The sequence below is a fragment of the Streptomyces sp. NPDC057743 genome (assembly GCF_042798755.1).
Lineage (GTDB): Bacteria > Actinomycetota > Actinomycetes > Streptomycetales > Streptomycetaceae > Streptomyces.
This window is the reverse complement of the sequence record NZ_JBHVJX010000019.1, coordinates 57,672-113,268: the sequence shown is the minus strand read 5'-3', so window position 1 is coordinate 113,268 and position 55,597 is coordinate 57,672. Positions and strand designations below refer to the sequence as shown.

Here is a 55,597-nt window from a genome sequence, read left to right as displayed (position 1 = left end):
CTGGTCACGATCGTCATCTGGGCGCTGACCTTCGTGCTGCCCTCCGGCACCTACGCCCGCAGCGCCGCCGGCCGCCCCCTCCAGGGCACCTACCACTCCGCCCCCTCCGGCCGCTCCTTCCCCGAGCGGCTCGGCGACCTCTTCCTGTCCCCGGTCAACGGCCTCTACGGCGTCCGGGACACCAAGACCGGCCTGGTGGGCCCGGACCTGGTCGGCGAACTGTACGGCAGCGCCGGGGTGTTCCTCTTCGTCCTGGCCATCGGCGCCTTCATCACCGTCGTCTTCGCCACCGGCGCCCTGGACCGCGGGATCGGCCGCCTCGCCCACCGCCTCCGCGACCGCGGCGCCCTCCTCATCGCCGGCGTGATGGCGGTCTTCTCCCTGCTCGGCACCGTCGAGGGTTTCGCCGAGGAGACCCTGGGCTTCTACGGCCTGATCGTCCCGCTGATGCTGGCCCTCGGCTTCGACCGACTGGTGGCCACCGGCGCGATCATCCTGGGCGCCGGCATCGGCGTGCTGTGCTCCACCGTCAACCCGTTCGCCACCGGCGTCGCTTCTTCCGCCGCCGAGATCTCCCTAGGCGAAGGCATCACCCTCCGCGTCGCCATGTGGCTGGTGCTGACCACCGTCACCATCGCCTACGTCATCCGCTACGCCCGCCGGGTGCGCGCCGACCCCGACCGCTCGCTCTGCGGCTTCCTCCCCGGCGACCGCGCCCACGCCCAGACCGCCCCGGACACCGCCGAACCCCCGCCGCTGACCGGCCTGCACAAGACGGTCCTGCTCGCCGTGACCCTGCTCTTCGCCTTCATGATCTTCTCGGTCATCCCGTGGTCCGGCGCCCTCACCGGCCGCGCCGACGCCACCCCCTACGCCTGGGAACTGGACTGGTCCTTCCCGGAGTTGGCGGCGATGTTCCTGGTCGGCTCGGTGCTGGTGGGGCTGCTGGCCCGGATGGGCGAGCAGCGCCTGACCGCCACCTTCATCCAGGGCGCCGCCGACTTCATCTCGCCCGCCCTGGTCATCGTCCTGGCCCGCGGCGTCACCGTCATCATGAACAACGCCAAGGTCACCGACACCGTGCTGCACTCCATCGAGGGCGTGGTCGCCGGCACCCCCTCGGCCCTCTTCGGCGTCATCGTCTTCGTGGTCAACCTCCCCCTGGCCTTCCTGATCCCCTCCACCTCGGGACACGCCACCCTCGCCATGCCCATCCTCGCCCCGCTCGCCGACTTCGCCGGCGTCACCCGCCCCGTCGTCGTCACCGCCTGGCAGGCCGCCAGCGGCTGGATGAACCTCTGGGTCCCCACCACCGCCGTCATCATGGGCGGCGTCTCCCTCGCCAAAATCGGCTACGACACCTACCTCCGCTTCGTCGCCCCCTACCTCGCCCTCCTCTTCCTCCTCATCTGCGCCTTCGTGGCGCTGGGGGCGGCTCTCACCTGAACCGCCCGCCCCACAACCGAGCATGTCCCCACCGTACGAGCCCCCACTGACAACCGCCCCTGCCGCAGGCCGACCATCCCGCGGACCTCCGCGTTCCGGTGCCGGGCAGGTGTCACCGCACCTAGAGTTGCCCCGTGGTCGAAGAGACGAGGAACAGCGTGGGCGGCGGTGCCGAGGTGCAGCACCTGGTGCAGGCCGGGCGCATCGGCACGGTGCACCTGCACTCCGCGGGAGCGCCCGCGCCCCGCCGGACCCCCTGTCAATTACCGCCGGAGATCGGGCACTTCGAGGACCGTGAGGAGGAGCAGTCCGCGGCCCTGGAGGCCGCTGAGGCGTGGCTCGACACCCAGTCCGCCGACCGGCCGCTGATCCTCGCGCTGACCGGCCTGTCCGGCGTGGGCAAGACCGAACTCGCCTTCCGGCTCGCCCGGCGCCTGCAGGCCCGCTGCCCCGACGGCGTGCTCTACGCCGACCTCGACGCCGACCGGCGCGCCGGCGCCGTCGACCTACACGAATCCCTGGGCCAACTGCTGCGCACCCTGGGCGTCGAACACGACTGGGTGGAGCGGTCGTTCGCCGCCCGCCGCGGCCAATACTGGGACGAGACCCGGCACCGCCGCCTGGTGGTCGTCCTGGACAACGTCCGCGGCTTCGAGGCGGAGGCTGCCCTGCTGTTGCCGTCCTCGCCCGGAAGCGTGGTGATCCTGGCGGGCCAACACCGCCTCGACGACCTCGAACCGGGCACGGCCGTCGAACTCCCGCTCCGCCCGCTCGCCGACGAGCACGCCGTACGGCTCCTGCTGCACACCGTCAACGATCCCGCCCTGACCGCCCGTCCGCAGACCGCCGCCGCGCTCGCCGAAGGGTGTGGCGGACTACCGGCCGCGCTACGGGTCGCCGGCCGTTGGGTGCGGCGCAACCGGCGGCGCGGCTGGACCCGCCTCACCACCGAACTCGCCGCGGAACTACGGGAGAAGGGGGTGCCGGACATCGAGCACGTCTGGGACACCGCATACGGGGACCTCACCCCGCAGGCCGGCGCCGCGTACCGACTCTTCGCCGCCCTCCCCGGTGTGGCCCTCTCCCCGGAAGCCGCCACCGCCCTCCTCGGCACGGGCCCGGACGCCGCCGCGGACGCGCTGGCCGAGCTGGAGCGGGCCGGCCTGCTCGACGCCGGCCCGGACCCGGACGCCGTGGACGCCCACCCGGACGGCGACGCCCCCGCCGAACGACTGCGGATGCACGACCTGGTCCGCGGCCACGCCCGCCGCCGGGCCGCCGACGGGACACCAAACGAGGCGGACGACGGGCGGCGTCGGCTGCTGCGCTGGCTGCTCCGCCAGGCCCAGCGCGCCGACCACGCGGCCGGCCCCCGGATGACCCTGGCCCCGCCCGCCGCCGCCCTCCCGGAAGCGCCTGACCTGGACTTCCCCGACGAGTCGACCGCCCGGCAGTGGTTGCACGCCGAGCGGCGGGTCCTGCACGCAGGGGTCCACCTGGCGTCCGCCGCCGGGCTGCACGCCGAGTCCTGGGCGCTGTGCGAGCCGCTGTGGACGCACCTCCTGGACCACCCCGGCAGCGCCGACCACATCGACTCCTTCCGCGTCGGCCGGGACGCCGCCCAACGCGCCGAGGACCTAAGGGCCACCATCCGGATGCGCTGCCAACTGGCGCGCCCGTTGTGGGAGTCCGAGCGGTACGAGGAGGCCGGGCGGGAGCTGGACGCCGCGGTGAGCGGCGCGGCCCTGCTCGGCACCGACGCGGCGGACCGCAAGCTGTACGCCTCGGCGCTCGAATTCCGCGGGCGGCTCCAGGCCGAGCAGGGCCACTGGGCCGCCGCCGTCCCCGACTACCAGCGCTCCGCCCGCATCCACGCGGAGCTCCCCAACCCCTACGGCGTGCTGCTGCTCGACTACCAGCTCGGGCAGGCGTGGGAGGGGCTCGGCGAACTCGACCGCGCCGAGGCGGAGTTGACCCGGGCCCACGAGGCGGCGCGGGAGCTGGGACGGGAGCGGATGACCGCGCGCACCGGCCTCGCCCTCGGGCGGGTGCTTGCGCGCCGCGGCCGCCCGGAGCCGGCCCGCGCGCTCTACGAGGCCGCCCTCGCCGGGGCCCGCCAACGCGGCTCCACCACGGAAGAGGTGCGGGTGCTGGACGCGCTCGCCGACCTCGCCGCGGAAACCGGGGACGATGCGGCGGCCGCCGCCCACCGGGAGGCCGCCCGCGCGGTCCGGGAACGGGCCGGCGGTCGCCGCCGCGACTGACCGCAACCGCCCGCCGGCCGCCCGCTCAGACCTCCAGGGCGGCCTCGTCCTCGGTGGCGGGCGCCAGCCGGGCGCGGTAACTCCGGCCACCGATCCGGCAGATGAGGGTAACGGGCCAGGTCGCCGCTGCCTCGGAGGTGGCGAGCCAGGCGTGGACGGCCGACACCACGGCGGCCGGATCGGGCCTGTGGACCCGACCGGCCTCCTCTTGGGCCGCGACCCGGACGGACAGCAGCGCCCCGCCCGGCCGGCGCAGCACGCAACGGTCGGCGGCGAGCAGCACGGCGGCGGTGCGGCGTCCCGGGTAGCGGGCGAGCGCATCGGCGGTCCAACCGCCCGCCGTCCAGGCGGCATCGCCGGATGCCGGGCGGGCGCGGCGGAAGAGCACCCCCGCCGACCGGGCGTGCCGGACGCCGGCGGCGTCCTCCTCGACGGCCAGGTGCCCCAACGGGCCGTCCCCGCCCGGCGGATGGCGCTCGACGGAGACCGTGGTGCCGTCGACCGTGGTACGGACCGCCCAGGCGACCGGCGCGGGGGCGGTGCAGCGCGGCGGCGGGAGCAGCCGGGGCTCGGCGGGCGTGGCAGGCGGGTCCAGCCCCAACTGCCCGTATACCGCGGCCCGCAGCCGCTCCAGTGCCCGTCCCCGCTCCGCGAAGGCGTCGTCGGCCAGCGCGCGGACGGACCCCGGGCGGTGCCCCGCGATGGCGGCGGCGAGGTCGTCGGGCGAGCGGAACGCGGGGACAGCGGCGAGCAGGCGCGCCATCGGGCTGCCGGGGAGCAGTTCCGCGCCGTCGTCGCAGACGGCGAGCAGCGGGCGGTCCAGGGCCGCGGCATACAGGGCCGTCGAGCCGTGATCGGTGAGCGCCGCGTCCGCGGCTACCAGGACGGCGGCCCACTCCTCGTAGGGACGGGGCACCAACAGCCCGCCGGCGACGGCCGGGGCGAGCCACTCGGTGAGGTCCAGGGTCCCGGTCTCGCTGCGGTCGTTGGGGTGCAGGACCAGCGCCACCTGGTAGGCGTCCTGCGGGAGTTCGGCGACGAGCCGGGCGGGGAGCCCGGGGTGCCGGGCGAGGAGGGACTCTGGCCCCCAGGTGGAGGTGAGGACGATCAGCCGGCGGTCGCCGGTGCCGAGCGCGGCCCGGTACCGCTCGCGCCGCCCCCGGGAGGCGAGCAGCCGGTCCAGGGTGGGGTCCCCGACGACGGCCGCGCGCGGCGCCGCGGCGGGACAGCGCGCCGCCAGCGCGGCGACCTGGTCGCCGTGGGCCAGTGCGTGCAGAGCGGCGAGCGGGGCGCCGTCCCGTATCAGGAACGTCGCGTCCAACCCGGAGGCGGAGTCCGCCGAGCCCTCCCCGGGGAGCGACTTGCCAAAGCCCGCGCCGTGCGGCAGCAGGACGAGCGGGCCGCGGAGCCGGTCCAGGTCGCCCTTGGGGCTGGCGGCGAGGACGAGGTCGTAGGAGGTCCGGACGGCGTCGTCCCACGGCACGAGCCGGGCCCCGGCCCCGTCCAGCGCGCCGAGCGCCTCGGTCGCGAAGGTGGAGCCGGGGACGAGGGTGAAGTGGCGCCGGATGCGCCGGTCACCGGCGAAGACCGGCAGCACGTCCAGGAGCCGGTGCAGCGCGACCGCCGAACGCACCGCGAACAACACCGACTTGCTGCCCGCTGCCCGCTGCCCGCTGCCCGCTGCCCGCTGCCCGCTGCCCGCTGCCCGCTGGACCAGCGTGCATCGTAGTGGCCTGGGGCGCCGCGGAGGGGGTTTTCGTGGAATGGGGGAGGGGGGCTTCGGGGGAGGCGGGCGGCGGCATGCGGCGATGGTACTCGTGGGGTTCCTGGGACGGCGAAGGGCCCGCGCCCACCCCGAAGCGGCGGTGTGCGCGGGCCCGGGAGCCGTCGTCGATCAGCCCAGCAGCTCGTAAGCCGGCAGGGTCAGGAAGTCGGCGTAGTCGGCGTCCAGGGAGACCTTCAGGAGCAGGTCGTGGGCCTGCTGCCACTTGCCGGAGGCGAAGGCTTCGTCGCCCAACTCGGCGCGGATGGCGGCGAGTTCGCGGGCGGCGATCTCCCGCACCAGGTCGGCGGTGACCTTGGTGCCGGCGTGCCCCTCCTCCGCGAAGACGACACCGGCGTCGACCCACTGCCAGATCTGCGAGCGGGAGATCTCGGCGGTGGCGGCGTCCTCCATGAGGCCGAAGATGGCGACCGCACCGAGGCCGCGCAGCCACGCCTCGATGTAACGGGTGCCGACCTGGACCGCGTCGACCAGACCCTGGTAGGTGGGCTTGGCGTCCAGCGAGTCGACGGCGATGAGGTCCGCGGCCGCGACCGAGACGTCCTCGCGGAGCCGGTCCTTCTGGTGGGGCTTGTCGCCGAGGACCGCGTCGAAGGAGGCGCGGGCGATCGGGACCAGGTCCGGGTGGGCGACCCAGGAGCCGTCGAAGCCGTCGCCGGCCTCCCGGTCCTTGTCGGCTCGGACCTTGGCCAGCGCCTTCTCGTTGGCCTCCGGGTCCCGGCGGTTGGGGATGAAGGCCGCCATGCCGCCGATGGCGTGCGCACCGCGCTTGTGGCAGGTGCGGACCAGGAGTTCGGTGTAGGCGCGCATGAACGGGGCGGTCATCGTCACCGCGTTGCGGTCCGGGAGGACGAACTTGGCGCCGCCGTCCCGGAAGTTCTTGACGATGGAGAAGAGGTAGTCCCAGCGGCCGGCGTTCAGGCCCGAGGCGTGGTCGCGCAGCTCGTAGAGGATCTCCTCCATCTCGTACGCGGCGGTGATGGTCTCGATGAGGACCGTGGCGCGGATGGTGCCCTGCGGGATGCCGACGTAGTCCTGGGCGAAGACGAAGATCTCGTTCCAGAGGCGGGCCTCCAGGTACGACTCGGTCTTCGGCAGGTAGAAGTACGGGCCCTTGCCGAGGTCCAGCAGGCGCTGCGCGTTGTGGAAGAAGTACAGGCCGAAGTCGACCAGCGCGCCGGGGACCGGGCGGCCCTCGAACTGGAGGTGGCGCTCCTCCAGGTGCCAGCCGCGCGGCCGCATCACGACGGTGGCGAGCTCCTCGGCCGGCTTGAGGGCGTAGGACTTGCCGGTGCGGGCGTCGGTGAAGTCGATCTTCCGCTCGTAGGCGTCGATCAGATTGAGCTGGCCGCCCACGACGTTTTCCCAGGTGGGAGCGGAGGCGTCCTCGAAGTCGGCGAGCCACACCTTGGCGCCGGAGTTCAGCGCGTTGATGGTCATCTTGCGGTCGGTGGGGCCGGTGATCTCCACCCGGCGGTCGTTGAGCGCGGCGGGCGCCTCGGCGACCCGCCAACTGTCGTCCGCACGGATCTCCGCGGTCTCGGGCAGGAAGTCCAGCGTGCTGGTCCGGGCGATTTCGGCGCGGCGCTCACCGCGGCGGGCGAGCAGCTCGTCCCGGCGGGGGGTGAACCGCCGGTGCAGCTCGGCGACGAAGGCGAGTGCGGCGTCGGTCAGGACCTCGTCCTGCCGCTCCGGGGTGTGGGCGGCGTCGACGTCGACGATGGCCAGCGGGGACGGCGCTGGTGCGGACATGTGCTGTCACTCCATTCAGCGGCGCTGCCTGGCGGCCGCCGGGGCACCTGGACGGCACCGGGTGCCGCCAGTTCCGAAATACGGTCGCGGGCGCCGTTCGGGTACAGGGCGCTTCTGACCAGTGGAGACTAGTTTCCTTATCGCGGAACTTCAATGGTTTGTTGACATCGAGATTCTCCGAGTCGACAGAAGTGGTGATCGAATGGCTCTCGGTGCCACCGTGGTCACTCTCCATTACCCCGCTCCCGGCGGACCTCCGCGACCTCCGTTTCCCGTCAACTTCCGCCCGCGGCGGGCGTTCTGCGCGTCCCGCCCGCCCGGCCGTCACTCCAACCGCGTCAGATCGTCCGGGGTGTCGATGTCGTACGGTTCGGCCACGTCGCCGCACTCGACGAGGGTCAGCGCGTCGGCGTGCTGCCGGAGGTAGGTCCGCGCCCCGCGGTCGCCCTCCGCGCTTGCCGCGACGTCGGCCCACCGGTCGGCGCCGAACAGCACCGGGTGCCCCCGCTCGCCCCCGTACGCCGCGGCGGCCAGCGCCCCCCGCCCCGTGGCGGCGGCCACCAGCCGGGCCACCGCGGCGGCCCCGATGCCGGGCTGGTCCACCAGGGACACCAGTACGGCGTCCGCCCTCGAACCGGCCAGCGCGGCCAGCCCCACCCGGAGTGAACTGCCCATGCCTGCCGCCCAGTTGGGGTTCACCGAGACGTGGTAGCCGGTCAGCTGTGCCCGCTCCCGTACGGTCTCGGCGGCCGCGCCCAACACGATGTGTACCGGGCCGCAGCCGCCGTCCCGTAGGACGCGGGCGGCATGCTCGACCAACGGGCGTCCCCGGTGGTCGAGCAGCGCCTTCGGTCGGCCCCCCAGCCGCCGCCCGCCGCCCGCGGCGAGCAGCAGCCCGGCCACCTTCCCCTCGGGCCGTGCGTTCCCCGCTTGCCCCCTGGCGTCTGCGCTCTCCCCTGGATGTGCCATGGCAACTGCTTACCTCATGGCGGTGCGCGGCGCCCCCGCGGCCCTGGTTCAGGCCGCGTCCCCCGATGTCCGCTGGCGCGGGATCCGCGGCCGCAGCCGGTCCCGGAGCTGGTCCGTCCGCTCGTCCGCGCGCCGGCGCTCGCTGACGTAACGGTGTATGTGCTCCTCGGTGATCTCGGACGCGTCGGTCAGGCCGTATGCCCGGCAGATGAGCTGGATGACGCTGATGTGCCGGGAGTCGGGGTCGGGGTTCGGGCCGGGGGTGGGGCCGGGGTTGGGCTCCATGGCGTTCTCCGATCCAGTGGTGCGGTGTTCCGGTGCGGTGCGATCCGGCGCTATGTCGATTCGGTGATATGCCGGATATTTCCACGGAAGGGAGAATGCTCCATCGCGTCGCGCCATACGCCTTGTACGGGATACGCCCACGCCAACGGGCGTCCTGGGGAACGCACGTGCTGACGCATGGTCAGGAAGTGGCCGGGTATTCGCGCGCGGGACGTGCGCGGCGCGCGCAGTGGCCGCGAGGGGCGGGAGGGGCGCGTGGGGGCGAGGTGAAGCCGGCCGTGGGGTAGGGGAATCGGAGATCGAGAGGCGAAAATCGGCCAGGGGAGACGGGTGGGGGAGAGGGGGCGAGGGGGGCCTCCCGATACCCCGGCGTGACGCGTAAGGGGGCTACGAGAACGGGCTGGTGTCCCGGCTTCGCGCCATGCGACGGGGTGGGCGCCCCGCCGGACCGGCCCACGGGCCGGTTTTTTGGCTCTGTGTATGGCGCGGGTGGCGCAGAGTGGCGTTAACTGTCCCCGCATCGCGGAACGGGCAACGGCCTTGGAGGGCGCCGTAGTTGTGGAACAGCTGAAGAGGGAAAGTCGTTCGGCCGGGGACGCCGGCGACCCGCGGGTGCGCGAACTGCGGACCGCGGTGGCCCGGCTCCGTCGCCAACTGGCCGCGCTCCCCGGCGAGTTACCGGACCGGCCGGCCGCCGACGAGGAACTGGCCGCGCTGGACGCGATGGTGAGCCACGGGCGGCCCGAGGTGGCCCGGCTGCGCCGCTCGCTGCTGCTGATAGCCGGGGCGGTGGGCTCGGTCAGCGCGCTGTCGCCGGCGCTGTCCGAGGTGCGGGAACGGATCGATCGCTTCGGGCGGTTACCGACGAGGTGAGGCGGCGCCGACGGGCCGCCCCACCCGGGCGTCACCCGGGCGTCTGGTTGGCCAGCGCCACCGACAGTTGGGCCGCCACGTCCTGCAGCACCGGGACGATCTTGTCGGTCGCGGCCTCCGTCACCCGGCCGGTCGGCCCGGAGATGGAAATCGCCGCGGAGGTGGGCGAGTTGGGGACCGGGACCGCCAGGCAGCGGACGCCAATCTCCTGCTCGTTGTCGTCCACGGCGTAGCCGAGGCGGCGGACGTCGGCGAGGGCGTCGAGGAAGCGCTCCGGGTCGGTGATGGTCTTCTCGGTCGCGGCGGGCATGCCGGTGCGGCCGAGCAGGGCGCGGACCTCCTCCGGCGGGTGGTTGGCCAGCAGCGCCTTGCCGACGCCGGTGGAGTGCGGCAGGACGCGGCGGCCGACCTCGGTGAACATCCGCACCGCGTGCCGGGAGGGCACCTGCGCGACATAGACGATCTCGTCGCCGTCCAAGAGCGCCATGTTGGCGGTCTCGCCGGTCTCCTCCACCAGGCGGGCCAGGAACGGCCGCGCCCAGGTGCCCAGCAGGCGGGAGGCGCTCTCGCCGAGGCGGATCAGCCGCGGCCCGAGGGCGTACCGGCGGTTGGGCTGCTGGCGGACGTAGCCGCAGGCGACCAGCGTGCGCATCAGCCGGTGGATGGTCGGCAGCGGCAGCCCGCTGCTGGCGGAGAGCTCGCTCAGGCCGACCTCGCCGCCGGCGTCGGCCATCCGCTCCAGCAGGTCGAAGGCGCGCTCAAGGGACTGGACCCCACCGCTGGCGCCTGCTGGTTTGGCATCGGCTGCGGAGGTGCTGGCGCTGGACGGCGGCACGTCGCGTTCCTTTCGGGGCGGGGTCGGATCGGTCTGAAGCTCTACGCCTTACGGGCGCCGGGCCCGACCGGAGCAGCCTACCGGTCGTGCCGCGCGGGCACACCGCGTACCGCACAGTCGTTCCCGCCGGTCAGCGCCCGTAAGGCCGGTGGGGCAGGCTCCTTGCGCAGATCTCTTGACGGTGCCAGTGGCCATAGCTACGTTCTGCTGCGCGAAACCTACTATCCATTCTGTGGAATCCTCCAAATTGCTGGAGCGTCATGCGCATTCTCGTCATGAACCCGAACACCACGGCTTCCATGACCGCTTCGATTCGCGCCACCGCCACCGCGGTCGCCGCCCCCGGCACCGAGATTCTCGCCACCGAACCCCTGTGGGGGCCCGAGTCCATCGAGGGGCACTTCGAGGGGTACCTCAGCGCCGCCGCCGTCCTGGATCGGCTCGCCACCCTGGACACCCCGTTCGACGCACTGGTCATGGCCGGCTTCGGCGAACCGGGCCGCGAGGGGGCGCAGGAACTGCTGGACGTCCCCGTCCTGGACATCACCGAGTCCGCGGCGCAGATGGCGCTGATGCTCGGCCACGCGTACGGCGTCGTCACCACCCTCGACCGCGCGGTACCGCAGATCCGGGACCGGCTGCTGACCGCCGGGCTGCTCCAGCGGTGCGCCGGCGTGCGCGGAAGTGGCCTGGGCGTCCTGGAGTTGGAGGAGGACCCCGAGCGGACCGTCGCGGTGATCATCGAGACCGCGCGCCAAGTGGTCCGGGACGGCGCGGAGGTGATCTGTCTGGGGTGCGGCGGGATGGCCGGGCTCCAGGAGGAGGTCGCGGCGGAGCTCGGGGTGCCGGTCGTGGACGGCGTCGCCGCCGCGGTGAAGTTCGCCGAGACGCTGGTCGACCTCGGGCTGACCACCAGCACGCAACGGAGCTTCGCGCCGCCGCGCCCGAAGGCCATCGGCTCCTGGCCGCTCAGTACCCACCTCGGGCTGTCGGACGCGGGAGACCGGGGGCGGCAACGGGACTCCGCCCGTAACAAGGATTTTTCGCGCAAGACATCAGGCATCTGATGACTCGTTCCTAAGCTCCACCCAACCTGCCTGGGAGGACACATGAGCACATCCCCGCAAGGCCGTCCGGGGCCACCGGACCCGCGGTTGTTCAACGAGGACCTCGCGCCGACCGCGAAGCGCAGCTGGGGCACGTACAGCGTCTTCGCGCTGTGGATGTCGGACACCCACGCGATCAGCAACTACGCCTTCGCCGCCAGCCTCTTCGTGCTGGGGCTGCCGGCCTGGGAGGTGTTCGCCGCGCTGCTCGCCGGCATCACGATCGTCTACTGGTTCATGAACCGGATGGGGCACGCCGGGCACCGCACCGGCGTCCCGTATCCGGTGCTGGCGAGGGCGAGTTGGGGCGTCTACGGCGCCAACGTCCCGGCGCTGCTGCGCGCGGTCATGGCGGTGGCCTGGTACGGCATCCAGACCTGGCTGGCCTCGACGGCCGTGGTGCTGCTGACGCTCCAGATCGCGCCGGGGCTGGATGCGTACAACCACAACTCGGTGCTGGGGCTGTCCACTTTGGGGTGGGTCGCGTTCATGGTGATGTGGGGGTTGCAGGCCCTGTTGCTGACGCGCGGGATGGAGTTCATCCGCAAGGTCCAGGACTTCGCGACCGGGCCGGTGGTCTGGCTGGTGGTGCTGGCGCTGGCGCTCTACCTCGTCATCAAGGCGCACGGCGACATCTCGCTGACCCGCAGCCTGACCGGGCTCGGCGCCGCCGCGCAGCTCCAGCAGAGCCTGATCGCGGTCAGCCTCACGGTGGCCACCTTCCTGACGCTGGTCCTCAACTACGCCGATTTCGCCCGCTTCACTCCCAGCCACCGCTCCTACCGACGGGGCAACCTGATCGGGCTGCCGGTGAACTTCACCGCCTTCGCGGTGGTCGCCGTCCTGGTCACCGCCGGCACCATCGCGGTCTTCGGCGAGGCGATCTACGACCCGGTGAAGGTGATCCAGAAGATCGACAACCCGGTCGTGACCGTCGTCGGCGCGCTCGCCTTCATCGTGGCCACCATCGGTATCAACGTCGTCGCCAACTTCGTCTCACCCGCCTACGACTTCGCCAACCTGCTGCCGAAGTACCTGGACTTCAAGCGCGGCGGCATGATCACCGCGGTGCTGGCGGTGCTGGTCCTGCCCTGGAAGCTGTACTCCTCGGCGTTGGTGATCCAGTACTTCCTGGGGGCGTTGGGGGCCTTCCTCGGCCCGTTGGTGGCGATCCTGCTCGTCGACTACTACGCGGTGCGGCGGGGGCGGATCGATGTCGATGCGCTGTTTTCGGCCGACGCCGCCGGCGCCTACTACTACCGCAGGGGCTACAACCCCAAGGCCGTGCTCGCGTTCCTGCCGGCCGCCGCGGTCTCCGCCGCGCTGGCGCTGATCCCCTTCTTCCACGCCGTGGCGCCGTTCTCCTGGGTCTTCGGGATGTCGGTCGCCGGGCTGCTCTACGCCGTGGTCTCGGGTCGCGAACGGGCCGCCGCCGGCACCGGGCCGATCCCGCAGGACATCATCCCGTCGCAGGTCAGGGCCGAGGCGCGGGAGACGACGACGGAACCGGCGCGGGCGGACGCGATCGCCGGCCCGGCCGCCGCACAGGGGTCTTGACGGGCCGGGTTTCGAAGTGAAAACTCGCTCAACAGATTGTTGAATTTCTGTATACCGGCGGTCCGCACCGGAATTCCCGGCTTCCGGGGATGTGGCTCGGGGCGGCACGGTCCGCGGCAGCCGTGCCCCGCGCGGGCCGACCGGCGACCATGAAGCAACGATATGGGAGGTACCGGGTGTCCGAAATAGAGCTGGTGCTGCGTTCCACTCGCGTCGTCACCCCGGAGGGGACGCGCGCCGCCTCCGTCACCGTCCAGGACGGCAGGATCGTGGCCGTCCTGCCGCACGACGCGGCGGCCCCGGCCGGGGCCCGGGTCACGGACCTCGGCGACGACGTCCTGCTGCCCGGCCTGGTGGACACCCACGTACACGTCAACGACCCCGGCCGCACCCACTGGGAGGGCTTCTGGACCGCCACCCGGGCCGCCGCGGCCGGCGGGATCACCACCCTCGTGGACATGCCGCTCAACAGCCTCCCGCCCACCACCACCGTCGCCCACCTCGACACCAAGCGCGCGGTCGCCCGCGCCAAGGCCCATATCGACGTCGGCTTCTGGGGCGGCGCCATCCCCGGCAACGTCAAGGACCTTCGCCCGCTGCACGAGTCCGGGGTCTTCGGCTTCAAGTGCTTCCTGTCGCCCTCCGGCGTCGACGAGTTCCCGCAGGTCGACCGGGAGCAACTGGCCGCCGCGCTCGGCGAGATCGCCGGCTTCGGCGGGCTGCTGATCGTGCACGCCGAGGACCCCGGCCACCTGGACGCCGCCCCCGAGGTGCACGGCCCCAAGTACGCCGACTTCCTCGCCTCCCGCCCCCGCGCCTCCGAGAACGACGCCATCGCCGGCCTGATCGACCTGGCCCGGAAGCTGGACGCACGGGTGCACGTGCTGCACCTCTCCTCCGGCGACGCGCTGCCGCTGATCGCCGCCGCCCGCGCCGAGGGCGTCCAGATCACCGTCGAGACCTGCCCGCACTTCCTCACCCTCACCGCCGAGGAAGTCCCGGACGGCGCCACCGAGTTCAAGTGCTGCCCGCCGATCCGCGAGGCCGGCAACCAGGACGTGCTCTGGCAGGGCCTGGCCGACGGCACCATCGACTGCATCGTCTCCGACCACTCGCCCTCCACCCCCGACCTCAAGACCCCCGACTTCGGCACGGCCTGGGGCGGCATCTCCTCCCTCCAGCTCGGTCTGCCCGCCATCTGGACCGCCGCCCGCGAGCGCGGCCACACCCTCGACGACGTGGCCCGCTGGATGTCCGCCGCCCCGGCGCGGCTCGTCGGCCTCGACGCCAAGGGCGCCATCGCCCCCGGCAAGGACGCCGACTTCGCCGTACTGGCGCCGGAGGAGACCTTCACCGTCGACCCGGTCGAGCTCCAACACCGCAATAAGATCACCGCCTACGCCGGGAAGACCTTCCACGGCGTGGTCCGCTCCACCTGGCTGCGCGGCCGGCAGATCAACGACGGCACCACCCTCGCCGAGCCCAGCGGCGAACTGCTCGAAAGGCCGCGCGCATGACCACCAGCGAGCTGCCCCGCTACACCGGCGACGCCAGCCCCTACGGGGGCGGCGACCCGTATGCCGACTACCGCACGCCGGGCGCGGCCGGCTTCCCCTTCTCCCACCTGCCCGACCTCGCCGACCGGCGGCTTGGCGCTGGCGTGCTCGCCGCCAACGACGAGTTCTTCGCCGAGCGGGAGAACCTGCTGCAGCCGGACCCGGCGGTCTTCGACCCCGAGCGCTTCGGCCACAAGGGCAAGATCATGGACGGCTGGGAGACCCGGCGCCGGCGCGGTGCCGACGGCGAACACCCCTTCCCCACCGACGACGACCACGACTGGGCGCTGATCCGGCTCGGCGCCCCCGGCGTGATCCGCGGCATCGTCGTCGACACCGCCCACTTCCGCGGCAACTACCCGCAGTCGGTGAGCATCGAGGGCGCCTGCGTCGAGGGCTCCCCCTCGCCGGCCGAGCTGCTCGCCACCGACGTCGCCTGGACCACCCTCGTCCCGCGCACCGTCATCGGCGGGCACGCCGCCAACGGCTTCGCCGTCCACGCCGAGCGCCGCTTCACCCACCTCCGGCTCAACCAGCACCCCGACGGCGGCATCGCCCGCCTCCGGGTCCACGGCGAGGTCGTCCCCGCGCCCCGCTGGCTCGCCGCGCTGGGCACCTTCGACCTCGTCGCGCTGGAGAACGGCGGCCGGGTCGAGGACGCCTCGGACCGCTTCTACTCCTCGCCGACCAACACCATCCGGCCGGGCCGCTCCCGCAAGATGGACGACGGCTGGGAGACCCGGCGCCGCCGCGGCAGCGGCAACGACTGGGTGCGCTACCGCCTCACCGAACGGTCCGTGATCCGCGCGGTGGAGATCGACACCGGCTACCTCAAGGGCAACGCCGCCGGCTGGGCCGCGCTCCTCGGGCGCGACGGCGAGGACGGCGAGTGGGCCGAACTGCTGCCCCGCACCCGGCTCCAGCCCGACACCGTCCACCGCTTCCTGCTGGACGACGCCCCGCCCACCACCCACGTCCGGCTCGGCATCTTCCCCGACGGCGGGATCGCGCGGCTCCGGCTGCACGGCTCGCTCACCGCGGAGGGAGCGGACCGGCTGGCCGCCCGGCACCGGCAACTGGCCCCAGACCAGGGCGACTTGGACGGCTGACCTGCCGGCGCGGGCGCACCGCGGCACGGCCCTGATGAGGCACCACCTCAGAACCCCAGCTGTCCATCAGGGCCGCCAGCCCGTCGCCGCCGCCCACGGCTCGGCGACCTCGGCCACCAGGTCCACCACCGGGTCCTTGGCGTCGGCGTACGCGCCGAGCTCGGGGCCCGGTGCGCCGACTCCCGCTTGAACCGCGCGTACGCCGGCACCGCCTCGTCCGTGATGCGGCCGCCGGCCCCCGCCACGACCACCGCCAGCGCCACCCGCCAGTGCACCGCCGTCAGCAGCGGCTCCGGCCGGCCCGCCGCCCCGCCCGCGCCGTCAACTTCGCCGCCCGCGCCGGCATTTCCCCGTCCGCCATCCGTGCCCCCACCGCCGGTCCTCCCCGCCGTGCTCCGTTCCGTCACGCCGGAAACGGATCACTCGTCCAGCGAGTTCCAGAACATCACCTCGTACGCCTGGAGGAGTTGCCCGTAGCGGTGCGCCCGCTCCGGACGCGCCTGACCGGTGTCCAGGCCCTGCTGCACCGCCGCCCGGGCCGCGGCCGCCACCTCCGGCGCCGGCTCGGCGAACAGCGCGAAGAAGTCGTCGGCCGCCGCGGGGAAGCCGTAGTGCTCCCGCAGCGCGGTGCGGACGGTGGCGCAGTAGCCGCCCCAGGCCGCGAAGTTGGCGGTGAGCGCGATCGCCGCGTCGGCCGGTTCGGCGGTCAGCGCCAGCCGGGCCGCGTACGACGGGAACGCCTGGCAGCCGGGGCGCGGCCGGTAGCCGGCGACGTCCCGGTCCGTGAGCGCGCAGGCGTCCGTCAGCCCGGCCAGCCGCACAAGGGCCCGGGACTCCCCCTCGGCGAGCAGGTCGAAGAAGTCCGCCACCGGCGGATCGCCGTCCGCGCGGCGCGCCAGGTGCTGGAAGCTGTGCCGGTCGGCGGCGATGACCTGGTGCTGCTCCAGGGCGAAGGCGGCGAACACCGTGCGCGGCGCCTGTCCCGCGGCGATCCGTTGGACGAGCCGGTTGGCGCCGTCCTCCGGGGCGAGCGCGCGGACCGCCTCCTCCAGGACGGTGGTGGCGGACATCGGGCGGGCCGGTCGGGCCATGGCGATCTCCTCTCATCAGGGGCGGTGCGGTGGCCAGTTCCTGGGCGGGCGCCGGCCACCAGGGGCGCGGACCGGGCCGGATCACCTCATTGCGCGCGCCGCCCCGCCAACGCCTCCCGGACGAAGGCGTCCAGCACCCCGTCGCCGACCACCACCGGGACCCGCTTCCCGTTCATGTCCACGTAGACGTGCGACTTCGCCCGGGCCACCAACCCCGGGATGCGCGCCCGTAGTTGCCGGGCCGACGCCCGCTTGCCCGTCCGGTTCACCTCGATCAGTCGCAGGGCCTCACGGGCCGCCACGCCCCAGTCCCGGGTGGCGTCCAACCAGGGCGCGCACTCGCGGACGAAGCGGTGGTCGGCGAGCCGGCCGCGCAGCACACCGGGCGCGTCCCGCAGTTCGCGCAGCACCGCGTCCAGTCGCCGCGCCCCGCCGCCCCTACGGAACTGGGCCAGGGCGGCGGCCAGTTCGGGCGCCTGGTGCGGGTTGATCCCCGAGGCGTAGTTGACGTCCGCGAAGGCGCGCAGGGCGCGGGCGGTGCGGGCGTCGCCGCCGGCCAGCTCCGCGATGGCGCGGTCCCAGGAGGCCCGCGCGTCGTACGCCCGGTCGTTCCAGGCGTAGTCGGCGGCGGTGGCCAGGGCCAGTTCGGACGCGGCGGGTTGGATCATCGGGTTCGCGGTGAACCCGGCGAGCCGGGCCGGCAGTCCGCGGCCTCGCCCGTTGAGCGGCCCGAGCATCAGCCGCTTGGTGACGTAGTCGTTGACCGGGTAGTTGTCCCAGAGCAGGATCGGGTGCCCGAAGAGCCTGCGGGCCTGCTGGGCCTGCGCGGCGCCGATGGTGGGCGCGAGCACGCCCACGCCCGTCCACTCCACCAGGACGTTGTGGTCCAGTTGGGCGGCGAGCGCGGCCTTGTACGGGGTCGCCTTGAGGTCGTGGTACTCGGTCGGCACCATCTGGAGCGGCCGGGCGCCCGGATGGCGGGCGATGAACTCCCGGTTGACGCGGTTGAGCAACTGGGCCTGGGCCCTCCCGGCCGCACCGCCGCCGGTCCCGAACTTCCGCCGGTCCGCGGCGCAGTGCCAGGTGGTGTAGCTGATGTCGTCCAACGGCACCGCGAAGGTCCGCACCCCGATGTTCCACAGGGTCGCGAACTTCCCCGTCAGCGCCCGGACGTCGGCGTCCGAGCCGTAGCAGACGGACAGCCCGGGGGAGAGCGCGTAGGTGAACTCCACGTGCCGGGCCCGGGCCCGGTCCACCAGCTCCTTGATCTGGGCCAGTTGGCGCGCCGGATAGGGGTCGCGCCACTTCTGCCGCAAGTAGGCGTCGTTCTTGGGGGAGTAGACGTAGAGGTTCATCTTGTGCCGGGCGGCGAAGTCGAGTTGGTCGAGGCGGGCGGCGTGCGACCAGGGGGTGCCGTAGAAGCCCTCGACGACGCCGCGCAGCCGGGTCGCCGGCCAGTCCCGTACGACGGTGCCGCGCACCCGGACGCCCGGCCGGGCGCGGTGTGGCAGCAACTGGGCCAGCGTCTGGGCGGCGTAGTAGGTGCCGGCGGCGTCCCTGCCGGCCAGCGCGATCCGGTCACGGCCGGCGGCCAGCGCATAGCCTTCCGCGGGGAGCCCAGCGGCGCCGTGCGCCCCCAGTTCCTTCAGGGCGCGGTCCGCGCCCGGCCCGCCCACGTAGACGGTCAGCCGCCCGCTCCCGGGGACGGCCCGCGGCTCCCGTACGACGCGTCGGGCGCCGGCCGCCCTCAGGGACCGCGCCACCAGGGCCAGCGCCTGGGCGTCGGTGCCCCGTTGGGCGACGAGGGCCACGGTCGGGGTGACGGTGAGGAGGTCGCCGCGGTCGTGGACGGAGCGCGGGACGGGGGAGAGGGCGGCCGTCGCGGAGCCGTCCCTGGCGTCGTCGACCGTCCGGGACGGCGCGGCGCGGGACGGCCCCGTACCCGTCAACGGGAGCGTGGCGAGGGCCACCGCGAGGGCGGCGACGGCGGCGGTGCGCGTCCGGTGCATCCTTCGGTCCTCCTCGGTGCGGCGGGGCTCTCCGAGGAGTGTGCTGCGTGCCGCGCGCCCGGGGAACGCCGCCGGGCAGGGCGCGGCACCAGGGTTCACCCGATCGCGGGTCGGGCCGAACTGGCCCGCGACCGCGGCCAGGCCCTGTCGTCAAACTCCCGCCTGCCGTTCGGCGCCCGGAACGCGCCCCCACCCTCGAACCAGCCCCGCGCGGCTCGGGCGGGGGGACCCCCGTCGCCGCACCGGGCGACGACCCCAGTACGTCCAGTACAGGGGCCGCCGCCCGGCACGCCGAGAGCACGCACCGACCACCGCCCGGCCCGCCCTCCGGGCGAACGACGGGAGTTTGACGACAGGACCTAGGCCCGGTCCGATGGGTCAGGGGCGGACCGGCCCTAGCGGTTCTTGGCGATCAGTACCAGCAGGCTCATGAAGGCCAGCAGCGCGTGGGTGGCGACGACGTAGATGAAGACCCGGACGTACACGCCGCGCGGTGGCTTGTTCTCGACGTAGCGGCGGGAGGTCGGGGCGTCGGGCGTCGACGGGGCGGGGGTGGTGTCGTCGGGCATGGCGGATCGACCTTCCCTTCCGGAACGGTGAAGTGGACGGTGGCGGGCGAGCGGGCGGCCGGGGCGGGCTCAGCCCCCGCGGCGGTGCGGGGCGCCGCCGCCGAGGCACAGCTCGGCGGCGCCGCTCTGGAGCAGGGTGTGCACGAACAGCAGCTCCGCCCCGCCGGGCGCGGCGGCCGCCAGTCGGTGCGGGGTGAGCGAGTCGAAGTGCGCGGCGTCCCCCGGGTCCAGCACGTGTACCGCCTCGCCGAGGGTCAGCCGCAGACGGCCGTTGAGGACGTAGAGCCACTCCTCGCCGGGGTGCACCCGGACCAGGTCGCCCTGTGCCCGCTGCGGCACGTGCACCCGCAGCGCCTGCATGGCGCGTCCGGCGCCGCCCACGGTCCAGTACGTCCAGCCGCCGGCCTCCGAGGGCTCGGCGCGGCCGGCCCGCAGGATCGGGTCCCGCTCCGGGGCGGCCTCACCGAGCAGGTCGGATACCGTGGTGCCGTACGTCCTGGCCAGCGCCAGCAGCATCGGCAGCGACGGCTGTCGCAGGCCGGTCTCCAGCCGCGACAGGTGCGCGGGCGACAGTCCCACCCGTTGGGCCGCGGTCTCCAGCGTGAGCCCGTTGCGCCGCCGCAGGTCGCGCAGGCGCGGGGCGACGGTGGACAGCTCCTCCGGGGCGGGGCCGGAGGGCTCGTCGGGGAGCTCGGTCATGCTTCCGGTATAGGCCAGTCTTCGCCTCAGAGGCAAAAGTTTTGCCTCTGAGGCAAAAAGCCGGCGAGCGTTTCAGCCGCCCGTCAGGCGACGTCCTGGGGGTACCAGCGCAGCTCGACGGTGTCGCCGTCCGGGTCGGCGACGTAGAGGGGCCGCGGCCAGGCGTCCACCCGGACCGGCTCCAGGTCGAGCGGCCCGCAGGAGAAGTCCCACGAGCGCTCGATGTCTTGCACCTTGAGCGCCAGAGGGGCGAAGTCCCTGACGCGCACGGGGAGTTCCTCCTGAGAAGTGGTGGGGTGGCGTGGGGGTGGCGGGTGGTGGGCAAAAGGGGGCGCGTTGCGGTGGCGGTGCGGTATCCGTGTGAACTCCCGGGAAACTTCGGCTCCTTGGGATTGACAGGATCATGTCTACGCGCGTCATTCTGGTGCGCATGAGAATCCCCCCACGGATCACCCGTATCGGCGCCGTTGGCGCCCTCGCATCGGCCCTCCTCCTCGGCGGTACGGCGGTCGCCGCGACGCCCGCCGCCCCGGCCCACCACGCCGCGGTCCACGCCGCGGCCGTCCATGTCAACTCGGTCGGCAAGGTCTGCAATTCCCAGTTGCCGTCCCAGGCGCACGACACCCTCGACCTGATCGCCAAGGGTGGCCCGTTCCCGTACCCGAAGGACGGCACGGTCTTCGACAACCGCGAGGGCGTCCTGCCGTCCCAGAGCAAGGGCTACTACCACGAGTACACCGTGGTGACGCCCGGTTCGCCGGACCGCGGTGCCCGGCGCATCGTCACCGGCGAGCAGAAGCAGGAGGACTACTACACCTCTGACCACTACAAGACGTTCAACCTCGTCGACTTCAGCTGCTGAGGCTGAGGCGGCGACGCCCGCGCGGGCGGAACCCACGGCGGCCGGGGTGCTCAGGCACCCCGGCCGCCGTCGTGCTCCCCAACGCCCCCGGTCCCGCCGGCCACTTCCCGCACTCCACCGCCCATTCTCGGCAGAAGGGGCGCACGGGGGCGCACCCCGAGAGAGGATTGTCAGTGGTTGCCGGTAGCGTTTCGGCAGAAACGAGGAATGGGCGGGTATCGGCGGCATACGGGCCATGAGCGGTCAGCCGACGCGGCACGCCCCGAAAGTGCTGGGTCTGTCGTGAGCCGCGTCACAGCGGCGAGGGCGTCCAAGAAGAAGGAAGGACGGCGAACTGCCGTGTATCGCTGGGAGATCACCCGGGCCGCACTGGCGCAGCGCGTCTTCGCCATCGTCCGCAGCAAGACGTACGACGAGGCGAGCGCCACCGCCGACACCTTGCTCTCGGCCGGTATCACGAGCCTGGAGATATCCCTGACCACGCCGTTCGCCCTGGAGGCGGTCACCACCCTCTCCCGCGAGTTGGGTGATGACGCGGTCATCGGCGCCGGCACGGTCCTTGACGCCGCGTCGGCCCGGATGGCGGTGGACGCCGGCGCCCGCTTCCTGGTCGCCCCCAGCCTGGACGCCTCGGTCATCCACACCGGCCACCGCTACGGCGTCCCGGTCTTCGCCGGCGTCTCGACGCCCACCGAGATCGTGCGCGGCCTGGAGTTGGGCGCGGACGCCCTCAAGCTGTTCCCGGCCGCCGGTCATCACCCGTCCTGGGTCCGCGACGTCCGAGCGGCCCTGCCGCAGGCGCCGTTGGTGCCCACCGGCGGGGTCACGCTGGAGACCGCCCCGGAGTGGATAGCGGCCGGCGCGGTCGCCGTCGGCATGGGCTCCGCCCTCTCGGAGGGCGACCGGGAGACGGTCGGCAAGCGCGCCGCCGACCTCCTGGCCCGGCTCGCCGACGCGGTGCCGGAACAGCCCGGCGACGACGGCGCGTTGGACCCGTACGGGGCCTGACGGGGGGCGAGGGGGCTGGCGCGGCCTGACGGGGGGGAGAGAGACGGGCGGCTTCGCGGGCGCCGGGCGGTCGTCCCACGGGCCGGGCGGGGGCTTCACCCGGCCGTCGCGCTCTGCCACCCTGAGCGCTCCGGCCACCTGATCAGGAGTCAGCCCACGATGAAGCGCGCCGCGATCCTCCCCGCCCTCGCCTGCCTGCTCGCCCTCACCGCCGCGGCCCCGGCGGCGTCCAACGCCCCCGCCCCGGCCGCGGGCACCGCCACCGCGGCCGGTGCCCAGCGCGACCGGCAGCGGCCGGCCACGCTCCTGGACGCCGTCCCGCGCCGCGGGGTGCTGCGGGTCTGCACCACCGGCGACTACCGCCCCTTCAGCTACCGCGACCCGGCCACCGGCCAGTACCGCGGCGTGGACATCGACATGGCCCGAGACCTCGCCAAGAGCCTGGACGCCACGGCCCGTTACACCCCGACGACCTGGGGTGGACTGGTCGGCGACCTGACATCCGGCCGCTGCGACATCGCCATGGGCGGCGTCTCGATCACCCTGGCCCGGGCCCGGTCCGTCTACTTCAGCGAGCCGACCCGCACCGACGGCAAGACCCCCATCGTCCGCTGCGCCGATCAGGACTCGTACCGGACACTGGACCAGATCGACCGGCCCGGCACCCGCGTCGTGGTCAATCCCGGCGGCACCAACGAGCAGTTCGCCCGCGCCCACCTCAAGCGCGCCACCCTCATCGTCCACCCGGACAACACCACGATCTTCGACGAGATCATCGCCGGTCGCGCCGACGTGATGATGACCGACGCCAGCGAGACCCGATACCAGGCCAAGATCCACCCCCAACTGTGCGCGGTCCACCCGGACAAGCCGTTCACCTTCTCCGAGAAGGGCTATGCGCTGCCCCGCGGCGACGACCAGTTCAAGGCGTATGTGGACCAGTGGGTGCACCTCGCCACGCACGACGGGACGTACCGGAAGTACGAGGACGCCTGGATGAAGTAGGCGGGCGAAGGAGGGGGCGCGGGCCGGTAGTTGGCGGCCGGCAGGGGGGGGAGTTGGCCGGAGGGTTTGATTCCGGTCGGCCGGAATCAAACCCTCCGACCCGTCAGTCAGTTGGCGGGCGGCGGTGCCCCAGGACGTTGACCACCCGCCCGTCCGGGTCCTCGACGAAGAAGCGGCGCACGCCCCACTCCTCGTCCCGCAGCGGGTGCACGATCCGCGCGCCGGACGCCCGCACCGCCTCGTACACCGCGTCCACGTCCCCGACCTCGATGCTCAGGTCGGGGACGACCGGCGCGGTCGCGTCGTGCGTCAGGAAGGAGAGTTGCGCGGCGGGCTCGGTGGGGGAGGCCAGCGTCATCACCCAGCCGTGGTTCATCGCCTCCTCCAGGCCGAGCAGACCATAGAAGGCCCGGTGGCCGGCGATTGCCTCGGGGGCATTGCCCTCGGCGAGGCGGAGGTTGGGGACGATGCGGCGTACGGACACGGGGCGGCTCCTTCGTGGCCGGGGCGACGGGCCTACGGGGCCGGCCGGTTGACGGGATGCTACGCCGACGGCCCGACCCGCCGGACCGCCTCGACGGCGTCGCGCAGCGCGGTCCGGTGGTCGTCCGCGCGCCAGGCCAGCGCCAGTTGACTGGGCGACAGGCCGGTCACGGGGCGGGCGACCACGCCGGGGCGCCGGTAGATCGCGGCGTTCCCGGCGGCCAGGAGGACCACGCCCAACCCCTCCTCCACCGCCTCGAACGTCTCGTCCGCACCGGCGACCACGGCCCCGATCCGCACCGGCCGGCCGCCTCGCTCGTCCGTCGCGAGCCAGTGGTCGCGCAGCGCGCCCGCGCTCTCCGGGAGCGCGAGGAACGGCTCGTCGAGCAGCTCGGCGAACGGGACCTCGGCGGCGTCCGCGAGCCGGTGCCCGGCCGGCAGCGCCACCCATCGCGGCTCGGTGGCCACCACCTCGACGGCGCACGCCTCCTGGCCCGGGAACGGCAGCCACAGCAGCGCCAGGTCGGTACTGCCGTCGGCGAGCCCGGCGGTGCCGTCGTCCCAGGGGACCTGCCGCACCCGTATGCGCCAGTTGGGGCGGCGCTCGGCGAACTGCGCCCGGATGGCGGGGAGGAGGCCGCGGCCCACACTGGTGGAGACGCCCAGGGTCAGCACCGCCGACGCGGCGGCCGCCGCGTCGCTCACCGCGCGTTGGGCCTCGTCCCAGAGGCCGAGCAGCTCCCGCGCCCGGGGGAGCAGCGCGGCGCCGGCCTCGGTGAGCGTCACGGTGCGCCGGTCGCGGTGGAAGAGGCGGACCCGCAGGCCCGTCTCCAGTTGGCGGATCTGCTTGCTGAGCGCCGGCTGCGAGATGAACAGCCGCTCGGCGGCCCGGGTGAAGTTCAACTCCTCGGCGGTGGCAAGGAAGTAGCGCAGATCGCGAAGGTGGGCGTCCATAACCCTTGGCTATCAGAAAAGACCTTGGACGGGGAGCGGAATTCGGCCGCAAGATCACTGCATGGACTCCCCCTCGAAGCCACAACTCGCCGCAAACCAGCCCTCGTTGGGCATGGATCCGCTCACCGCTGCGGCCCCGGGTGCCGCCGGTACGGCACCCCGCAGCCGGTGGGGGCGCCTGGTCGCCACCGTCGTGGTGACCATCGCGGCCGTCACCCCCGGCCTGATGGCGCCCGCCCTCGCGGCGCCCGTCCAGCGCTCGCTGCACCTGACCGGCACCGCCTTCGGCGCGGCCGTCACCTGCTTCTTCGCCTTCACCGCGGTGGGCGCCCCGGTGGCCCGCCGGATCGTGCCGCGGATGCCCGTCCGGGCCGTGCTCGGCGGCGTCGCCCTGCTGGCGGCGGCGGTGCTCGCCGGCCTGGCGCTGGTCGGGCAACTGTGGCAGCTGTGCCTGCTGTTGGCGCTCGCCGGGCTCGGCAACGCCTTCACCCAGCCGGTCGCAGCCCGGGTGATCGCCACCGACATCGCGCCCAGTCGACACTCCTTCGCCGGCGGCCTGTTCGGCGCCTCGCTCGGCGCCGGGCCGTTCCTGCCCGGGCTGTTGGTGACGTTGGTCGCGGCGCCGCACGGCTGGCGGCCCGCGCTGTGGACGGCGGCCGGGCTGGCCCTGCTGACGCTGATCGCGGCAGCGCTGGCCCGCCCGGCGAGAGTTGGGGCGGGCGAGGCGGAGCGGACGGCCGTCGCGCCGACCGGTCGGGCCACCGCCGGGCCTTCGTCGCGCACCGTCGGCCGGGTGGTGGTCGCCTGGAGCCTCGCCGCGGCGCTGGCGACCATCGGCAGCAACGTCGGCTCGGCCTACTTCATCCAGATCGGCACCGCGTCGGGGTTCTCCCCGGCCACCGCCGGCACGCTCCAGATGCTGGCCAGCCTGCTCGGCGTCGCGGTGCGCCTTTGCTCGGGCGGCCTGGCGGACCGGGCGCCGCACCGCATCCCGTGGACCGTCACCGTGATGATGCTCACCGGCACCGCCGGGCTTGCCACCATCGTCGCGGGCACCCCGGTGGCGTTCCTGATCGGCGCGCTGCTCGCGGTGGCCGGCGGCTGGGGCTGGACCGGGCTGCTGCTCGCCGCCACCATGCGACTGCTGCCGGGGGAGAGCGCCCGGGCCGGGGCGGCGATGCAGGGCGGGCTGTTCGCCGGCGGCGCCGTCGGGCCGCTGTCGTTCGGGGCGCTCTCCGGCCACTTCGGCATCCCGACGACGGTCGGCATCGCCGCGGTCGGCCCGCTGTTGGGCGCGCTGCTGCTGTTCGTCGGCATCCGGGCGCTCGTCAAGGACACGGCGGGCCGGCCGGCCACGGACGCACCGGACCCCGCGGCGGCCATACGGGCGGACGACCTCCGCGAGCGGTGACCGCCCGCCCGCGACCGGCCAGGTATTCCGCACCCTCCCCCGCCCCCACCCCGGAGCGCCCGATGCCGCCCACTGCTTCCGCCTCTGCCCCCGTCTCCCTCGTCACCGGCGCCACCCGCGGCATCGGCCGCGAGGTGAGCCGCCAACTCGCCGAGCGCGGCCACACCGTGCTGCTCACCGGCCGCGACCCGGACGCCACCCGGCGGACGGCCGAGGAGCTGCGCGCCGCGGCCCGCCCCGGCACCGTCGACCTGCGCCCGGTGCCCCTGGACGTCACCGACGACCGCAGCGTGGCGGGCGCCGCCGCCGAGGTCGCCGACGCCTTCGGCCGGCTGGACGTGCTGGTCAACAACGCCGGGATCAGCTACGACACCTGGCAGCGGGCCGTCACCGCCGATCTGGCGGTGGTGCGCGAGGCGGCCGAGACCAACCTCTACGGGCCGTGGCGGATGGCCCTCGCGTTCGCGCCGCTGCTGCGCGCCTCGGCCCACCCCCGGCTGGTCAACGTCTCCAGCGAGGCCGCCTCGCTGACGAACATGGGCGGAGGCACCCCCGCGTACTCCGCCTCCAAGGCCGCGCTCAACGCGCTGACCAGGATGCTCGCCGCGGAACTCCGGGCGGACGGGGTGCTGGTCAACGCGGTCTGCCCGGGCTGGGTGGCCACCGACATGGGCGGCGCCGGCGGCCGCCCGGTCGCGGAGGGCGCGGCCAGCGTCCTGTACGCGGCGACGCTGCCCGACGACGGGCCGACCGGCGGCTTCTTCCGCGACGGCCGCCCGCTGCCCTGGTAGGCCGGGCCGCACGACACGGGCTTACGGGCAGCGCCTTCCGGCCCTCCGACCCTCGACCGACCGCCCATGTCCGGACAATGTGACCTCCGGGCTTCCCGTCATCTGTGCGGCCGGATACGCTCGCGAGCGTGGGGAAACGCGATACAGAAGCCGCGGGCGCCGAGGGCCCCGTCCAGTTCAGCGTGGACCGGAACAGTCCGGTCCCGTTGTATTTCCAGCTCTCGCAGCAGCTGGAGGCGGCGATCGAGAACGGCCGGCTGGCCCCCGGCAGTCTGCTCGGCAACGAGATCGAGCTGGCGGGCCGGCTCGGCCTGTCCCGGCCCACCGTGCGCCAGGCGATCCAGTCGCTGGTCGACAAGGGCCTGCTGGTCCGCCGTCGCGGCATCGGCACTCAGGTCGTGCACAGCCAGGTCAAGCGCCCGCTGGAGCTCAGCAGCCTCTACGACGACCTGGAGGCGGCCGGGCAGAAGCCGGCCACCCGCGTCCTGCTGAACACCACCACCGAGGCGGACGCCAAGGTCGCCGCCGCCCTGGGGGTCGCCGAGGGCACGGAGGTCGCCCTGGTCGAGCGGCTGCGGCTGACCCACGGCGAGCCCGTGGCCCATCTGCGCAACCACCTCCCCCTCGGTCTGCTGGGGCTGGCGACCGCCGACCTGGAGGAGACCGGCCTGTACCGCCTGATGCGGGCCGCCGGCATCACCCTGCACAGCGCCCGGCAGGCCGTCGGCGCCCGCGCGGCGACCGCCGAGGAGGCCGCCCGGCTCGACGAGCCCGAGGGGGCGCCGCTGCTCACGATGGAGCGCACCACCTTCGACGACACCGGACGCCCGGTGGAGTTCGGCTCACACGTCTACCGCGCGTCCCGTTACGCCTTCGAGTTCCAGCTGCTGGTCCGGCCGTGAGGCGCGAGGCCGTACGGTAAAGGGCGGCCCGGGACCCCCGTGGCCCGTCGCCCCAGTGCGTACCATCCGGCACCGGCCCCCTACGGCCGGGCCCCATGAATCGGTACAGAACGCCGGTAACGGATACTTGGTCGGTTGCCCGGCCCGGTCGCCCGGCGCCGCGGCGACACCAGAGAAGACCCGGGACAGCGACAAGAGCGGGAGAGGCGTTTCCTCGTGGCAAGGGTTGGAAGAAGAGGACGCGTCGTGGGCGCCGTGCTGGCAGCGGTGCTCGGCGTCTCTTTGGCGGGGTGCAGCAGCACCGGCGGCAAGCGCGCCGAGGAACGCGCGGCGCAGGCCGCCGGCGGCAAGGCCGCCGTGCACACCCCCCGGTGGACGTTCGCGATGGTCACCCACTCGGGAGACGGCGACACCTTCTGGGACATCGTGCAGAACGGCGCCCAGCAGGCCGCGGTCAAGGACAACATCAACTTCGTCTACGCGCACGACAAGGAGGCCCAGCGGCAGAGCCAGCTCGTGCAGTCCTACATCGACCAGAAGGTCGACGGACTGATCGTCTCGCTGGCCAAGCCGGACGCCATGAAGGACGTGGTGCGCAAGGCCGAGAAGGCCGGCATCCCGGTGATCACGGTGAACTCCGGCGCTGCCGAGTCCAAGGCGTTCGGCGCGCTGACCCACATCGGCCAGGACGAGACGGTGGCCGGCGAGGCGGTCGGCGACGAGCTGACCAAGCGCGGGAAGAAGAAGGCCCTGTGCGTCCTGCACGAGCAGGGCAACGTCGGTCACGAGCAGCGCTGCGACGGCGCGGCGAAGACCTTCAAGGGCGCTCTGCAGAAGCTGTACGTGGACGGCACCAACATGCCCGACGTGCAGGCGTCCATCGAGTCCAAGCTCCAGGCCGACCCGTCGATCGACGCCGTGGTCACGCTCGGCGCGCCGTTCGCCCCCACCGCCGTCCAGGCCAAGGAACAGGCCGGCAGCAAGGCCGAGATCGACACCTTCGACCTCAACGCCCAGGTGGCGAACGGCCTGAAGGACGGCTCCCTGGGCTTCGCCGTCGACCAGCAGCCCTACCTCCAGGGCTACCAGGCGGTCGACCTGCTGTGGCTCTACAAGTACAACTCCGATGTCCTCGGCGGCGGCAAGCCGGTGCTCACCGGACCCCAGGTGATCACCAAGAAGGACGCCGCCGCGCTCCAGGAGTACACGAAGCGGGGGACCCGATGAGCGCCGCCGACGCACCCACCCGGCAGCCCGCCCCGACCGGGGGCCCCGGCGACGAGCGGCTGGTGCACCGCTCCCTGGCCCGCCGGCTGATGAGCCGCCCCGAGCTCGGCTCGGTGGTCGGCGCGATCGCCGTGTTCCTCTTCTTCTCGCTGATCGCCGAGCCGTTCCTGCGGCCCGCCAGCCTCTCCACCGTCCTGTACGCGTCGTCCACGATCGGCATCATGGCCGTCCCGGTGGCGCTGCTGATGATCGGCGGGGAGTTCGACCTGTCGGCCGGCGTGATGGTGGTCAGCTCGGCGCTGGTCTCGTCGATGTTCAGCTACCAGATGACCGCCAACACCTGGGTCGGCGTCGGGGTTTCGCTGTTGGTCACCCTCGCTATCGGGGTCTTCAACGGGGTGTTGCTGACCCGGACGAAACTGCCCAGCTTCGTCATCACACTGGGCACCTTCTTCATGCTCACCGGCCTCAACCTCGGCTTCACCAAGCTGATCAGCGGCACCGTCTCGACCAAGTCGATCGCCGACATGGAGGGCTTCGACTCCGCCCGCGCGCTCTTCGCCTCGCATCTGACCCTCGGTGGCGTGGACATCCAGATCACCATCCTGTGGTGGCTGGCGCTGGTCGCGGTCGCCACCTGGGTCCTGCTGCGGACCCGGGCCGGCAACTGGATCTTCGCGGTGGGCGGCAACGCGGACGCGGCCCGCGCGGTCGGCGTCCCGGTCACCCGCACCAAGATCGGCCTCTACATGGGCGTCGCGTTCTGCGCCTGGATCTCGGGACAGCACCTGCTGTTCTCGTTCGACGCGATCCAGTCCGGCGACGGCGTCGGCAACGAGTTCCTCTACATCATCGCGGCGGCGGTCGGCGGCTGTCTGATGACCGGTGGCTTCGGCTCGGCGATCGGTGCCGCGGTCGGCGCGCTGATCTTCGGCATGGCCAGCAAGGGCATCGTCTACGCGCAGTGGAACCCGGACTGGTACAAGTTCTTCCTCGGCGTGATGCTGCTGCTCGCCACGCTCCTGAACGCCTGGGTCCGCAAGCGCGCGGAGGACAAATCATGACGGCCCTCGTCGAACTCGATGACGTCAGCAAGTTCTACGGCAACGTCAAGGCGTTGACCGGGGTGTCACTGGAGGTGCACGCGGGCGAGATCACCTGCGTGCTCGGCGACAACGGCGCCGGCAAGTCCACCCTCATCAAGATCATCGCGGGGCTGCACCAGCACGACGCCGGCGCCTTCCGCATAGAGGGCGAAGAGGCCCGGCTCGGTTCCCCGCGCGAGGCCCTGGACCGTGGCATCGCCACCGTCTACCAGGACCTGGCCGTGGTGCCGCTGATGCCGGTGTGGCGGAACTTCTTCCTGGGCTCCGAACCGACCATCGGCGTCGGCCCGTTCCGCCGGCTCGACGTCCGCACCATGCGCGAGACCACCCGCGCCGAGCTGCTGCGGATGGGCATCGACCTGCGCGACGTCGACCAGCCGATCGGCACCCTCTCCGGCGGCGAGCGACAGTGCGTCGCGATCGCCCGCGCCGTCTACTTCGGCGCCAAGGTCCTCGTCCTGGACGAGCCGACCGCGGCGCTCGGCGTCAAGCAGTCCGGCGTGGTGCTCAAGTACGTCGCGGCCGCCCGGGACGCCGGTCTCGGCGTGGTGTTGATCACCCACAACCCGCACCACGCCTACCTGGTCGGCGACCGCTTCGTGCTGCTCAAGCGCGGCACCATGGCCGGCAGCCACCTCAAGTCGGAGATCGCGCTGGAGGAGCTGACCCGGCAGATGGCCGGCGGCAGCGAGCTGGAACAGCTCAGCCACGAGCTGTCCCGCTCCGCCCCCGCGGAGTTCCCCGGGGGTCACCGGCCCGAGTGAACCCGTGCGCGCCCCGCGCCGACTCCTGGCCGGTGTGGGGCGCGCAGCCCGGCACCGCGGTGCGCCGGACGGCGCGGGTGATGCACAATCGCACCGGACCATCCAAGGAGGCCCCCGCCTCCCCGAGACCCGCAGGGACGAGACGACTCTTGCCCGCACGCAGCCGTCGAGACCGAAACGGCAGCCACCACGGCTGTCCCGGCCGCCGCTTCGGCAGCCGTACCCGCGACGAGGTCCGAGGGGTGAGCCGATGAGCATGTACCGGGACCGGACACACCGCGGCACCGCCCGCGCCACCGTCCTGCGCACCGTCGGCGCCCGGGAGCGTCGCTCGCACCTGACCGCCCCCCGGGTGCCCACCGTCGGCATCGACATCGGCGGCACCAAGGTCATGGCGGGGGTGGTGGACGCCGACGGCAACATCCTGGAGAAGGTCCGCGCCGAGACCCCGGACAAGTCCAAGAGCCCCAAGGTCGTCGAGGACACCATCACCGAGCTGGTGCTGGACCTCTCCGACCGGCACGACGTGCACGCCGTGGGCATCGGCGCCGCCGGCTGGGTGGACGCCGACCGCTCCCGGGTGCTCTTCGCCCCGCACCTGAACTGGCGCAACGAGCCGCTGCGGGACCGCCTCGCCGAGCGCCTCGCGGTCCCGGTCATGGTCGACAACGACGCCAACACCGCCGCCTGGGCGGAGTGGCGGTTCGGCGCCGGCCGCGGCGAGGACCACCTCGTCATGATCACGCTCGGCACCGGCATCGGCGGCGCCATCCTGGAGGACGGCGCGATAAAGCGCGGCAAGTACGGGGTGGCCGGCGAGTTCGGCCACATGCAGGTGGTCCCCGGCGGCCACCGCTGCCCGTGCGGCAACCGCGGCTGCTGGGAGCAGTACAGCTCCGGCAACGCCCTGGTCCGCGAGGCGCGGGAGATGGCCGCCGCCGACTCCCCGGTCGCGTACAACATCATCGAGCGGGTCGGCGGCCGGATCGGCGACATCACCGGCCCGCTGATCACCGAGCTGGCCCGTGAGGGCGACGCGATGTGCGTCGAGCTCCTCCAGGACATCGGCCAGTGGCTCGGCGTCGGCATCGCCAACCTCGCCGCCGCCCTCGACCCCTCCTGCTTCGTCATCGGCGGTGGCGTCAGCGCCGCCGACGACCTGCTGATCGGCCCCGCCCGGGACGCCTTCAAGCGCCACCTCACCGGGCGCGGCTACCGCCCCGAGGCCACCATCGCCAAGGCCCAACTGGGCCCCGAGGCAGGGATGGTGGGCGCCGCCGACCTCGCCCGCCTGGTGGCCCGCCGCTTCCGGCGCGCCAACCGCCGCCGCGCGGAGCGCAACGAACGCTACGAACGGTCGGGCCGCCGATGACCGACCCGGACAAGCAGCCCCGGCACGACGAGCACGCCGCGGGCCCCGCGCCCCGCGCCCGGACCCGCCGCCCCTTCCTGATGGCACTGGTGATCTTCCTGCTGATCACCATCCCGGCCGGCTACTTCGTCATCTCGGCCCAGCAGAGCCGGGACGGTGGCGAGGACAAGGAGTCCGAGGCCGCCGCCACCGGGCTGACCAACGCCTTCCCCTCCCGGTTGCAGCAGCGGATCTACGACGTCCCGGTGCCGCTCGGCTCCACGCCCGTCTACTACTACGAGACCAACTCCTGGAAGACCAGCGCCCTGTTCGTGCAGTTCCGCACCAACGACAACGGGCTGGCGGTGTACCTCAAGGCGGTCGGCTCCAACACCGCCGCCCTGAAGAAGGGCGCGATCACCATCGAGCCCGCACAGGCCGCCAAGGTCGGCTGGGACTTCCACGTCGACTGGCCCTGGCAGGGCACCACGGTCAACCGGCCGGCGCCGCAGCCCTCACAGCGGATCATGGTGAGCTTCGACGAACCCGGGCACCCGGTCGTTTACACCGTTTCGACCGTGCATTTCTGATCTGCGCCTCGATTTTGACTCTGGCTTCCTGACCCGGGTGTCAGGACCGTGTCATCGAATGGGTAGCTTGGGTCGCGTGAGCGAGAAGACCCTTCAGCACCGGATCGACGGCCCCGAAGGCGCCCCCGTCCTCGTCCTGGGGGCCGCCCTGGGTACAACCTGGCATATGTGGGACCGTCAGATCCCCGAGCTGACCCGCCAATGGCGCGTCATCCGCTTCGATCTGCCCGGCCACGGCGGATCGCCCGCCCACGCGGCCAACTCCGTCGCCGAGCTCGCCGACCGGTTGGTCGCGACCCTGGACGGCCTGGGCGTGGAGCGGTTCGGCTACGCGGGCTGCGACATCGGCGGCGCCATCGGCACACAGCTCGCCCTCACCCGCCCCTACCGCGTCACCTCCCTCGCGCTGGTGTCCTCCTCGCCGCGCTACGGGACCGCCGACGCCTGGCGGCAGCGCGGGGTGGTGATCCGCACCAACGGGCTCGACCCGATCGCCCGCACCGCGCCCGAGCACTGGTTCACCCCGGGCTTCGCCGCCGCCCAGGGCGCCATCGTCGAGTGGGCCGTCCAGATGGTGCGGACCACCGACCCCGGTTGCTACATCGCGGCCTGCGAGGCGCTGGCCGCCTACGACGTGCGGTCCTCCCTGGGCCGGGTGGGCGTGCCCACCCTCGTCGTCGCCGGCTCCGAGGACACGGTCACGCCCACCACCGACGCCCGCACCCTGGTCGCCGGGATACCGGACGCCAGCCTGGCGATGGTCCCGGGCACCTCGCACCTGGCCCCCGTCGAGCAGCCCGCGGCCGTCAGCGAACTGCTCATCCGGCACTTCAGCACCGCCTGGCACGACAAGCCCGGCCCCGGGACCCCCGCCATCGGCGCGGCCGCCCCCAAGCCGCAGATAGCGCCGCCGATGCCGACCCACGCGCCGGCCGCCATCGAGTCCGGACTGGCGCAGCCCGCCCTGGTCCGCGGCGCCACGTACGAGCAGGGCATCAAGGTGCGCCGCGAGGTGCTCGGCGACGCCCACGTGGACCGGGTGGAGGCGGGCACCGACGACTTCAACGTCGACTTCCAGGACTTCATCACCCGCTACGCCTGGGGCGAGACCTGGACCCGGCCCGGCCTGGACCGCCGCACCCGGAGCATCATCACCCTCACCGCGCTGGTCGCCCGCGGCCACAACGAGGAGCTCGCCCTGCACACCCGCGCCGCGCTGCGCAACGGCCTCACCCCCATGGAGATCAAGGAGATCCTGCTGCACACCGCGATCTACTGCGGTGTCCCGGCCGCCAACTCCGCCTTCGCGGTGGCCAAGAGGGTCATCGAGGAGGAGACGACCCCCGAGGGCTGAGAGGCCGCGGTCGTCGTCCACAGCCCGCCCGCGCCGCCGCCGCGCGCGGCAAGATAGCCCCATGGAACTCACCAAGAAGACCCACGCCTGCGTCCGGATCGAGAAGGACGGGCAAACGCTGGTCATCGACCCGGGGCTGTTCAGCGAGGAGGACGCGGCCGTCGGCGCGGACGCGATCCTGGTGACGCACGAGCACATGGACCACTTCAACGAGGACCGCCTGCGCCGGGCCATGGAGGCCAATCCGGCGGCCGAGATCTGGACCCTGGCGAGCGTCGCCGGGCAGCTCTCGGCGGCCTTCCCCGGCCGGGTGCACACCGTCGGCGAGGGCGACGCCTTCACCGCCGCCGGCTTCGAGGTGGAGGTGCACGGGCAGTTGCACGCGGTGATCCACCCGGACATCCCGCGGATCACCAACGTCGGCTTCCTCCTGGACGGCGGCGCCGTCTTCCACCCCGGCGACGCGCTCACCGTCCCCGAGGGCCGCACCGTGGACACCCTGCTGCTCCCGGTCCACGCCCCCTGGAACAAGATCGCCGAGGTCATCGACTACGTCCGCGCCGTCGCCCCACGCCGGTCCGTCGACATCCACGACAGCCTGCTCCAGGACCACGCCCGCCCGGTCTACGACGGCATGATCGAAAAGCTCGGCGGGGCCGGCCACGACCGCCTCGTGCCGGGCGCCCACACCGAGGTGGGCTGACTGTCGGTGCCGGGCGGTAGGTTTACCGATATGCGCATCGCGACCTGGAACGTCAACTCGATCACCGCCCGCCTCCCGAGGCTGCTGGCCTGGCTGGAGCAGTCCGGCACGGACGTGCTGTGCGTCCAGGAGACCAAGTGCTCCGACGCCCAGTTCCCCTACGAACCGCTCCGCGAGCTGGGCTACGAGGCCGCGGTCAACGCCGACGGCCGGTGGAACGGCGTCGCCCTGCTCTCCCGGGTCGGCCTGGAGGACGTGGTCAAGGGGCTGCCCGGCGGCCCGGACTACGACGGTGCCCAGGAGCCCCGCGCCGTGTCGGCCACCTGCGGCCCGGCCCGCGTCTGGTCGGTCTACGTCCCCAACGGCCGCGAGGTCGACCACGCGCACTACGCCTACAAGCTGGGCTGGTTCGAGGCCCTGAAGACGGCCGTCGCCGAGGACGCGGCCGGCGACCGCCCGTTCGCCGTCCTCGGCGACTTCAACGTCGCGCCGACGGACGAGGACGTCTACGACCCCGCGGTCTTCGAGGGCCTCACCCACGTCACCCCGGCCGAGCGCGCCGCCCTGGCCGCCCTGCGCGAGGCCGGCCTGTCGGACGTGGTGCCCCGCCCGCTGAAGTACGACCGGCCCTACACCTTCTGGGACTACCGCGCGCTCGCCTTCCCCAAGAACCGCGGCATGCGCATCGACCTCGTCTACGCCAACGCACCGTTCGCCAAGGCCGTTTCGGACGCCTACGTCGACCGCGAGGAGCGCAAGGGCAAGGGCGCCTCCGACCACGCACCCGTGGTGGTCGACCTGGACGTCTGAGCCGGTCGCGCGCCGGCCCGCTCCCCGGCGCGCGGGGGAGGCGCACGGGGGCGCGGGGTGGGCCCCGGCGCCGTGCCGCGCGCCTGTGGCCCTGGTGCGGGGGTGGGTGGGACCCTCGCACCATGAACCTGTCTTTCCTGGACATGTGGCGTAGGCGCACCGCCCCGGGTGGCTCGGTGCCGCTCGCCGAGTCGGTGCGCGCGGATCCCGGGAGCGTCGTCGAGCTGCTCTCCGAGTGCGAGCTGCTGCGCGACCAGGCGGCCACCGCCGGGGTCGAACTCGACGACTCCGTACGGTCGTTGGAGGAGCTCGACCAGCTCCAGCCGGTGTGGCGGGACGACCCCGAGGTGCTGCCCTGGCTCGGCAACGACGCCGGGCTCTACCTCGGCACGGTCCTGGTGCGCACGGTCCCCGGCACGGTCTGGCACGTCCGGCCGGACGGGCAGCCGGTGGTGCGGCTGGCGTCCGGGCGGGAGATCGACGTGGTGACGACCGGCCACGAGTGGGCCGACGACGGCGCCCCCGAGCTCTCCCAGGTCTACGCCGAGGTCGCGGAGGGCTGACACCCCCAAGGCCCCAATGGCACCGAAGGACCCAAGGCCCCGACTGCCTCGGGCGCCGCGGGCCTCCCGGGCGCCGCGGTCCGAACGGGCCCCGCCCGTCCGCCGGTTCAGCGCACCCGGCGCGCCATCCACGGGGTGAGCGCCACCCGCCCGATCAGCTCCTTGTAGGTCTCGTCGCCGGGCAGCGGCACCACCAGCCACTGTCCCGGCGGGAAGAACCGGCTCCTGACGTAGGCCAGGTCGCCGTACACGGCGCGGAGAAACGCCGGCACCGCATCGCGCGGCACATCGGCGAACTCCACTGTCTCCACGGTGATCTTGGCGTCGTCCTCGGGGTAGAGCTGGACCGTGACGGCCGGCGAGCCGCCGAGTTCGACGAACGCCTCGTGCGGCAGCGACCCGTCCGGGTCCAGCACGGTGAACGCCCCGGCGGAGGTCCGGCGGGTGGTCTGGTCCGCGCCGATGTCGTCGGTGACCGTCACCTCCAGCCCGTGCTCCTCGGCGATCTCCCGGATCGCGGTGACCGCGGACTCGGTCGTCGGCAGGTGGGGGTGCCGGGGGCCGGGCGGGGGCGTAGCGCGGTGTCGCATGACAACGATCATGCCGTAAGGGGGCGTTCCGGGCGTCGACCGGGGTGCGGGGCGGCGTCAGACCCGCCAGACGCCGTCCCGCATCAGCTCCCGGCCCGGCAACTCGTTCTCCTCCCGCCACACCAGCATCCGTTGCGGGGCGAACCGGAGGAAGACCCACGGATCGCGGCCGAGCGGATTCCAACCCAGCTTGGTGGCCAGGGCGTCCGCGGCGTCCTGCGGCAGTGCGTCGTTGGCCAGCACCTCGACGGTGCAGTGCAGCAGCACCACGTCCCGGGTGTGGCCGATCGCCACCCAGCTCTCCCCGCGCGCGGCCAGGTTGCGGGCGGTGGGGTTGCTGCCCTTGGTGGACATCACCAGCCGCTCGCGGTGCCAGACGAACGACAGCGGGACCAGGGTCGGCGCCCCGTCGGCGGTGGCGGTCGAGACCCAGGCGTCCTCGTCCGCCTCCAGGCGGTGCAGGGCGTCCCGTTTGCGTTGCGCCGCGTCGCGGGGCGGGGGGAGTTCTCGCATGATCGGGAGCCTAACGACCGGGCCCCGCCCGCCGCTTCGGGCATTGGCCGTACGGCCGCGGACGTAGGACCGGGCCATACGGGCGCGGCACCGTCAGTCGCGCACCGGCACCGACACATACGACGGATCGCCCGCCGGGGAGGAGAAGGTCAGTCGGGCGCCGCCGGGGTTCTGGGCGATGTAGAGCGGGTCGACGGTGTCCACGACCACCGCGAGCCGGTGCCCGGCGGGGACGTCGTAGGCGGTGGCGAAGAGGTCCAGGTCGATGCCGAACGGGCGGCCCGGGGTCCGGTCGTGGAAGGTGACCGGCGCGTGGGTGACCAGCTTGCCCAGGCCCAGCGGGCCGACGTCGTAGAGGTAGGCGATGGCGGTGCCGCTCGGGGCGGTGCTGGTGACCGTGGTGTGCAACCGGGTGGTCCCGCGCACCCGTTGGCCGCTGCGGTACGGCGCGGACTGCCAGACGGCGGCCGCCGAGCGGGGCAGCAGCGGGATCGAAGCCATCGGCGGCAGCCGGAGGAACTGGTCCAGCATGCTGGAGAGGAAGATCAGCCCGCCGTCGGCGCCGGAGTCGACGCCGGTGCGGATGCGGTGGGTGCCGTCGAGGGCGATCCTGCGGTGCGCGGAGGGCACCTCCCGCCAGCTCCGGTAGCCCTCGTAGGCGCCGGTGGAGCGGGACTTGATCAGGACCGGTGGCTCCCGGTCGATGCCGTTGTCGACGCCCTTGAGGTAGTGGTCGAACCAGCGCTCGGTGTCGTTCCAGGTGTCGTTGGGCAGGCCGAGCAGTCCGAGCCCCTCGGCGGTGGCGTGGTCGCCGGGGCGGAACTCCAGCCGCTTGGGTCCCTTGAGTTTCTCGAAGAACGCGGCGTACTGGTTGGGCGGGAAGAGCGAGTCGCCCCAGGCGTTGCCGAGCAGGATGGCCGCCCCGTTGGCGTTGATCCGGTCCAGGTAGGTGGCGGGGGAGCGCTTGCGGGCCCAGGCGATCAGCTCCTTCTCCTTGGCCATGTTGGCGCTGAGGAAGTCCTTGAGGATCTGCCGGAGTTCAGGGCTGGGGCGCCCGGTCAGCTCGCCCGCGCCGCCGAGCATCGCGGCGGCCTGGCGGTGCGGGGTGTGCCCGCTGTAGATCGAGTCGATCAGGTCGCCCCAGCCGCTGAGCGCCGCGACCGCCTTGATCCGCTTGTCGGACGCGGCGGCCAGCAGGCTGATGCCGGCGCCGTAGGAGACCCCGCCCATGCCCACCTCGCGCGGGTCGGCGGGGGTGTGCGCCAGCGCCCAGTCGATGACCTTGGAGGCGTCGGCGACGTCCTTCGGTCCGGCGGTCTCGATCTGCCCGCCCGACTGCCAGAAGCCGCGCGAGTTGTAGCCGACCACGACATAGCCGGTGGCGGCCAACTTCCGGGCCTGCACCAGGTATTCGACCTGCGGCATCGCCCAACTGGTGGGGAGCACGATCAGGGGGTAGCGCCGGGTGGCGTCGGCGCCGGCCGGGGTGAAGACGTTCGCCTTGAGGGTGGTCCCGCCCGCGCCCGTGATGTCGACGAACCGCAGGGTGGGGGAGCCGGTGGCCGTCGGGCGGGCGGCGGTGGCGGCGGTGCGGTCGGGCGCCGGCGCGGCGTGCGCCGGGGCGCCGGTCAGTGCCGTGGTGGCGAGCACCGCCGCGGAGAGGGTGCCGATCGCGGCGCGCAGCGTGGTGCGGGAGGGCGTCATCGTCTGCTCCAGGTCTCGACGCGAGCCGCCCGGGCGCTGTCCGGAGACAGGAGGGGCGCCCGGCGGCTCGATGTGACTGGAGAGTAAGGTCCGTTGCTTACCCGTGGTAACCCACTAGTAGGTTACGGGTGGGTAACGCCCTTGGGGCGAGGGAGAGTTCGAGGGAGCCGCGGGCGTTGACGTAACGGGGGGCGGCCGGAGGGAGCGAGGGGCGGGCGAGGTGGGCGTGCGGGGGAGCGAGGGGGTGCAGGTGGGGCCGGCGATGGAGACGCCCTTTGATGCCAGCGAACGCCGGGTCTGGGCGGGCCGCGCCGCGGCGTACGCGACGGGGTTCGGCCGGCTCTGCGCGTATACGGTGCCGCGGCTGCTGGACGCCGCGGGCGTCACCGCGGGCACCCGGCTGCTGGACGCCGGCACCGGACCGGGCACCGCCGCGGCGGCCGCCCTGGACCGCGGCGCCGAGGTGACCGCCGTGGACGCCGAACCGGACATGGTGCGTGCCGCCGCGGCCGCCGCGCCCGAGGCCACCGTCCGGCTCGCCGCCCTGCCGCAACTCCCCTTCCCCGACGGCGCCTTCGACGCGACCGTCGGCAACTTCGTGCTCAACCACGTCGGACGCCCCCGCGCCGCCCTGGCCGAACTCAGCCGGGTGACCCGCCCGGGCGGCCGGATCGCGCTGACCATCTGGGCCGCGCCGCCCGCGCCGGGCCAGGCGCTGCTCGGCCGCGCGGTGCGGGCCGCCGGCGTGCCCCGGCCGCCGGACCTCCCCGCGCTCGCGCCCGAGGACGACTTCCCGCGCACGGCCGAGGGGTTCGCGGAACTGCTGCGCGCCGCCGGCGGGTTGGACGGGGTGCGGTGCGCCGAGCTCTCCTGGGGGCACCGCACCACGGTGGAGGAGTGGTGGCGCGGCCCGGCGGCCGGCGTCGCCACCATCGGGCGGGTGGTGACCTCCCAGGGGTCGGCCGTCACCGAGCGGATCAAGCGCCACTTCGTCGCGCTGGCCGGGGAGTTCGCCGAGCCGGTCGGCGGTCGGCAGCAGTCCGGTCAACTGGTACTGCCGCATGCGGCGTTGCTGGCGGTGGGGAGGGTGGCGGAGCGCTAACGGGAGTGGCGCTCGGCCCCGGCCTCGACACCGGATCCGACCTCGACACCGGCCCCGGCCCCGCCCTCGGCCTCGTCCGGCAGGGACTCCAGGAAGTCCGTCAGCGCCGCGTTGAACTCCTCCGGGCGCTCCAAGTTCGGCATGTGGCCGGCGCCTTGGACGAGCGTCAGGCGTGACCCGGGCACCGCCTCGTGGATCAGCCGGGCGTCGGCGACCGGGGTGAACTCGTCCTCGGTGCCCACGACCACGAGGGTGGGCACGGTGATCTGTGGGAGCAGCCCGGTGTAGTCCGGGCGCTCGGCCCGGCCGCGCAGGGCGGCCGCGGCGCCCTCGGGCGAGGCGTTCTTCATCATCTCCAGGACGTGCGCGGCGACTTCGGGAAGCGCCGTCACATGGGCCGGTGCGATCATCTTGGGCAGCGCCTCGTGCGCGTACCCGGCCATCCCCTCGGCGAGCAGTCGCTCGGCGGTCCGCAGCCGCACCGCGCGGCCCTCGTCGCTGTCGGTCGCCGCGAAGGTGTCGGCGAGCAGCAACGCCCGGATCCGTTCCGGGAATTGCCGGTAGCACTCCATGACGATCTGCCCGCCCATGGACAGCCCGCCCAGGACGAACCGTTCGATGCCGAGCCGGTCGAGCAGTGCCGCGAGGTCGCGGGCGAAGGTGGCGAGCGGGGTCTTGCCGGGGACGACCGAACTGCCGCCGTAGCCGCGGAGGTCCGGGGCGATCACCCGCATCCCGGCGCGGCTGAAGTGTGCGGTCTGCGGGCGCCACATCGAGCGGTCGAAGGGGTGGCCGTGGAGGAGGACCAGCGGTTGGCCGCTTCCCTCGTCGTCGTACGCGATCGTGATCCCGTTGGATTGCACCGATTGCACCGAGGTCATGGGGCACCCCTTCTTGCCGCATGACGTGCGGCGTTGCTGTGGTGGTGAGTTGATCGAGTTGGTCGAGTTCGCCGGGGAGTCGATTGCATCGATGCTATGAGGGGCAATTGCTCGGCACAATAGGGATAATGTGCTCGGTGCAATGTTGTGGGAGGGGAGTGCAATGACGGGGGACGACTACCGCGCCATCGCCGACGAACTGGCCGCCGCCATCGCGGCCGGCCGGCTCCGCCCGGGGGACCGGCTGCCGCCGCTGCGCCGGTTCGCCCGACGTAGGCGGATCGCCGACTCGACCGCGGCCCGGGTCTACCGCGAACTGGGCCGGCGCGGCCTGACGGTGGGCGAGGTCGGTCGCGGCACTTTCGTCCGCACCGCGTCGCCGGCGACCGAGCCCGCGCTCGCCGAGCCCGGCGGCCATCCGATCGATCTGGAGCTCAACTTCCCTGTATTGCCGGGGCAGTCGGCGCTCCTCGCACAGAGCCTCGGTCCGCTGCTGCACCAGGACGCGGCGATGTCCGCGGCGCTGTGCCCGGGCACCGCCGCCGGCACCCCCGTGGCCCGGCACACCGCCGCCGCCCATCTCACCCGGGCCGGCTGGACCCCCGACGCCCGGCGGCTGCTCTTCGCCGGCAGCGGTCGCCAGGCCCTCGCCGCGGCCTTCGCCGCCCTGGTCCCGCCCGGCGAGCGCCTCGGCGTCGAGGCGTTGACCTTCCCCGTCATCAAGGGCATCGCGGCCCGCCTCGGCATCACCCTGGTGCCGCTGGCGATGGACGAGCACGGCGTCACCCCCGACGCACTGCGCGCCGCCGCCCCCCTCCGCGCGGTCTACCTCCAGCCCGCGCTGCACAATCCGCTCGGCACCACCATGCCCGAGCCCCGCCGCGTCGAAGTCGCCGCAGCGCTACGGGAGTTGGACCTCTACGTCGTCGAGGATGCCGTCTACGGCTTCCTCCGCCCCGACCTGCCGCCGCTCGCCGCCCTCGCCCCGGAGCGCACGGTGGTGGTCGACAGCCTCTCCAAGCGGCTCGCCCCCGGCCTGACGCTCGGGTTCCTGGTGCCCCCCGACCGCCCCGCCGCCCCCGACTTCGCCGCGTCGCTCCGCTCCGGCGCCTGGACGGCGGCCGGCTTCGCCCTGGAGGCGGCGGTCCGTTGGCTGGGCGACGGCACCGCCACCGCCGTCGAGGCGGACAAGCGGGCCGACGCCGCGGCCCGCCAGCGGATCGCCGGTGACCGCCTCGCCGGCCAACGGCTGCGCACCGACCCGCACTCGTACCACTGCTGGTGGGAGCTGCCCGAGCCCTGGCGGGCGGACACCTTCGTGGCCGCCGCGGCCCGCCGGGGCATCGCGGTCACCCCGTCCGGCGCCTTCGCGGTCGGCGCCGGGCACGTCCCCAACGCGGTACGGCTGGCGCTGTCCGCCCCGCCCGTCGACGTCCTGGCGGACGCCCTGGACGTGCTGGTCCAACTGGCCCGTCGGGCCCCGGAGGACGCCGGCGCGGAGTAGGCCCCGACGCCCAAGTGCGCGCCGGGGCCCGGCACTCACGCCGTGGTCCGCTCCACGGGTATCCACAGCTCCGCGGTCGCCTCCGCCCCGTCCGGAGCCACCCGCGTGCGCAGGATCTCCGGGCCGGTCCGGGTGCGGTACGGGTTCGACGGGAACCACTGGGCGTAGACGTCCGCCCACAGGGTCTGGAGCGCCCGCGGATACGGCCCGGTGTTCTCGAAGACCGCCCAGGTGCCGGCGGGGACGGTGAGCACGTCCAGATCGGCAGGGGCTTGAGCGTCCGTCACCACCGCGTGGTAGTAGTCGAGTTCGGAGCCCTCGGCGCGGTTGGGGTCGAGGTCGTCGCAGACCGAGACGATCCCCTCCGGGGCCTGGTCGGACAGCTCCGCGATCCGCCGCACCGTGTCCTGGCCGAGGCCCTTGACGAACTCGGCGATCTCCGGGTTGACCCCCTCGTAGACCAGCGGGACCCGGGCCTTCTTGCCGACCACCCGGAACTCCCCCTTCGTCACGATCCGGTACTGCATGGTGCTACTCCCCTCGATGACGAGACGGAAGGCCAACCGGGGTTGGGAGCGCAGGGCCGCGCCGGTGCGCCGGGCCTCGCCCGGGCCCACGCCGTGCATCCCGCGAAACGCCCGGGCGAACGCCTCGCCCGAGCCGTAGCCGTAGCGCACCGCGATGTCCAGCAGCGTCCGCTCCCCGGCCAGCACCTCGGCGCCCGCGACGGTCAGCCGTCGGCGCCGCAGGTACTCCGAGAGCGGCATCCCGGCCAACGCGGAGAACATCCGGCGGAAGTGGTACTCCGACGTCCGCGCGATCCGCGCCAACTCGTCCGCCCCGATGGGCCCGTCGAGATGTTCCTCGACGTGTTCCAGGGCCTCGTTGAGCCGCTCCAACATCCCGGTCTCCTTCCCTTACGGGTCATGACGCTACGGAGAGACCACCCTGCCGGACCCGACAATCGGTGCCCGTTGCGGTCGGGTGGTCAGGGGCGTCCGGAAGCGGGGACCCGCTCGCCCGCCGGGACCGGGCCCGGCGGGGTGCCGTCGCCGAACGGCCGGCCGCCCAACTCCTCGCGGTGGTGCGGCGTCAGCCAGCCGGCGAGGTCCGGGCCGAGCGGGACGATACCGGTGGGATTGATGCCGCTGTGCACCCGGTAGTAGTGCTGCTTGATGTGGTGGAAGTCCACCGTGTCCCCGAACCCGGGCGTCTGGAACAGGTCCTTGGCGTACGCCCACAGCACCGGGTCCTCGGCCAGTTTGAAGCGGTTGCACTTGAAGTGGCCGTGGTAGACGGGGTCGAAGCGGACGAGCGTGGTGAACAGCCGGATATCGGCCTCGGTGAGGGTGTCGCCGACCAGGTAGCGCTGGTGCGTCAGCCGCTCGGAGAGCCGGTCGAGCCGGTGGAACAGCGCCTCGAAGGCCGCGTCGTACTCGTCCTGCCCGGTGGCGAAACCGGCCCGGTACACCCCGTTGTTGACGTCGCGGTAGACGCCCGCCATCACCTCGTCGATCTCGTCCCGGTGCGCTTGGGGGTAGAGGTCGGGCGCGCCGGGCCGGTGCAGCGCCGTCCACTCGGTCGCGAGGTCCAGGGTGATCTGCTGGAAGTCGTTGGTGACCAACTGCCCGCTGGGGACGTCCACGATCGCGGGGACGCTGACGCCGCCGGGGTAGCCCCTCTCGCGGGCGTCGTACGCCTCGTTGAGGAAGCGGATGCCCAGCACCGGGTCCCGGCCGTCCGGGTCGAGGGTGAAGCGCCAACTGCGGTCGTCCTGGAGGGGGTCGGCGATGCCCATCGACAGGGCGTCCTCCAGGCCGAGCAGCCGCCGGGAGATCACCGCACGGCTGGCCCAGGGGCAGGCGCGGCTGACCACCAGCCGGTAGCGGCCGGCCGCCACCGGCCAGCCGTCGCGGCCGTCGGCAGTGATCCGGTCGGCGAAGTGGCTTCGGGAGCGCTTGAACGGCTTGTGCCCGTAGGCGCGGTTGCCGTCGCTGGCTCCGGTGCTGCCGTCGTTCTCGGGGGCGGGCATCGGCGGGGTCCTTTCCGTGGGGGCCGGGCGGATGCCGGGATGGCTTCCCGCGCCGCGGGGGAGCGTTGCGGGGCGTCAGCCACCCGGCGCACGGCGCGCCCCGCGGGACGGCCAGCGCGGACTCCGGGCGGAGCGCGCCAACTGACCGGTAGGGAAAGGGAGTCGCCTATCATCGCCCGATGATCAAGAGAGCGATAGGAGTGGCCGTCCTCGGCGTCGCCCTGCTGGCGCCGACGACGGCCACCGCACAGGAGCCCGCCCCGACCACCGCGTCCCGCCCCGGTGCGGGCGGCTGGCAGCGGGTCGGGGACGGAATGACCGCCGGGATCAGCGGCCTCGCCGTCGAGGACCGGCACGGCGCCGCGGTCGACCTCGTCGGCGTCCGCGACAACAAGAAGCCCGGCCAGAACCGGCTGGTGGCGATCGGCCTCCGCCCGGGCGCCGCGCCCCGGGTGCGGCCGCTGGACTGGGTCGGCCCGCTGCCGGTGGACCTGGAGGCGATCGACGCGGTGCCCGGCCGGCCGCACGAGTTCGTGGCGCTGGCCAGCGGCGGCACCGCCTACCGCGTCGTCCGGGACGGCACCACCGCGCGGGTGCTCGGCACCTTCCGCCTGCCCGAGGTCTCCCCGGACGCCAACTACGAGGGCTTCGCGCTCTTTGTCGTCCGCGGGCGGACCGTCGCCGTCTGGGCCGACCGCGGCCAGGACGACCGCCCGGCCACCCTCTTCGCGGCCGCGTGGAACCCCGCCGACAACTCCCTCGGCACGCCGGTCTCCGCCCGCTTCCGGGCGCCGTACCCGGCGGCGCACGTCCGGCACGCCTCGGACGTGAAGGCGGCCGCCGACGGCCGGTTGACGGTGTCGTCGGCCGCCGACCCGGGCGACGACGGCCCGTTCGCCTCCGCGCTCTACGACGTGGGGCGGGTCACCGTCTCCCGCGCCGGCCGCATCGGGCTGACGGTGTCCGACGCGCCGCACCGCCTCGCGACCGTCTCCGGGCACAAGGTCGAGGGGCTCGCCTGCCTGCCCGGCTCCCGCGCGGGCATCCTCGGCTCGGACGACGAGAACGACGGCGGATCCATCGCCGTCGCCCGGTTCTGCCGCCCATGACCGAACCGGGCCGCACCGCGCGCTGACCCGCGCCCGGTGGCCACGGCCGTGCCGTCCCACGGCCGTCCCCGCCGCGGCCTATCCGACCCTGACCCACCGGACACGCCCTAGTCCAGCCGCGTCAGATCGGGCCGCAGCCGGTGCCAGACCGGGTGCCGGACCCGCCCCGCCGCCGTCCAGCCGCTCACGGTGATCTCGGCGACCAGCCGGGGCTCGGCCCAGTGCACGCCCGCCAGCTCCACGGGGTTGACGAACGGCGAACGGTCCAGCGGGATCACGCTCAAGTACTGCGCCAGGTCCCGCCGTTCGTGGTCGGCCAGGCCCGAGCCCACCGCACCCACGAACCGCAGCCCGCCCGGCTCCGCCACGCCCGCCAGCACCGACCCGGGCAGCCCGCCGAGCGCCCCGCGCCCCTCCGTCCAGCCGCCGATGACCACGTCCAGCGTCTCCTGGTACTTGGTCTTCACCCAGTCCGTGGAGCGCACCCCCGGGAGGTACGGGGACGACAGTCGCTTGGCCATCACGCCCTCCAGGCCGCCGTGCAGCGCCGCCTCCCACGCCCGTTGGCCGTGGCCCGCGACATACCCCGGCACCGACCAGTTGGGGCCGGCCAGCCCCAGTCCGGCCAGCACCGCCCGCCGCTCCTCGTAGGGGCGCGCCATCAGCGGCCCGTCCAGGTACATCACGTCGAAGAGCACCAGCTGAACGGGGAGTTCCATCGCCAACCGGGCGGTGCGGCGCGGGTTGAGCACCCCCATCCGGCGCTGGAGCAGCCCGAAGTCGGGCCGACCGGTGGGGTCGGGCACCACCACCTCGCCGTCCAGCACCGCCGCCCGGCCACGCAGTTGCGCGCCGAGCGGGCCGAGCTCGGGGTAGCTGGCGGTGGCGTCGTTGCCGGCCCGGGTGACCAGTTGGAGGGTGCCGTCGCCGGGGGCGTTCACGATGCACCGGGCCCCGTCCCACTTGCCCTCGAACGCCCAGCCGGCCTGCTCGGGCCCGGGCGGCAGCGGCCCGAGCACGGCCAGCATCGGCCGGATCACCGGGTACGGGGGCGGGCCCGCGGCGCCGGGCCCGGGGGTCGGGGCCATACTCCGATGATCGGCGGAGCCGCTGGTCCCCGCAGGACGGGCCGGGCCGACGCGGGCGGTCAGCCGGCCGGTGGGCCGCCGTGGCCCAGCGGGTCCACCGGGCGCGGCGGCCCGGACCGGGGCCGGCGCAACCCCTCCGGCTCCAGCTCCGGCAGCGCCTGGTCCAGCCACCACGGCGTCCACCAGGCCCGCGCGCCCAGCAGCGTCAACGCCGCGGGCACCAGCAGCAGCCGCACCACGGTCGCGTCGATCAGCACGCTCACGGCCAGGCCCACCCCGAGCATCTTGACCACCACGGCCTCGCTGGACAGGAACGCGGCGAAGACGCCCACCATGATCAGCGCGGCGCAGCCGATCACCCGGCCGGTCACGGCCAGCGCGTGCCGCACGCCCGCGGCCGGCTCGGCGTACCGCGCGCGGCCCTCGTGGACCCGGGACAGCAGGAAGATCTCGTAGTCCGTGCTCAGCCCGAAGACGATGGCGAACATCATCATCGGCACATAGCTCTCGATCGGCACGGTGCCGGTGACCCCGAGCGCGGGCCCGCCCCACCCCCACTGGAAGACCGCCACCACCACCCCGTACGACGCCGCGATCGACAGCACGTTGAGCACCGCGGCCTTCGCCGCGACCAGCACGCCCCGGAAGACGATCAGCAGGATCAGGAAGGCCAGGACCACCACCACGGCGATGATCAGCGGGAGCCGGGCGGCGAGCAGGCCCAGGAAGTCCACCTCGGCCGCGGTGGTGCCGGTGACGTAGCCGTGGGCGTCGTAGCCGCGGACGGCGCGGGGGAGCACGGTGTCGACGAGGCGGTGGGTGAGCGCGGTGGTGCTCGCGTCCTGCGGGGCTCCGGTGGGGTAGGCGGTGGCGGACAGCACCGCGCCGTCCGGGGAGGGCCGCAGCGGGGTGACCGCCGTGGTGCCGGGGACGTGGCCGAGGGCGTGCCGGGCCTGGGCCGCCAGCGCCGGGCGGTCCGCGGTGGGCACCGCCCGCTGGTCGACGACGAGCGTCAGCGGCCCCGTCGAACCGGGGCCGAACGCCGCGGACATCAGGTCGTAGGCCCGCCGGGAGGTGAACGACGGCGGGTCCGCGCCGTCGCCGATGTGCCCCAGCCGCATCGAGAACGCCGGAACCGCGAGCACCACCAGGACGAGCACCCCGCCCACCAGGTGGGGCCACGGGTGGCGGGTCACCCGCCGGGCATAGCGCAGTCCACGGCGGCCGTCGGTGTCCGTGTCCGGGGCCGGCTCGGCGACCGGCCGGCGCACCCGCAGCCGGTCGAGACCGCGGCCCAGCAGCCCGAGCAGCGCGGGGACGAGGGTGAGCGCGCCGAGCACCGCGGTGATCACGGTGAGCGCGGCCGCGGTGCCCAGCTTGGCGACGAAGCTGATGCCCGCGACGGACAGCCCGGTCAGCGCGATGAGCACGGTGACGCCGGAGATCAGGACGGCACGGCCGCTGGTGGCCACCGCCTGCCCCGCGGCGACGGCCGGCTCCGCGCCGTCCGCCAGGAGCTGCCGGTGGCGGGTGATCAGGAACAGCGCGTAGTCGATGCCCACCCCGAGGCCGATCATGGTGGCCAGGGCGGGGGAGACGGTGGCGAAGGTGAACGCGGCCGCCAGCAGCCCCAGGCAGCCCAGCCCGCAGACCACCCCGATCAACGCGGTCAGCAGCGGCACCGCGGCCGCCAGCACGCTGCCGAAGCCGACGAGCAGCACCAGCACCGCCACCGCGAACCCGATCGCCTCGCTGGGCCGGTCGTCGGTGGCCGGCTGCGCCAACTCGCCCAGCGCGCCGCCGTACTCGACCTGGACGCCGGCCGCGCGCAGCGGCGCCACCGCCCGGTCCACGCCCGGCAACGCGTCCGGGCCCAGGTGCGCCGGCGGGTCCCGGAAGCGCACCGTGAGGTACCCGGTCCGGCCGTCGGCGGAGAGCGGCCCGGTGTGCGCGGCACCGGGTGACGGGGGCGGTGTCCGGGGCCCGGGCGGGGTCAACGGGCTCTCCGCGGCCCGCACATCGGGGAGCCGCTCCAGGGCGACGGTGGTGTCCGCGAGCTGCCCGGCGAAGGTGGTCAGCGGCCGGTCGGCGTGCAGTACCACGCGGCCGGCGAAGCCGACGGCGGGCTGGTGCGCGGCGAGGATCTCCTGGCCCTGCCGGGACTGCACGTCGGGCAGCGAGAAGTCGTCGGAGTACGCCCCGCCGAAGGCCCGTTGGAGCACCTGGATCGCGACCAGCCCCACCAGCCACAGCATCACGACGAGCACGGCGTGCCGGGCGCACCACTCGCCGAGGCGTTCCAGTGCGCCCGCGGGCCGCCGGCGGCCCGGCGCGTTCGGCAAGGACATGCCTCGCATTCAAGGCGCGTTCCGGGGCGGCGGCATGCGGGGGAGGGAAGACGGGTGGTCCGGCCGCCGGGGGCGCGGGTGCGGCGCGGCCGGGCCGGGGGGAAGCCCCGGCCGGACGGGGGAACCCGGCCGGGGCGGTCTGAGGGGCGCAGCCCGTCGGGGCCCGCTGCCAATTGAACGATAAACCATCTCGTCCGGTTCCGGTGCACAGGGTGACCGCTCTCACGCTCCGCTGTCGCCGCGGCCGACTCAGCGCGGCACGAGCACCGGCGACCACCCGTCGTCCAACAGTTCGGGCAGGTACCACTCCAGGGCCTGCACGGTCTGGATCCGGTCGCCGCCCCCGTCGTGCGACAGCACGATCGCGCCCGACCCCACCCCGTCCAGGACCGTGTCGGCGATCCGCTCCGGGCCGGGGCAGGTCCAGTCCTGGGAGTCGACCGACCAGCCGACCGGCGACATCCCCAGGTCGTTGCAGATGTCCAGGGACTCCTGGTCCCAGTCGCCGTACGGGGCCCGGGCGAGGGTGGGGGCGGTGCCCAGCACCTCCTCGATCAGGGCGCTGGTGCGGCCGAGTTCGCTGCGCACCGCGCCGAGCGGGAGGGCGGTCAACTGGGGGTGTGTCCATGTGTGGTTGCCGACGGTGTGGCCCTCCTCGGCGATGTAGTGCAGCAGGTCGGGGAAGGCCAGCGCGCACTCCCCGACGACGAAGAAGGTCGCCCGGGCGCGATGGCGGCGCAGCACCTCAAGGATCTCCGGGGTGTAGCGGGGATCGGGGCCGTCGTCGAAGGTCAGCGCGAACTCCCGGCCGCGGCCGGGGAGGGTGAAGGCGACATCGGGGCGGGGCGGGGAGGCGCCGGGCCCGGAGCGGGAGGTCTCGCCGGCCAGCGGGCGCAGCCGGTACGTCTCGGGCGCGCCGGACGCGGTCCCCGGGCGGGCCGGGGCCGGCGCCGTTGGCCCGCCGTCCGACGAGGTCAGGACGCGGGCGGCGGCCAGGGCGCCGATCACGATGCCGGCCCGCAGGACCGTCCGCCGCGCCACCGTGAGCTTCTGGGACGTCATCCCCCTGAGCTCTCACGGGCGCGCGACCCGGCGGTGCAGCGACACCGCTCCGGGCCGGCCGGCTACCCGTTCGGCTCCCAGCGGCGGGGCCGTCGCGCGTCAACACCGCGCCGGGGCACCGCCGTTCGTCAGGGGCTGACCGCCAGCACGAGGTACGCCGCCAGCAGCGTCAGATGGACGCCGCCCTGGAGCAGGGTGGCCCGGCCGGGCACCACCGTCAGCGTGCCGACGACGACGGTGAGCACCAGCAGCACCATGTGGCTGGCGCCCAGGCCCAGGACGAGCGGGCCCTTGAGCCACACCGTGGCCAGCGCGACTGCCGGGATCGTCAGGCCGATGCTGGCCATCGCCGAGCCCAGGCCGAGGTTGAGGCTGGTCTGCACCCGGTCCCGGCGGGCCGCGCGGACCGCCGCGATGGTCTCCGGGAGCAGCACCAGCAGCGCGATCACCACGCCCACCACGGACGACGGCAGCCCTGCCCGGGCCACCCCGGACTCGATGGTGGGGGAGACCGCCTTGGCCAGCCCCACCACCGAGATCAGTGCCAGCGCCAGCAACCCCAGGCTGGCCAGCGCCTCCCCGGCGGACGGCGGATGGGCGTGGTCCTCGGTGTCGATCACCTCGCCGGTGGCGGTGACCGGCAGGAAGTAGTCCCGGTGCCGGAAGGTCTGGGTGGCGACGAACAGGCCGTACAGCGCCAGCGCCGCGATCGCCGCGAAGAGGAGCTGCGGGCCGGAGAACCGGGGGCCGGGCGTGGTGGTGGTGAAGGTCGGCAGCGCCAGGCTGAGGCCGGCCACCGTGGCGACCGAGGCCAGCGCGGCGCCGGTGCCCTCGGCGTTGAAGACCGCCACCTTCCGCTTGAGCGCGGCGACCAGGAGGCTGAGCCCGACGATGCCGTTACAGGTGATCATCACCGCCGCGAAGACCGTGTCCCGGGCCAGCGGTGCGCTCTTCTCCCCGCCGTCGACCATCAACGTGACGATCAGCGCCACCTCGATGATGGTCACCGCGACCGCCAGCACCAGCGAACCGAACGGCTCGCCCACCCGGTGCGCGATCACCTCCGCGTGGTGCACCGCGGCCAACACCGCCCCGGCCAGGAACAGCGACACCACGCCCACCAGCGGCGCGGGCAACGACCGGCCCCAGACCAGGATCAGCAGCACCACCGCCACGACCGGCAGCGCACCGGTCCAGCGCAGGAAGGGAGTACGCCTACGAGTACGGGGACTCATGCCCCTGAGCTTGGCAGAGAAGGCGGGCCCCCGCCCGTCGGTGAGGCCGCCTCAGGCCGTCGCCCGGTGCTGCCCCTTGACCTCCGTCGGATCCAGCGCCGCCTTGCTGACATCGGCCACCAGCTCCACCACATCGGGCCCGTACGCCTGCGAGTTGACCACCTTCAGCAGCAGCGCGAACTGCCCGTCCGGGCCGTAGCGGCGGGCCAGTTTGGCGCGGTTGCGGACCAGGTGGCGGACCGCCGCCCGGTGGGTGACCGGCCGCTGACCGGCCGCCAGGAACACCGGCCGGCCGACCTCACCGGCCGTCAGCCGGGCCAGCAGCACGTACTCCACCGCCCCCGGCTCCATCCGGTACGCGGTCCCGCCCACGGTGAGGGTGCCTCGACCGGCGCCGGTCGCGTCACCCGGGTGCACCGCGACGCCCGGCAGCAGGTTCGCCAGGTGGGCGGCGAGCCGGCGGTGCGCGGTCGGGTCGCCGACGCAGAACTCGGTGCGTGCGCCGAAGCCCTGGAGCCCGGTGTCGTGCGGGGCGACCTCCGGGTGCGCGCCGCAGTTCTCGATCACCGCAGCCAGCCCGAGCAGGGCGAGCGCGTCGTGGCGGGGGATGCTCCACTGGGCCGCGGCGCTGTCCCGGTGGGTGACCACGACGCATTCGGAACCGGCGGGCAGTCCGAAGAAGCGCTGTTCCCGGGTCAGCTTGCGGCGGGCCGCCGCCGATCGTCCGGCCCAGCCGGCGGCCAGCCCCACGACGAGGGCGGCCACCGCGATCAGGAGGAGCAGCAGGGTGTCGTCCATGGCGGGGGAGCGTAGCGAACCGTCGGGCGGGTGTTCGAGGGCGGGCCGCCGACCCGTACCGCTTGCCCGGATCCGTGCGGATACGGCGGGACCGTCTGCCTGGGTCCGAAACCGTCCGGCCCGCGAACCGCCCGCAATACCCCAATCATCCCCTGTCGGTGGGCAGTTGCCCCAGGTAGGCTCCGGCGTCTGCCGCCCCCCTCGCACTGCACTTGGAGGAAGTCCAGGTATGTCGAACGCCCGACGTCTCACCGTCCTGGGAGTCGCGGCCGCGCTGGCCGGCTCCCTGATGGCGGTCCCCGCCGCGGCCCGGACCGCCCCGCCCCGCTCCGGCCCCGCCACCCCCGCCAAGACCCCGGTCGCCGTCGGCTATGGCGGCGTGGTCGCCAGCGTCGACGCGGACGCCTCGGCCGCCGGCATCGAGGTGCTCCGCAAGGGCGGCAACGCGGTCGACGCGGCAGTCGCCACCGCCGCCGCCCTCGGCGTCACCGAGCCCTACTCGGCCGGCGTCGGAGGCGGCGGCTACTTCGTCTACTACGACGCCAAGACCAAGACCGTGCGCACCCTCGACGGCCGGGAGACCGCGCCCCGCACCGCCACCAAGAACCTCTTCGTGGAGAACGGCAAGCCGATACCGTTCGCCGACGCGGTCACCAGCGGGCTCAGCATCGGCACCCCCGGCACCCCCGCCACCTGGGACAGCGCCCTGAAGAAGTGGGGCAGCCGCTCCCTGGGGCAGGTCCTCAAGCCCGCCGAGCGGATCGCCAAGAACGGCTTCACCGTCGATCCGACCTTCCGTCAGCAGACCGCGGACAACGAGGCGCGGTTCCGGGACTTCCCGGCCACCTCCGCCCTGTTCCTGCCCGGCGGCAAGCTGCCGGTCGTCGGCTCCACCCTGAAGAACCCCGATCTGGCCCGCACCTACCGGGAGTTGGGGAGCAAGGGCATCGGCGCCCTCTACCGCGGGGCCATCGGACGGGACATCGTCCACACCGTGCAGCAGCCGCCGGTCCGCGCCGGCGCCGACCGCAAGGTCCGCCCCGGCCACCTGACCGCCGCCGACCTCCGCGCCTACCACCCGCTGCTCCACCCGCCGACCCACACCACCTACCGCGGCCTGGACGTCTACGGCATGGCGCCGTCCTCCTCCGGCGGCACCAGCATGGCCGAGGCGCTCAACATCCTGGAGAAGAGCGACCTCTCGCACCTGTCCGAGAAGCAGTTCCTGCACCGCTACATCGAGGCCAGCCGGATCGCCTTCGCCGACCGCGGCCGCTGGGTCGGCGACCCCGCCTTCGAGAACGTCCCCACCAAGGGCCTGACCTCCAAGCGCTTCGCCGACTCCCGCGCCTGCCTGATCAACGACCACAAGGCGCTCACCAGCCCGCTCGCGCCCGGCGACCCGCGCCACCCGAAGCCCTGCGGCAGCACCGGCAAGGCCGTCCCGACGACGTACGAGGGGGAGAACACCACCCACCTCACCGTCGCCGACAAGTGGGGCAACATCGTCGCCTACACCCTCACCATCGAGCAGACCGGCGGCAGCGGCATCACCGTCCCCGGCCGCGGCTTCCTGCTCAACAACGAGCTGACCGACTTCTCCTTCACGCCCATCGACCCGGCCGTGCACGACCCCAACCTGCCGGGCCCCGGCAAGCGCCCGCGCTCGTCCATCTCCCCGACCATCGTGCTGCGGCACGGCGAGCCCGTGCTGGCCGTGGGCTCGCCGGGCGGCGCCACCATCATCACCACCGTCCTGCAGACCCTGATCAACCACCTCGACCGCGGGATGTCCCTGGTGGACGCGATCGCCGCACCGCGCGCCAGCCAGCGCAACGCCGCCGCCACCGAGCTCGAACCAGCCCTCTACAACAGCCCGCTGCGGCGGCAACTGGAGGCGCTCGGCCACGCGTTCAAGCTGAACCCGGAGATCGGCGCGGCCACCGGCGTGCAGCGACTGCCGGACGGCCGCTGGCTCGCCGCGGCCGAGAAGGTCCGGCGCGGCGGCGGCTCGGCACAGGTCGTCCACCCGGCGCCGTAGGCCAAAACCAGCCCCCGCGGGGCCGGTGTGTGCCGTCCGTGTGTCGTCGATGTGTCGCGCCGCGCGGCGTCGTTGCCGGCCCCCGCGGGTCCGATTAGCCTCCTGGGACCGTTCGTTCGAGTGAGCGGTCCCAGGGAGGGCACGCAGCGTGAGCGTCGACGAGAGCCAGGAACGCCAGACCGGACGGTCCCCGGACCACCCCCGCCGCCCCGCGCCCGCCGGGCAGCTCGACGGCCAGTGGGAGGGGCTCGCCGAACAGGCCCGGGCCCTGGCCGACGGTGCGGTCACCGCCACCGCCCTGGTCCGCCGCTCCCTGGAGCGCATCGCGGCCACCCAGGACACCGTCAACGCCTTCCGCCGGGTCCGCGCCGAGGCGGCGCTGGCCGAGGCCGCGGAGGCGGACCGCCGGCTCGCGGCCGGGGAGCGGGCGCCGCTGCTCGGCGTGCCGATCGCGGTCAAGGACGACACCGATGTGGCCGGCGAGCCCACCGCGTTCGGCTGCGCCGGGGAGTTCCCCCTCAAGCAGCACGACGCCGAGGTGGTGCGGCGGCTGCGCGCGGCCGGCGCGGTCATCGTCGGCAAGACCAACGCCTGCGAGCTGGGCCAGTGGCCGTTCACCGAGGGCCCGGCGTTCGGCCAGACCCGCAACCCCTGGAACCTCGCGCACACCCCCGGTGGCTCCTCCGGCGGTTCGGCCGCCGCGGTCGCCGCCGGGCTGGTGCCGGCCGCGCTGGGCACCGACGGCGCCGGCTCGGTCCGAATCCCCGCCGCCTGGTCCCACCTCGTCGGCATCAAACCGCAGCGCGGTCGGATCTCGACCTGGCCGGAGGCCGAGGCGTTCCAAGGCATCACCGGCATCGGCCCGTTGGCCCGCACCGTCGAGGACGCCGCGCTGCTGCTGGACGTCGCCAGCGGCAACCACGCCGGGGACCTGCACCGGCCGCCGGCCATCGCGGCCCGCGAGGCCGCCCGCCGGGACCCCGGACGGCTGCGGATCGCGCTGTCCTGGAAGGCCGCCACCACCTTCACCCGCAAACCGCTCCACCCCGACGTGCGGGCCGCGGTGACCGCCCTCGCCCGCACCCTGGCCGGCCTCGGCCACCTCGTCGAGGAGGCCGAACCGGACTACGGGCTGGTCGGGTTGGCCTTCGTCCCGCGCGCCACCGCCGGGGTCGGCGAGTGGGCCGCCCGGGTCCCCGACCCCCGGCTGCTGGACCGCCGCACCCAGGGGGCGGCGCGGATGGGACGGCTGCTCGGCGGGCCGCCACTGCGCCGCGCCCGGGCCGCCGAGCGGGGCCAACGCCAGCGCATCGGGGCGCTGTTCGGCCGCTACGACGTGCTGCTGACGCCGACCACCGCGACCCCGCCGCTGCGCATCGGCGCCCTCGCCGGGCTCAGCGGCTGGGAGACCGACAAGGCCATGATCGCGGCCTGCCCCTACGCCTGGCCGTGGAACGTGCTCGGCTGGCCCGGCATCAGCGTCCCGGCCGGCTTCAGCGCGGCCGGGCTGCCGCTGGGTGCCCAACTCCTGGGCCCGGCACACGGCGAGCCGCGGCTGATCTCGTTGGCCGCCCAGCTCCAGGACGCGTTGCAGTGGCACCGGCGGCGCCCCGACGGGCACCTGTCCCCGGCCGACGGCGTCAGCCCAGAAGGCCGATGAGCGCCTCCGTGGTGTCGGTCTCGCCGAGCCGCGGGAAGATCCGCCGCACGCTGTTGTGGTGCGCGTCCGCGTCCAGGTCGGTCACCGCGTCCACGGCGACGGTGACGTGGTAGCCGTGCTCGTGCGCGGCGCGGGCACTGGAC

Annotated in this window: 51 protein-coding genes (2 of these 51 only partly in view); 27 read left to right on the top strand and 24 right to left on the bottom strand. The window is 73.8% G+C overall.

Features of this window, described 5'->3' with window-relative positions; genetic code table 11:
• Window positions 1-1,446, top strand: partial view of a YfcC family protein gene (locus tag ACFVFQ_RS22605; protein ID WP_383418829.1) — the 3' portion only. 171 nt of this gene lie to the left of the window's left edge; only the last 1,446 of its 1,617 coding nucleotides appear in the window; the start codon falls outside the window, past its left edge; its stop codon occupies window positions 1,444-1,446.
• Between the two features lie 134 nt (window positions 1,447-1,580).
• Window positions 1,581-3,710, top strand: a complete 2,130-nt coding sequence (locus ACFVFQ_RS22600; protein ID WP_383418827.1) for a tetratricopeptide repeat protein — start codon at window positions 1,581-1,583, stop codon at window positions 3,708-3,710.
• 25 nt (window positions 3,711-3,735) lie between these two features.
• On the opposite strand, the gene ACFVFQ_RS22595 is transcribed toward ACFVFQ_RS22600, so the two are convergent.
• The 4 genes from ACFVFQ_RS22595 to ACFVFQ_RS22580 all read right to left on the bottom strand — a co-directional run bounded on the left by ACFVFQ_RS22595 (window position 3,736) and on the right by ACFVFQ_RS22580 (window position 8,499).
• The gene (locus ACFVFQ_RS22595; protein WP_383418825.1) at window positions 3,736-5,355 is read right to left on the bottom strand and encodes a translation initiation factor 2; all 1,620 of its coding nucleotides are present in this window, start codon (window positions 5,353-5,355) and stop codon (window positions 3,736-3,738) included.
• A gap of 249 nt (window positions 5,356-5,604) precedes the next feature.
• Window positions 5,605-7,245 (bottom strand): malate synthase A, encoded by a 1,641-nt coding sequence (gene aceB, locus ACFVFQ_RS22590; protein ID WP_383418823.1) that lies wholly within the window; start codon window positions 7,243-7,245, stop codon window positions 5,605-5,607.
• A gap of 324 nt (window positions 7,246-7,569) precedes the next feature.
• Window positions 7,570-8,148: an NTP transferase domain-containing protein gene (locus ACFVFQ_RS22585; RefSeq protein WP_383418954.1), complete on the bottom strand. Its 579-nt coding sequence runs from the start codon at window positions 8,146-8,148 to the stop codon at window positions 7,570-7,572.
• A 114-nt stretch (window positions 8,149-8,262) separates the two neighbouring features.
• Complete coding sequence (locus ACFVFQ_RS22580) at window positions 8,263-8,499, bottom strand: hypothetical protein (protein ID WP_383418821.1); 237 nt, start codon at window positions 8,497-8,499, stop codon at window positions 8,263-8,265.
• Window positions 8,500-9,057: 558 nt separating this feature from the next.
• On the opposite strand from ACFVFQ_RS22580, the gene ACFVFQ_RS22575 reads away from it, so the two are divergent.
• Complete coding sequence (locus ACFVFQ_RS22575; RefSeq protein WP_383418819.1) at window positions 9,058-9,372, top strand: DUF5955 family protein; 315 nt, start codon at window positions 9,058-9,060, stop codon at window positions 9,370-9,372.
• Between the two features lie 31 nt (window positions 9,373-9,403).
• On the opposite strand, the gene ACFVFQ_RS22570 is transcribed toward ACFVFQ_RS22575, so the two are convergent.
• Entirely contained in the window at window positions 9,404-10,207 is an 804-nt protein-coding gene (locus ACFVFQ_RS22570) for an IclR family transcriptional regulator (protein WP_383418817.1), read from the bottom strand.
• A gap of 260 nt (window positions 10,208-10,467) precedes the next feature.
• On the opposite strand from ACFVFQ_RS22570, the gene ACFVFQ_RS22565 reads away from it, so the two are divergent.
• The 4 genes from ACFVFQ_RS22565 to alc all read left to right on the top strand — a co-directional run bounded on the left by ACFVFQ_RS22565 (window position 10,468) and on the right by alc (window position 15,535).
• Window positions 10,468-11,274, top strand: coding sequence for an aspartate/glutamate racemase family protein (locus tag ACFVFQ_RS22565; RefSeq protein ID WP_383418816.1), 807 nt, complete (start codon window positions 10,468-10,470; stop codon window positions 11,272-11,274).
• A gap of 42 nt (window positions 11,275-11,316) precedes the next feature.
• Window positions 11,317-12,870 carry an NCS1 family nucleobase:cation symporter-1 gene (locus ACFVFQ_RS22560; RefSeq protein ID WP_383418814.1) on the top strand — a complete coding sequence of 518 codons (1,554 nt, stop codon included), beginning with the start codon at window positions 11,317-11,319 and terminating at the stop codon, window positions 12,868-12,870.
• A 176-nt stretch (window positions 12,871-13,046) separates the two neighbouring features.
• Window positions 13,047-14,387, top strand: coding sequence for an allantoinase AllB (allB, locus tag ACFVFQ_RS22555; RefSeq protein ID WP_383418812.1), 1,341 nt, complete (start codon window positions 13,047-13,049; stop codon window positions 14,385-14,387).
• Window positions 14,384-15,535 (top strand): allantoicase, encoded by a 1,152-nt coding sequence (gene alc / locus ACFVFQ_RS22550; protein ID WP_383418810.1) that lies wholly within the window; start codon window positions 14,384-14,386, stop codon window positions 15,533-15,535. The genes allB and alc overlap by 4 nt, the downstream gene beginning before the upstream one ends.
• 419 nt (window positions 15,536-15,954) lie before the next feature.
• On the opposite strand, the gene ACFVFQ_RS22545 is transcribed toward alc, so the two are convergent.
• From ACFVFQ_RS22545 to ACFVFQ_RS22525, 5 genes are all read right to left on the bottom strand, one after another.
• On the bottom strand, window positions 15,955-16,626 hold the full coding sequence (locus tag ACFVFQ_RS22545; protein WP_383418808.1) for a transcriptional regulator: 672 nt from the start codon (window positions 16,624-16,626) through the stop codon (window positions 15,955-15,957).
• A gap of 86 nt (window positions 16,627-16,712) precedes the next feature.
• Complete coding sequence (locus ACFVFQ_RS22540) at window positions 16,713-18,635, bottom strand: beta-N-acetylglucosaminidase domain-containing protein (protein WP_383418806.1); 1,923 nt, start codon at window positions 18,633-18,635, stop codon at window positions 16,713-16,715.
• A 395-nt stretch (window positions 18,636-19,030) separates the two neighbouring features.
• Complete coding sequence (locus ACFVFQ_RS22535; RefSeq protein ID WP_383418803.1) at window positions 19,031-19,204, bottom strand: DUF6126 family protein; 174 nt, start codon at window positions 19,202-19,204, stop codon at window positions 19,031-19,033.
• Between the two features lie 69 nt (window positions 19,205-19,273).
• Window positions 19,274-19,903 carry a helix-turn-helix domain-containing protein gene (locus tag ACFVFQ_RS22530; protein ID WP_383418801.1) on the bottom strand — a complete coding sequence of 210 codons (630 nt, stop codon included), beginning with the start codon at window positions 19,901-19,903 and terminating at the stop codon, window positions 19,274-19,276.
• Window positions 19,904-19,986: 83 nt separating this feature from the next.
• Window positions 19,987-20,172, bottom strand: a complete 186-nt coding sequence (locus tag ACFVFQ_RS22525; protein ID WP_383418799.1) for a hypothetical protein — start codon at window positions 20,170-20,172, stop codon at window positions 19,987-19,989.
• Window positions 20,173-20,333: 161 nt separating this feature from the next.
• Here ACFVFQ_RS22525 and ACFVFQ_RS22520 point away from each other — a divergent pair, with 161 nt between their 5' ends.
• The 3 genes from ACFVFQ_RS22520 to ACFVFQ_RS22510 all read left to right on the top strand — a co-directional run bounded on the left by ACFVFQ_RS22520 (window position 20,334) and on the right by ACFVFQ_RS22510 (window position 22,778).
• Entirely contained in the window at window positions 20,334-20,765 is a 432-nt protein-coding gene (locus tag ACFVFQ_RS22520) for a ribonuclease (protein WP_383418797.1), read from the top strand.
• Window positions 20,766-21,104: 339 nt separating this feature from the next.
• On the top strand, window positions 21,105-21,773 hold the full coding sequence (locus tag ACFVFQ_RS22515; RefSeq protein ID WP_383418796.1) for a bifunctional 4-hydroxy-2-oxoglutarate aldolase/2-dehydro-3-deoxy-phosphogluconate aldolase: 669 nt from the start codon (window positions 21,105-21,107) through the stop codon (window positions 21,771-21,773).
• A 159-nt stretch (window positions 21,774-21,932) separates the two neighbouring features.
• A complete protein-coding gene (locus ACFVFQ_RS22510) occupies window positions 21,933-22,778 on the top strand; it encodes a transporter substrate-binding domain-containing protein (RefSeq protein ID WP_383418794.1) in 846 nt (281 codons plus the stop codon).
• A gap of 103 nt (window positions 22,779-22,881) precedes the next feature.
• On the opposite strand, the gene ACFVFQ_RS22505 is transcribed toward ACFVFQ_RS22510, so the two are convergent.
• Both ACFVFQ_RS22505 and ACFVFQ_RS22500 read right to left on the bottom strand, forming a co-directional pair.
• Window positions 22,882-23,262, bottom strand: a complete 381-nt coding sequence (locus ACFVFQ_RS22505) for a VOC family protein (RefSeq protein ID WP_383418792.1) — start codon at window positions 23,260-23,262, stop codon at window positions 22,882-22,884.
• 59 nt (window positions 23,263-23,321) lie between these two features.
• Window positions 23,322-24,215: a LysR family transcriptional regulator gene (locus ACFVFQ_RS22500; RefSeq protein WP_383418790.1), complete on the bottom strand. Its 894-nt coding sequence runs from the start codon at window positions 24,213-24,215 to the stop codon at window positions 23,322-23,324.
• A 61-nt stretch (window positions 24,216-24,276) separates the two neighbouring features.
• Between ACFVFQ_RS22500 and ACFVFQ_RS22495 the strand changes: the two genes are divergently transcribed.
• From ACFVFQ_RS22495 to ACFVFQ_RS22440, 12 genes are all read left to right on the top strand, one after another.
• On the top strand, window positions 24,277-25,626 hold the full coding sequence (locus tag ACFVFQ_RS22495; RefSeq protein ID WP_383418788.1) for an MFS transporter: 1,350 nt from the start codon (window positions 24,277-24,279) through the stop codon (window positions 25,624-25,626).
• 62 nt (window positions 25,627-25,688) lie between these two features.
• Window positions 25,689-26,417 (top strand): SDR family oxidoreductase, encoded by a 729-nt coding sequence (locus tag ACFVFQ_RS22490; RefSeq protein ID WP_383418786.1) that lies wholly within the window; start codon window positions 25,689-25,691, stop codon window positions 26,415-26,417.
• A 128-nt stretch (window positions 26,418-26,545) separates the two neighbouring features.
• Window positions 26,546-27,319 carry a GntR family transcriptional regulator gene (locus ACFVFQ_RS22485; protein ID WP_383418784.1) on the top strand — a complete coding sequence of 258 codons (774 nt, stop codon included), beginning with the start codon at window positions 26,546-26,548 and terminating at the stop codon, window positions 27,317-27,319.
• A 246-nt stretch (window positions 27,320-27,565) separates the two neighbouring features.
• Complete coding sequence (locus ACFVFQ_RS22480) at window positions 27,566-28,546, top strand: sugar ABC transporter substrate-binding protein (RefSeq protein ID WP_383418782.1); 981 nt, start codon at window positions 27,566-27,568, stop codon at window positions 28,544-28,546.
• A complete protein-coding gene (locus ACFVFQ_RS22475) occupies window positions 28,543-29,610 on the top strand; it encodes an ABC transporter permease (RefSeq protein ID WP_383418780.1) in 1,068 nt (355 codons plus the stop codon). Before ACFVFQ_RS22480 ends, ACFVFQ_RS22475 begins: the two co-directional genes overlap by 4 nt.
• Window positions 29,607-30,416, top strand: coding sequence for an ATP-binding cassette domain-containing protein (locus ACFVFQ_RS22470; RefSeq protein ID WP_383418778.1), 810 nt, complete (start codon window positions 29,607-29,609; stop codon window positions 30,414-30,416). The genes ACFVFQ_RS22475 and ACFVFQ_RS22470 overlap by 4 nt, the downstream gene beginning before the upstream one ends.
• A 250-nt stretch (window positions 30,417-30,666) precedes the next feature.
• A complete protein-coding gene (locus ACFVFQ_RS22465) occupies window positions 30,667-31,788 on the top strand; it encodes an ROK family glucokinase (RefSeq protein WP_383418776.1) in 1,122 nt (373 codons plus the stop codon).
• Entirely contained in the window at window positions 31,785-32,357 is a 573-nt protein-coding gene (locus ACFVFQ_RS22460) for a hypothetical protein (protein WP_383418774.1), read from the top strand. Before ACFVFQ_RS22465 ends, ACFVFQ_RS22460 begins: the two co-directional genes overlap by 4 nt.
• A gap of 58 nt (window positions 32,358-32,415) precedes the next feature.
• On the top strand, window positions 32,416-33,711 hold the full coding sequence (pcaC, locus tag ACFVFQ_RS22455; protein ID WP_383418772.1) for a 4-carboxymuconolactone decarboxylase: 1,296 nt from the start codon (window positions 32,416-32,418) through the stop codon (window positions 33,709-33,711).
• Between the two features lie 61 nt (window positions 33,712-33,772).
• Window positions 33,773-34,414, top strand: a complete 642-nt coding sequence (locus ACFVFQ_RS22450) for an MBL fold metallo-hydrolase (protein WP_383418770.1) — start codon at window positions 33,773-33,775, stop codon at window positions 34,412-34,414.
• Window positions 34,415-34,444: 30 nt separating this feature from the next.
• Window positions 34,445-35,224: an exodeoxyribonuclease III gene (locus tag ACFVFQ_RS22445; protein WP_383418768.1), complete on the top strand. Its 780-nt coding sequence runs from the start codon at window positions 34,445-34,447 to the stop codon at window positions 35,222-35,224.
• A gap of 122 nt (window positions 35,225-35,346) precedes the next feature.
• Window positions 35,347-35,787: a DUF6278 family protein gene (locus tag ACFVFQ_RS22440; RefSeq protein WP_383418766.1), complete on the top strand. Its 441-nt coding sequence runs from the start codon at window positions 35,347-35,349 to the stop codon at window positions 35,785-35,787.
• A 107-nt stretch (window positions 35,788-35,894) separates the two neighbouring features.
• Here ACFVFQ_RS22440 and ACFVFQ_RS22435 read toward each other — a convergent pair whose 3' ends face one another.
• From ACFVFQ_RS22435 to ACFVFQ_RS22425, 3 genes are all read right to left on the bottom strand, one after another.
• Window positions 35,895-36,377, bottom strand: a complete 483-nt coding sequence (locus ACFVFQ_RS22435) for a hypothetical protein (protein ID WP_383418764.1) — start codon at window positions 36,375-36,377, stop codon at window positions 35,895-35,897.
• 57 nt (window positions 36,378-36,434) lie between these two features.
• Complete coding sequence (locus ACFVFQ_RS22430; protein WP_383418762.1) at window positions 36,435-36,890, bottom strand: pyridoxamine 5'-phosphate oxidase family protein; 456 nt, start codon at window positions 36,888-36,890, stop codon at window positions 36,435-36,437.
• Between the two features lie 93 nt (window positions 36,891-36,983).
• Window positions 36,984-38,594 carry an alpha/beta fold hydrolase gene (locus tag ACFVFQ_RS22425; RefSeq protein WP_383418760.1) on the bottom strand — a complete coding sequence of 537 codons (1,611 nt, stop codon included), beginning with the start codon at window positions 38,592-38,594 and terminating at the stop codon, window positions 36,984-36,986.
• 262 nt (window positions 38,595-38,856) lie between these two features.
• Here ACFVFQ_RS22425 and ACFVFQ_RS22420 point away from each other — a divergent pair, with 262 nt between their 5' ends.
• The gene (locus ACFVFQ_RS22420) at window positions 38,857-39,696 is read left to right on the top strand and encodes a class I SAM-dependent methyltransferase (protein ID WP_383418758.1); all 840 of its coding nucleotides are present in this window, start codon (window positions 38,857-38,859) and stop codon (window positions 39,694-39,696) included.
• Here the strand turns inward: ACFVFQ_RS22420 and ACFVFQ_RS22415 are convergent.
• On the bottom strand, window positions 39,693-40,577 hold the full coding sequence (locus tag ACFVFQ_RS22415) for an alpha/beta fold hydrolase (protein ID WP_383418756.1): 885 nt from the start codon (window positions 40,575-40,577) through the stop codon (window positions 39,693-39,695). The two genes, ACFVFQ_RS22420 and ACFVFQ_RS22415, sit on opposite strands and share 4 nt — an antisense overlap.
• A gap of 163 nt (window positions 40,578-40,740) precedes the next feature.
• On the opposite strand from ACFVFQ_RS22415, the gene ACFVFQ_RS22410 reads away from it, so the two are divergent.
• Window positions 40,741-42,081, top strand: coding sequence for a PLP-dependent aminotransferase family protein (locus ACFVFQ_RS22410; RefSeq protein ID WP_383418754.1), 1,341 nt, complete (start codon window positions 40,741-40,743; stop codon window positions 42,079-42,081).
• 35 nt (window positions 42,082-42,116) lie between these two features.
• Here ACFVFQ_RS22410 and ACFVFQ_RS22405 read toward each other — a convergent pair whose 3' ends face one another.
• Entirely contained in the window at window positions 42,117-42,983 is an 867-nt protein-coding gene (locus ACFVFQ_RS22405) for a GyrI-like domain-containing protein (RefSeq protein ID WP_383418752.1), read from the bottom strand.
• An 86-nt stretch (window positions 42,984-43,069) separates the two neighbouring features.
• A complete protein-coding gene (locus ACFVFQ_RS22400) occupies window positions 43,070-44,113 on the bottom strand; it encodes a glutathione S-transferase family protein (protein WP_383418750.1) in 1,044 nt (347 codons plus the stop codon).
• A gap of 179 nt (window positions 44,114-44,292) precedes the next feature.
• Here ACFVFQ_RS22400 and ACFVFQ_RS22395 point away from each other — a divergent pair, with 179 nt between their 5' ends.
• Window positions 44,293-45,222 carry a hypothetical protein gene (locus ACFVFQ_RS22395; protein WP_383418748.1) on the top strand — a complete coding sequence of 310 codons (930 nt, stop codon included), beginning with the start codon at window positions 44,293-44,295 and terminating at the stop codon, window positions 45,220-45,222.
• A gap of 107 nt (window positions 45,223-45,329) precedes the next feature.
• Here the strand turns inward: ACFVFQ_RS22395 and ligD are convergent, their stop codons facing one another.
• The 5 genes from ligD to ACFVFQ_RS22370 form a co-directional block, all read right to left on the bottom strand.
• On the bottom strand, window positions 45,330-46,310 hold the full coding sequence (gene ligD, locus ACFVFQ_RS22390; RefSeq protein WP_383418746.1) for a non-homologous end-joining DNA ligase: 981 nt from the start codon (window positions 46,308-46,310) through the stop codon (window positions 45,330-45,332).
• A gap of 59 nt (window positions 46,311-46,369) precedes the next feature.
• Complete coding sequence (locus ACFVFQ_RS22385) at window positions 46,370-48,658, bottom strand: MMPL family transporter (RefSeq protein WP_383418744.1); 2,289 nt, start codon at window positions 48,656-48,658, stop codon at window positions 46,370-46,372.
• A 249-nt stretch (window positions 48,659-48,907) separates the two neighbouring features.
• Window positions 48,908-49,720, bottom strand: coding sequence for a polysaccharide deacetylase family protein (locus tag ACFVFQ_RS22380; protein WP_383418742.1), 813 nt, complete (start codon window positions 49,718-49,720; stop codon window positions 48,908-48,910).
• Window positions 49,721-49,848: 128 nt separating this feature from the next.
• Window positions 49,849-50,955: a calcium:proton antiporter gene (locus ACFVFQ_RS22375; RefSeq protein WP_383418740.1), complete on the bottom strand. Its 1,107-nt coding sequence runs from the start codon at window positions 50,953-50,955 to the stop codon at window positions 49,849-49,851.
• Between the two features lie 51 nt (window positions 50,956-51,006).
• Window positions 51,007-51,753, bottom strand: coding sequence for a hypothetical protein (locus ACFVFQ_RS22370; protein ID WP_383418738.1), 747 nt, complete (start codon window positions 51,751-51,753; stop codon window positions 51,007-51,009).
• A gap of 229 nt (window positions 51,754-51,982) precedes the next feature.
• Here ACFVFQ_RS22370 and ggt point away from each other — a divergent pair, with 229 nt between their 5' ends.
• Together ggt and ACFVFQ_RS22360 are read left to right on the top strand one after the other, a co-directional pair.
• Window positions 51,983-53,794, top strand: coding sequence for a gamma-glutamyltransferase (ggt, locus tag ACFVFQ_RS22365; protein WP_383418736.1), 1,812 nt, complete (start codon window positions 51,983-51,985; stop codon window positions 53,792-53,794).
• A 148-nt stretch (window positions 53,795-53,942) separates the two neighbouring features.
• Entirely contained in the window at window positions 53,943-55,454 is a 1,512-nt protein-coding gene (locus tag ACFVFQ_RS22360; protein ID WP_383418734.1) for an amidase, read from the top strand.
• Here the strand turns inward: ACFVFQ_RS22360 and ACFVFQ_RS22355 are convergent.
• A protein-coding gene (locus tag ACFVFQ_RS22355) for an isochorismatase family protein (protein WP_383418732.1) crosses the window boundary here: on the bottom strand, window positions 55,435-55,597 show its final stretch. 389 nt of this gene lie beyond the right edge of the window; only the last 163 of its 552 coding nucleotides appear in the window; its start codon lies beyond the right edge, outside the window; its stop codon occupies window positions 55,435-55,437. The genes ACFVFQ_RS22360 and ACFVFQ_RS22355 overlap by 20 nt on opposite strands.

Excerpts from the sequence above, each read along its gene's own strand:
- aceB (WP_383418823.1), bottom strand. The coding sequence starts at position 7,245 with ATGTCCGCACCAGCGCCGTCCCCGCTGGCCATCGTCGACGTCGACGCC.
- ACFVFQ_RS22460 (WP_383418774.1), top strand. The coding sequence starts at position 31,785 with ATGACCGACCCGGACAAGCAGCCCCGGCACGACGAGCACGCCGCGGGC.
- ACFVFQ_RS22530 (WP_383418801.1), bottom strand. The coding sequence starts at position 19,903 with ATGACCGAGCTCCCCGACGAGCCCTCCGGCCCCGCCCCGGAGGAGCTG.
- ACFVFQ_RS22535 (WP_383418803.1), bottom strand. The coding sequence starts at position 19,204 with ATGCCCGACGACACCACCCCCGCCCCGTCGACGCCCGACGCCCCGACC.
- ACFVFQ_RS22410 (WP_383418754.1), top strand. The coding sequence starts at position 40,741 with ATGACGGGGGACGACTACCGCGCCATCGCCGACGAACTGGCCGCCGCC.
- ACFVFQ_RS22500 (WP_383418790.1), bottom strand. The coding sequence starts at position 24,215 with ATGGACGCCCACCTTCGCGATCTGCGCTACTTCCTTGCCACCGCCGAG.
- ACFVFQ_RS22545 (WP_383418808.1), bottom strand. The coding sequence starts at position 16,626 with ATGGCCCGACCGGCCCGCCCGATGTCCGCCACCACCGTCCTGGAGGAG.
- ACFVFQ_RS22415 (WP_383418756.1), bottom strand. The coding sequence starts at position 40,577 with ATGACCTCGGTGCAATCGGTGCAATCCAACGGGATCACGATCGCGTAC.
- ligD (WP_383418746.1), bottom strand. The coding sequence starts at position 46,310 with ATGGCCCCGACCCCCGGGCCCGGCGCCGCGGGCCCGCCCCCGTACCCG.
- ACFVFQ_RS22440 (WP_383418766.1), top strand. The coding sequence starts at position 35,347 with ATGAACCTGTCTTTCCTGGACATGTGGCGTAGGCGCACCGCCCCGGGT.
- ACFVFQ_RS22470 (WP_383418778.1), top strand. The coding sequence starts at position 29,607 with ATGACGGCCCTCGTCGAACTCGATGACGTCAGCAAGTTCTACGGCAAC.
- ACFVFQ_RS22450 (WP_383418770.1), top strand. The coding sequence starts at position 33,773 with ATGGAACTCACCAAGAAGACCCACGCCTGCGTCCGGATCGAGAAGGAC.
- ACFVFQ_RS22435 (WP_383418764.1), bottom strand. The coding sequence starts at position 36,377 with ATGCGACACCGCGCTACGCCCCCGCCCGGCCCCCGGCACCCCCACCTG.
- ACFVFQ_RS22425 (WP_383418760.1), bottom strand. The coding sequence starts at position 38,594 with ATGACGCCCTCCCGCACCACGCTGCGCGCCGCGATCGGCACCCTCTCC.
- ACFVFQ_RS22495 (WP_383418788.1), top strand. The coding sequence starts at position 24,277 with ATGGACTCCCCCTCGAAGCCACAACTCGCCGCAAACCAGCCCTCGTTG.
- ACFVFQ_RS22580 (WP_383418821.1), bottom strand. The coding sequence starts at position 8,499 with ATGGAGCCCAACCCCGGCCCCACCCCCGGCCCGAACCCCGACCCCGAC.
- ACFVFQ_RS22565 (WP_383418816.1), top strand. The coding sequence starts at position 10,468 with ATGCGCATTCTCGTCATGAACCCGAACACCACGGCTTCCATGACCGCT.
- ACFVFQ_RS22420 (WP_383418758.1), top strand. The coding sequence starts at position 38,857 with ATGGAGACGCCCTTTGATGCCAGCGAACGCCGGGTCTGGGCGGGCCGC.
- ACFVFQ_RS22465 (WP_383418776.1), top strand. The coding sequence starts at position 30,667 with ATGAGCATGTACCGGGACCGGACACACCGCGGCACCGCCCGCGCCACC.
- pcaC (WP_383418772.1), top strand. The coding sequence starts at position 32,416 with ATGGGTAGCTTGGGTCGCGTGAGCGAGAAGACCCTTCAGCACCGGATC.
- ACFVFQ_RS22385 (WP_383418744.1), bottom strand. The coding sequence starts at position 48,658 with ATGTCCTTGCCGAACGCGCCGGGCCGCCGGCGGCCCGCGGGCGCACTG.
- ACFVFQ_RS22475 (WP_383418780.1), top strand. The coding sequence starts at position 28,543 with ATGAGCGCCGCCGACGCACCCACCCGGCAGCCCGCCCCGACCGGGGGC.
- ACFVFQ_RS22370 (WP_383418738.1), bottom strand. The coding sequence starts at position 51,753 with ATGGACGACACCCTGCTGCTCCTCCTGATCGCGGTGGCCGCCCTCGTC.
- alc (WP_383418810.1), top strand. The coding sequence starts at position 14,384 with ATGACCACCAGCGAGCTGCCCCGCTACACCGGCGACGCCAGCCCCTAC.
- ACFVFQ_RS22400 (WP_383418750.1), bottom strand. The coding sequence starts at position 44,113 with ATGCCCGCCCCCGAGAACGACGGCAGCACCGGAGCCAGCGACGGCAAC.
- ACFVFQ_RS22375 (WP_383418740.1), bottom strand. The coding sequence starts at position 50,955 with ATGAGTCCCCGTACTCGTAGGCGTACTCCCTTCCTGCGCTGGACCGGT.
- ACFVFQ_RS22445 (WP_383418768.1), top strand. The coding sequence starts at position 34,445 with ATGCGCATCGCGACCTGGAACGTCAACTCGATCACCGCCCGCCTCCCG.
- ACFVFQ_RS22510 (WP_383418794.1), top strand. The coding sequence starts at position 21,933 with ATGAAGCGCGCCGCGATCCTCCCCGCCCTCGCCTGCCTGCTCGCCCTC.
- ACFVFQ_RS22540 (WP_383418806.1), bottom strand. The coding sequence starts at position 18,635 with ATGCACCGGACGCGCACCGCCGCCGTCGCCGCCCTCGCGGTGGCCCTC.
- ACFVFQ_RS22405 (WP_383418752.1), bottom strand. The coding sequence starts at position 42,983 with ATGTTGGAGCGGCTCAACGAGGCCCTGGAACACGTCGAGGAACATCTC.
- ACFVFQ_RS22380 (WP_383418742.1), bottom strand. The coding sequence starts at position 49,720 with ATGACGTCCCAGAAGCTCACGGTGGCGCGGCGGACGGTCCTGCGGGCC.
- ACFVFQ_RS22520 (WP_383418797.1), top strand. The coding sequence starts at position 20,334 with ATGAGAATCCCCCCACGGATCACCCGTATCGGCGCCGTTGGCGCCCTC.
- ACFVFQ_RS22395 (WP_383418748.1), top strand. The coding sequence starts at position 44,293 with ATGATCAAGAGAGCGATAGGAGTGGCCGTCCTCGGCGTCGCCCTGCTG.
- ACFVFQ_RS22490 (WP_383418786.1), top strand. The coding sequence starts at position 25,689 with ATGCCGCCCACTGCTTCCGCCTCTGCCCCCGTCTCCCTCGTCACCGGC.
- ggt (WP_383418736.1), top strand. The coding sequence starts at position 51,983 with ATGTCGAACGCCCGACGTCTCACCGTCCTGGGAGTCGCGGCCGCGCTG.
- ACFVFQ_RS22560 (WP_383418814.1), top strand. The coding sequence starts at position 11,317 with ATGAGCACATCCCCGCAAGGCCGTCCGGGGCCACCGGACCCGCGGTTG.
- ACFVFQ_RS22430 (WP_383418762.1), bottom strand. The coding sequence starts at position 36,890 with ATGCGAGAACTCCCCCCGCCCCGCGACGCGGCGCAACGCAAACGGGAC.